Here is a 57,130-nt window from a genome sequence, read left to right as displayed (position 1 = left end):
GGCGGCCGCTCGGCACAACCTGCCCGCCGCCCGCGACAGCTTTGTCGGCCGCGAATCCGCCCTGCGCGACCTGGCAGGCTGTTTCGACGCCGGCGCGCGGCTGGTCACGCTGCTGGGCACGGCCGGCACGGGCAAGACACGGCTGGCCCTGCAGTTCGGTCGCGCCCAACTCGACAGCGCAGGCGGCAGTGTGTGGTTCTGCGACTTGTCAGCCGCCCGGGGGCTGGACGGCATCGTGCACGCGGTGGCGCAGGGGCTGGACCTGCCGCTGGGCCGCAGCGACCCGTTGGAGCAGATTGGCCAGGCGCTGGCCGGCCGGGGGCCTTGCCTGGCGATCCTGGACAACTTCGAGCAGGTGGCGCGCGACGCGGAGCGCTGCCTCGGCCTGTGGCTGGACCAGGCGCCGCAGGCCCGCTTCCTGGTCACCAGCCGGGAAGTGCTGAACATGGCCGGCGAGCGCACGCTGGTGCTGCCGCCGCTGGCGGCAGACGATGCCGCGGCGCTGTTCGTGCGCCGGGCGGCGGAGCTGAAGCCCGGGTTCCGCCTCGTGGACGCCGACAGCAGCGCGATCCAGGCGCTGGTCAAGCTGCTGGACGGCCTGCCGCTGGCCATCGAGCTGGCGGCGGTGCGCATCCGCGTGATGTCGCCGCCCCAGCTGCTGCAGCGCATGGGCGACCGCTTCCGGCTGCTGGCCGGCAGCGGCGAACGCCATGACCGCCAGGCCACCTTGCGTGCCGCGCTGGACTGGTCCTGGGACCTGCTCTCCCAGGCCGAGCGTGCCGCGCTGGCCCAGCTGTCGGTGTTCGAGGGCGGCTTCAGCCTGCACACCGCCGAAGCGGTGCTCGACCTGGGCGGTGTGGACGACAACGCCTGGTGCGTCGACCTGGTGCAGGCGCTGCTGGAAAAGTCGCTGCTGCGCAGCGCCGGCGATGACCGTTTCGACCTGCTGGTGAGCGTGCGCGAGTACGCCGCCGAGCACCTGTCGACGCCCGGCCGCTTCCCCGGCAGCGGGCAGGCCGCGATGCTGGCCGCGCAGCAGCGGCATTGGCGGTTCTTCGGCGCCTGGAACGACGACGCGGCCATCGCGGCCGGCGCCATCGAGACCGACAACCTGGTGGCGGCCAGCAAGCGCGCAGCGCTGGCCGGCGACGGCGCATCGGCGGTGGGCGCGTTGGCGGCGGCCTGGGCCGTGCTGCGGCTGCGCGGCCCCTATGGCCCGGCCATCGACGCGGCGGCCCGCCTGCGCGCCATGCCGGCGCTGAGCGACCGCATGCGTGCCACCATCGACTGGGTGTCCGGCTGCGCGCTGGAGGCATCCGGTCAATCGGCGGCATCGCGGCAGGATTTCGACACCGCGTTGCTGCAGGCAGAACAGTCCGGTGACCAGGCGCTGATCGCCCAGGTGTTGTGCGGGCTGGGCGAGCTGCACATCGCGATGGGCCAGCCGGCCCTGGCGCGCGGGCAGTTGCTGCGCGCCGCCGCACTGGGCGACGCGATGGGCCAGCCGGCGCTGCAATGCCAGGCGCACAAGGGCCTGGGCTCGGCGTCGATGGCGGTGGGCGACCTGGCGGCTGCACGCCAGCACTTCGGGTTGGCCCTGGCGCAGGCACGCGGGCTGGCCGAGCGCCACTGGGAATGCGCCCTGCTCAACAACCTGGGCAACCTGGCCACGCTGCTGGGCCACAACACCGACGCCCGCAACCGCCTGGGCGAGGCACTGGCCCTGGCCCGCGCTGCCGGCTACCGGCGTGTCGAGGCCAACACCCTGTGCACCCTGGGCCTGCTGGAACATCTGCTCGGCCGCAACGACCTGGCCGCCGGCCACCTCGGCGATGCCCTGGACCTGGCCCGCCCGCTGGGCCTGCTGCGCCTGGAATGCATGGTGCTGTGCAACCAGGGGCTGGTCGCGGCTGCCGAAGGTGACACGCCGCGCGCCCTGTCGCACCAACGCCGGGCATTGGACATTGCCCGGCAGCTGGGCGACAGCCGCCTGGAAGGCCAGATCCGCAGCTACCTCGGCCCCTTGCTGGCGCGGCAGGGGCAGCCTGACGATGCCCGCGCCGAGTTGCACACGGCCGCAACCCTGCTGCTGCACAGCGGCGACCAGAGCGACCTGGGCCTGGTGCACTGCGGCCTGGCCGAGACGGAGCGCCTGGCCGGCAACCCGGCGGCGGCCGCCGTGGCGCTGGCACGCGCCACCGCCCTGGCAGACGAGATCGGCGCCGAGGAGCACGCCGAGCTGCGGTTGGCGCTGCGGCGCGTGCGCGCGCTACTGGCCGACCACAGCCCGGTTTGATCCCCTGGGCGATTGGGCGACCGTCGCTTCGACCATGCTGGTCGGCCAGGGGCTGCGGGCCAACGGAATCGGCGCCGAACCATCGCCACTGTTGTGCATCGGTGCCGAGGTCTGCGGCATGGGCACGAACGCCGGGTCGAGCACGCACCGGACCGCTGGGTCGGTGGCCGATCGCACCCGCACGTCGTACTTGTGCAGCATGAGCCGCGGCGACGGACGCAGCCCGAGCAGGAACTGGTTGGCCAGGCGCCCGGGCAGGTAGTCGATCGCCGGGCGATCGGCCGCCTCACCGGTTTCGTCGGGGTCGCCCAGCCGGTTGCGCGGCAGGTGGATGCCCCGGAACCCGGCCGGATCGTCGTCGAACACATAGCCCGGGGTGGCAATGGTCCAGCGCAGCGCCGCCACGCCATGGGCGCCGAAGACGAGCTCCGGCACATCGATCTCGCAGGCCTGCCCCGGTGCGCCCGGCTTCACCCGCACCGGCACCTCGCAGACCTTCTGGCCGGTCTGCGCATCGGTGACCAGGTGCGCCTCACAGCGCCAGACACGGGCCTTGGGTCCCAGCACCAGCGACCCAGGCTCCACCACAGGCCCCGCACCACCTGGCCGCAGGCCGGCACAACCCGCCAGCACGCCCACGGCCAGCACACCCGCACCCACCCTCCACAACGCCCGCATCACGGTCACTCCCTGTTGTCTTGTCGATCGGGCAGTCTGCCAGCAAGTGGCGACCGGCCGGTGACGGCGCCTGGCGTCGGATGGGCGGCCGCCCCACCAACAGGCAGAGCAGCCCCTCGATCGGCAGCCACGACAGCACCTCGTCGCCCGGCCGCCGCAGCAGGCCGGCCTTGGGGTCGCTGCGGTGGACCAGCCACCCGCACCACCACGCCGCCGCGCAGGCGCGCCTCATGGGGCGACCTGGATCCTCGCCGGCAGTGGCATGCCGCGCCGGGCCATGGCCTCGCGCACCCGGTCGGGCCGGTCGCTGACGATGCCGTCCACACCCAGGTCGAGCATGGCCTCGATCTGCGCCGGTTCGTTCACCGTCCAGGCCAGCACCTGCAGGCCCAGGGCCTGCGCCTCCTTCACCTGGGCGGCGTCCAGGTCGCCGTGGAAGCTGCTCCAGACCTTGCCGCCGGCCGCGCGCACCATCTTCGGCACCGAGCCGTGGTCGGCCAGCGCAAAGCCGGCCGTCCAGGGCGTGGCCGGGCCGCGGCCCACGTTGTCCAGCCAGCGTTGGCGGGCGGTGAGGTAGACGGTGGGGATTTCCGGTGCCTCGCGCTGGATGACCTGCAGCGTGCGCCAGTCGAACGACAGGATGCTGGTGCGGGTGGCCAGGCCGGCGTCGCGCACCGCGGCCACCAGCGCGCGGGCAAAGGGCTCGGGCGCGGCGGTGTCGTCGGGCGTGTTCGGGTTGAGCTTGGTCTCCAGCGCCAGCCGCAGCCGCGGATCACCGGCGCGCTTGACCAGGTCGAACAGCTCGGCCAGCGCCGGCAGGCGGGCGCCGTCCACCGGCTGCTGCTCCGGGTACTGGCCGGCATAGCGGGTGCCGGGCCTGAGCCGGCCCACGTCGTAGCGCTGCAGCTCGGCCCAGGGGGTGTGGAAGATCACCGGCCCGCGTGCGGCCAGGAACTGGCCGTCGGGCCCGCGGGTGATGTCCGGGTTCAGCGCCGGGTCGTGGCTGATCAGCAGCACGCCGTCGCGGCTGATGGCGATGTCGGTCTCCAGCGTGTTCACACCGATGGCCAGCGTGCGCGCAAAGCCGGCGATGGTGTTCTCCGGTGCCAGCCCGCGGGCGCCGCGGTGGCCCTGCAGGTCGAAGGCCTGGGCGGCGTGCAGCGGTGCCAGCAGGGCGGCGGCGAGGATCAGGGCCAGGCGTTGCATCGGGGGCTCCAGCGGTGGAAGGGCCACTGTATGCCGCATCACAATCACCGCATGCACACACTGCCCCTGACCCCGTTGCAATCCATCCAGATCGCCAGCCACGCGCCCGGGCCGCGGCTGCTGGTCACCGGTGCGGTGCACGGCAACGAGGTCTGCGGCACGCTGGCCATTCGCCGGGTGCTGGCCGAGATCGACGCGGGCGCGCTGGTCATCCGGCGCGGCAGCGTCACCTTCGTGCCGGTGTGCAACCCGCTGGCCTTCCAGCGCGGCCAGCGTGCGGGTGACCGCAACCTCAACCGCGCGCTGGAGCCCAAGCCGTTTCCGGCCGATTACGAAGACCGCCTCGCCAACTGGCTGTGCCCGCTGCTGGCCGCGCACGACGGCCTGCTCGACCTGCACTCCTTCCATTCCGGTGGCGCCCCGTTCGTGATGGTGGGCCCGCCCGACAACGACGGCCGGCTGGAGCCCTTCGGCCATGCCGGCACCGAGGAAGCCCTGGCCCGCGTGCTGGGCGTGCCGCGGGCGGTGGACGGCTGGCTGGGCACCTATGCCAGCGGCGTGGCCGCCCGGGCGCAGCAGGCCCAGGCCGACGGCCTGGCGCCCGAGGCCCTGCCCGAGCTGCACCCGCGCTACGGCGTGGGCACCACCGAGTACATGCGCACCCAGGGCGGCTGGGGGCTGACGCTGGAATGCGGCCCCCACACCGATCCGCAATCGCCCGAGGTGGCCTGGCGCGCCATCCACCGCACCCTGGCCCACCTGGGCATGACCGACGAGACGCCACCCGCGCCGGCCGCCACGCTGGAGGCGCTGAGCCTGCATGCGGTGGTCGACAAGCAGCATGCCGACGACCGCTTCGCGCGCGACTGGCAGAGCTTCGACCCGGTGCGCGCCGGCGAGCTGATCGGCCACCGCGCCAGCGGCGCGCCGGTGCATGCACCCGGCGATGGCTGGCTGGTGTTTCCCAACGCCCGTGCTGCTGCGCGCCAGGAGTGGTTCTACCTGGCCCGCGCCAGCCGGCGCTTCGCCGCGACAGGCTGACGGTCTGCCCGGGTGATGACCTGGGTGGTCGATCCGGTGCAGATCCGGGTACCGTGGCCGGCGTTTTCGCCGAAGATCACCAGGCGCGGGCTGCGTTGCCGGTCCGACCGCCTCCTGCCCATGCATTTCGGTTCCCGGCTCCGCGATCTGCTGTCCCCTGCCCGCCGCCGCTGGCTGCAGGGCGGCGCCGTGCTGGCCGGTGCGGCGCTGACCGGCGGTTGTGGTGCGCCGCCACCGCCGCTGCGCATCGGCGCCCACGTCTGGCTGGGCTACGAGCTGCTGTACCTGGCCCGCGCGCGGGGCCTGGTGCCGGCGTCGCAGCTGCGTCTGGTCGAGCTGCCCACCGCCACCGCCAGCCTGCGCGCCCTGGCCGCCGGCACGGTGGAGGGCGCCGGCCTGACGCTGGACGAGGTGCTCAGCGCCCGCGCCCGCGGCCTGATGCTGCGGGTGGTGGCGGTGATCGATGTCTCCCACGGCGCCGACGCCTTGCTGGCCGCGCCCGATGTCGCCAGCCTGGCGGCGCTGCGCGGCCGCCGCATCGGCGTGGAGCAGAGCGCCACCGGCGCGCTGATGCTCGACGCCGCGCTGCAGCAGGCCGGCCTGCGGCCGGCCGATGTGCGCCAGGTGCCGCTGGCCTTCGACGAGCATGCCGAGGCCCTGCGCCGCGGCCGGGTGGACGCCGTGGTCACCTTCGACCCGGTGCGCGCCCAGCTGGTGGCCGATGGCGCGCGGGTGCTGTTCACCAGCGCCCAGGTGCCGGGCCTGGTCGTCGACGTGCTGGCGGTGCGGCCCGAGGTCACCGCGGCCCAGGCCGACCACCTGCGTGCCGTGGTGGCCGGCCTGCTGCAGGCCCGCCAGGCCTGGCTGCAGGACAGCCGTGGCAGCGCTGCCGAGATGGCCCCGCGCCTGCGCCTGCCACCGGCCGCGGTGGAGGCGGCCTTCGGCCAGCTGCAGCTGCCTGATCTGGCGGCCAACCGCGCCTGGCTGACCGGCCAGCCGCCGCAGTTGCTGGTGACGGCGCGCCGGCTGGAAGCGGTGATGCAGCGCGCCGCCCTGCTGCCGCCCGCGGCCGCCAGCCTGGACGACCAGGGTGCCGAGTCGCCGCTGGCCGATCCGCGCTACCTGCCGCAGGCCTGACGCGCCCACCCGCCGCATGACCGCCCGCCGCCATCCGCGCATGCGCAGCCTGCTGCTGCTGGCGGTGCTGCTGATCACGCTGGGCGGGGGCGCGGTGTCGCTGCTGGTGGGCCTGCGCAGCGATGCCCGCCATGCCTGGGACGACGCCCAGCGCCATGCGCGTGGCGAGCTGGCGCGCCTGGTGGTGGTGGCCGAGCGCGAGGCCACGCTGCACCCGGCGCTGCTGGACGAGCTGGTGGCGCTGGCCTCCACCGATGTCCGCGTGGTCCATGCACTGATCCTCACGCCCGACGGCACCGTGCTGTCCAGCAGCCGCACCGTCGAGGTGGGCCGCGCCGCGGCCTCCCTGGACGGCGTGCCGCCGGCCTGGCTGGGCGGCCTGCAGGGCAGCGGCCGGGCGCGGCTGCAGACCGATGTCGACGCCCAGCGCCTGGTGCTGGCCCAGGCCTTTGCCTGGCCCGCGGCCCCGGGCGAGTTGCGCGGCCTGGGCCAGGGCACGGTGCTGCTGCACCTGGACCTGGGCCCCACGCTGGCCGCGGTGCGTGCCGAGGGCTTGCAGCAGCGCGCCTGGCCGCTGGCCTGGGTGGTGCTGGCCGCACTGCTGCTGCTGGCCGGGCTGGAGCGCATCGTCGTGCGGCCGCTGCAACGCCTGGGCGATGCGGCGCAGGCGCTGGGCGATGGCGAGCTGTCGCGCCAGGTGCCGGCCACCCGCGCCGCCGAGCTGCAGGCCGTGGGCGAGGCCTTCAACCGCATGGCCCGCAGCCTGGCCGACGGCCTGGGCCGGCTGGCCGCCAGCGAGCAGCGCCAGCGCGAGCTGTTCGCCGCCGCGCCCGACGCCATGCTCACCGTCACACCCGACGGCCGCATCGACAGCTTCAACGCCGCCGCCGAGCGGCTGTTCGGCCATGCCGCGGCCCAGGCCATCGGCCAGCCGCTGGACCTGCTGCTGCCCGCCGACGTGCGGGCCGGGCACCCGCAGCGCATGGCCGGCTTCGCGGCCGAGGGCGCGGGCGCGCGGCGCATGGCGCCCAGCCGCATCGTCGAGGGCCTGCACCGCGACGGCCACCGCCTGCAGCTGGAAGTGGGCATCGCCCGCGTCGACCTGGGCGACACCTGGCGTTTCACCGCGGTGGCGCGCGATGTGGCGGCCCGGCTGGCGCTGGAGGCGGCGCTGGCCGCCCAGCGCGACCAGCTGGAAGCCACCGTCACCGCCCGCACCGCCGAGCTGGCCCGCTCGCGCGACGAGGCCCAGGCGGCCACCCGCGCCAAGAGCGAGTTCCTGGCCAACATGAGCCACGAGATCCGCACACCGATGAACGCCATCATCGGCCTGGCCCACCTGATGCGGCGCGATGCCAGCAGCCCGCAGCGCGGCTACCTGGCCAAGCTCGACGGCGCGGCCCACCACCTGCTGGGCGTTCTCAACGACATCCTCGACTACTCGAAGATCGAGGCCGGCAAGCTCAGCCTGGCGCCGCAGGATTTCGCGCTGGACCAGCTGGTCGACGATGTCTGCCACCTGGTGGCCGCCCGCGCCGGCGAGAAAGGCCTGGAGCTGGTGCAGCGGCTCGACCCCGCCCTGCCCACCTGGCGCCACGGCGACGACCTGCGCCTGCGCCAGGTGCTGATCAACCTGGTGGGCAATGCGGTGAAGTTCACCCACAGCGGCCACATCAGCCTGCGGGTGGGCCCGGGCGAGGGTGGCACGGTGCAGTTCGTGGTGGCCGACACCGGCATCGGCATCGGCCCGGCCGAGCGGGCGCGCATCTTCCAGCCGTTCGAGCAGGCCGACAGCCCGGCCAGCCGGCGCCTGGGCGGCACCGGCCTGGGCCTGGCCATCAGCCGGGCACTGGTGCAGGCCATGGGCGGCACGCTGGTGCTCGACCCCCAGCCCGACGCCAGCGCCGGGGGCAGCTGCTTCCGCTTCAGCCTGCCGCTGCCGCCGGCGGCCAGCCCGGCGCCGCCGCCGCCGCGCATGCCGGCCGCCGGCCAGCGCGCCCTGGTGGTCGACGACCTGGCCGAGGCCCGCGCGGTGCTGGTGGAGCAGCTGCAGGCCCTGGGCCTGCTGGCCGAGGCAGTGGCCGATGGCCCCCAGGCCCTGGCGCGCGTGGCCCGGGCCGATGCGGCCGGCACGCCGTTCCATGTCTGCCTGGTCGACTGGCGCCTGCCGGGCGACGACGGCCTGGCCCTGCTGCAGCGGCTGCAGGCCCTGCCGCTGGCGCACCGGCCGGCGCTGCTGCTGGCCACCGCCTTCGGCGCCCAGCTGCCGGCGCCGCTGCCCGCCAACCTGGCCCGCTTGCGGGTGCTGGACAAGCCGGTGGCCCTGCCCGGGCTGCAGCGCGCGCTGGCCGATGTGCTGGGACTGGCCGGCCCATCCCCACCGTTGCCGCCGGCACCTGTGCCGCTGGAGGTGCAGCTGCGCCAGCGCCATGGCCGGCAGCCTGACCAGCCGCCCGGCGCCCGCTTGCTGCTGGTGGAGGACAACCCGCTGAACCAGGAGGTGGCGTTGCAGCTGCTGCAGGACGCCGGCCTGCAGGCCGACCTGGCGCGCGACGGCCTGGAGGCGGTGGCCCGCGTCACCGACCAGGCCTATGCCCTGGTGCTGATGGATGTGCAGATGCCGCGGCTGGACGGCCTGGGCGCGACCCGGGCCATCCGCGCGCTGCCGGGCCGCGCCGGCCTGCCCATCCTGGCCATGACCGCCGGCACCCAGGCGGACGAACGTGCCGCCTGCCTGGCCGCCGGCATGAACGACGTGATCACCAAGCCGGTCGATCCCGATGACCTGTACGCCGCGCTGCTGCGCTGGTTGCCGGCGGCGGCGGCGCCGGCAGCGCTGGCCGCGCCCCTGACCGCCAGCGCACCGGGCCCGGTGGCGCCGCTGGCCGAGCCCTGGCAGCAGGTGCCCGGGCTGGATGCCACCGCCGGCCTGCGCCTGGTGGGTGGCCGGCCGGCCATCTACCTGCGGGTGCTGCAGCGCTTCGTGGCCCACCACGGCGGCGATGCGGCACTGCTGCGGCAGGCGGCGGATGCGGGCGCCGGCGACGAGATCCGCCGCCTGTGCCATGTGCTCAAGAGCGTGGCCGGTGCGCTGGGTGCCCATGGCGTGGCGGCGCAGGCCGCCCTGGTGGAAGCCGCGCCGGCCGACACCGTCGCGGTGGCGGCCCTGGCCGGCGCGCTGCAGGCCCTGCTGGACGCGCTGGTGCCGGTGGTGGACGCCGGCGTCTGACGCGTCGGCCGCCGGCGCTCAGTCCGCCGGCAGCGCTGCGAAAAACGCCGCCAGCCGCGCCGCATCCAGCCGGCCGGCCTGGCGCACGCTGCTGCACAGGTCCAGCCCGAAGGGACGCACCGCGGCCACCGCCGCTGCCACGTTCTGCGGGTTCAACCCGCCGGCCAGGAACAGCGGCCTGCCCAGCGCCGCCACCGCGGTGCGGATCTGCGCGCTGACTGCCCAGTCGTGCGTGCGGCCGGTGCCGCCCAACTCCTTCACCGCCGCCTGCGGGTTGCCGCTGTCGAGCAGAAGGGCGTCGACCAGCGGCGCCACGGCCACCGCCTCGTCCAGGCAGGCCGGGCCGGTGACATGCACCACCTGCACCAGCTGCACGCCGGGCAGGGCATCGCGCAGGCGGCGCAGGTCGTCGGCCGGCACGGTGTCCACCAGCTGCAGCGTGGTGGTGCGGCAGCGCCGGTGCTGGTCGATGATGCCGGCCGCCGTCTGCCGGCTGGTCAGCAGGAAGGTCTGCACCGCGGCGCCGTGCTCGTCGGCCATGGCCTGCGCCACCGCGGCGATGGTGGTCTCGTCGATGACGCCGGGCCCGCTGGGCATGGCCGAGACCAGGCCCAGCGCCTGGGCGCCGGCGGCCACCGCCAGCCGGGCCTCGTCCACGCTGGCGATGCAGCAGATCTTGACCAGCGGGCGGCCCGGACTGAGGCGGTCGGTCATCGTTCGGGCCTCACAGTGTCTCGATCACCACCGGCCCGGGCGGCGGCGCGGTGTCGGCCATGGTGCTGGCTGCCAGCACCGCGGCACACGCGGCCTCGGCATCGGCCCGGCTGGCCGCATGCACCCGCAGCAACGCATCGCCGGCCTGCAGCGCACTGCCCAGCGGCTGCACCTGGCTGAAGCCCACCCGCGGGTCGACCGCATCGCCGGCCACGCGGCGGCCGCCGCCCAGCGCCACCACCGCCAGGCCCAGCGCGCGGGTGTCGGTGGCGGCCAGCACGCCAGCGCGCGGGGCGGGCACGTCCAGCTGCACCGGCGCGGCCGGCAGGTTGGCGGTGGCCAGCACATCGGCCGGGCCGCCCAGCGCCGCCACCATGCGGGCGAAGTGCTCGGCGGCATGGCCGCTGTCCAGCGCGGCGGCGGCACGCTGGGCACCATCGGCCACGCTGGTGGCCAGGCCGGCGCCGTGCAGCATCTGCGCGGCCAGGGCCAGTGTCAGCGTGCGCAGCCGCGCATCCTGCGCGGCACCGATGAGGAAGGCGATGCTCTCCTGCACCTCCAGCGCGTTGCCGGCGGTGGTGCCCAGCACCTGGTCCATGTCGGTGATCAGCGCGCGGCAGGGCAGGCCGGCGCCGTGGGCCACGTCCACCAGGCTGCGGGCCAGCGTGCGCGCCGCGCCGATGTCGGTCATGAAGGCGCCGTTGCCCAGCTTCACGTCCATCACCAGGCTGCCGAGGCCCGCTGCCAGCTTCTTGCTGAGGATGCTGGCCGTGATCAGCGGCACCGATTCCACCGTGGCCGTCACATCGCGGATGGCGTAGAGCCGCCGGTCGGCCGGCGCGATGTCGGCGCTGGCGCCGACGATGGCGCAGCCGGCGCTGCGCAGCGCGGCCAGCAGCTGCGCGCGGGGCGGCTCGGTCTGGTAGCCGGGCAGGGCGGCCAGCTTGTCCAGCGTGCCGCCGGTGTGGCCCAGGCCGCGGCCGCTGACCATCGGCACCACGCCGCCGCAGGCTGCCACGATGGGCGCCAGCACCAGGCTGACCTTGTCGCCCACGCCGCCGGTGGAATGCTTGTCCACCACCGGGCCGGCCAGGCCGGCGTCGTCCCAGCGCAGCACCGCGCCGCTGTGGGTCATCGCCCGGGTCAGCGCCACGCATTCGGCGCGGTCCATGCCGTTGAGCAGGATGGCCATGGCCAGTGCCGCGGCCTGGCCCTCGCTCCAGCGGCCATCCACCAGGCCCTGCACGAAGGCCTGGATCTGCGCTGCACTCAGCGCGCCGCCGTCACGCTTGGCGCGGATGACTTCGGCCGGCAGCATGTGGCGCCCGCGGTTCAGTAGCTGCCGGCGGCGCTGGTGTTGCCGGGCCCGCTGCCCTGCAGCACCGCGGTGATGTCGCCCAGCAGGCCGCTGGCACCGAAGCGCAGGCGCTGCGGCGTGACGGCGGCAGCGCCGAGGATCTCGCGCACCAGCGCGATGTAGACCGCCGCATCGGCCACCTTGCGGATGCCGCCCGAGGCCTTGAAGCCCACCGCCGCGCCGCGCGGATGGTCGGCGATGGCCTGCAGCATCACCCGCGCCGCCTCGGGCGTGGCGCCGGTGCCGGTCTTGCCGGTGCTGGTCTTGAGGAAATCCACGCCCGCGTCCAGCCCGATCAGGCTGGCCTGGTGGATGAGCGCCGGCGTGGCCAGGTCGCCCGATTCGAGGATCAGCTTCAGCGTGCGCCCGGCACAGGCCACACGCACCGCCTGCACCAACGCCGCCGCGCCGGCAGCGTCGCCGGCCTGCAGCGCGCGCCAGGGCAGCACCAGGTCGACCTCGTCGCCACCCGCATCGGCGATGGCGCGGACATCGGCCACCGCGGCGGCCACATCCAGCCCGCCGGCCGGGAAGTTGGCCACCGCCGCCACCCGCACCCCGACCGGCGCCTGCGCCCTGGCCTGGGCCACGAAGCGCGGCCACACGCACAGCGCCGCCGGCGGGCCCGCCGGGCCGGCAGCCTGGGCGCACAGGGCGCCGATCGCCGCGGCATCGTCGGCATCGTTCAGGCTGGTCAGGTCCAGGCAGGCCAGGGCAGTGCGGGCGGTGGTGGCGAGGTCCGGTGTCATGGCGTGCAAGGGCGTGGACCGGCGATGGTAGCCGCGCCGCCCGCCGGCCTGCTGTGCGTGACGAACTGCCGGCGTGTCAGCGGAATTGACTCAAGTCAAGTGTCCGGCGGCCGTTACACCGGCGGTGTGCAGTTCTTGCTCTTTCAGGAAGTCCGACCCATGAATACCAAGCATCGACTCCTCGTGTCTTTTGGAGTCCTGGCACTGTTGGTGATGCTGACGGCAGTGCTCGGCCTGCGTGCAGCCGCCACCGCCCACGAGGCCTTCAGTGGCTATGTCTCGGGGGCGGCCCACCGCATGTCCCTGGCCAACCATGCGCTGGAAGCCACCAATGCGCGTGCGATCGCCGCGCGCAACCTGGTGCTGATCGATGATCCCGCGCTGCTGGCCGCCGAGAAGGAGAACGTGGCGCGCGCCCACAAGGCGGTTGGCGAGACCCTGGCCAGGCTCAGCGAGAGCGCGGCCAAGGCGGCCGATCCCAAGGTCCGAGAGTTGGTGCAGGCCATCGTCGCCGTCGAGGCCCGTTACAGCCCGGTGGCGCTGGATGTCCTGGCCAAGGTGTCCGCTGGCGACCGTGCCGGCGCCATCGCCAAGATGAATGCCGAGTGCCTGCCCCTGCTGGCCGCACTGTTGAAGGCCGGCGACACCTACCTCGCCTACGGCGCGCAGCGTGCCGACGCCGAAGTGGCCCGCGCAGGCGATGTCTACCAGACGGCGCGCGGCGTGCTGATCGCGGCGCTGCTGGTGGCTTTCGGCACGGCTGCGGCACTGGGCGTGCTGATCCCGCGGGGACTGATCCGCGCCCTGGGCGCCGAGCCGGCCGAACTCAGCCGCGCGGCCGAACGCATTGCGCAGGGTGACCTCAGCCCGGTGCCGGGCGCCGCGCAGGCGCCGGCCGGCAGCGTGCTGGCCTCCATGGCGGCCATGCGCGCCAACCTGGCCCGCATCGTGGCGCAGGTGCGGCAGGGCAGCGACAGCGTGGCGACGGCGAGCAGCGAGATCGCGCATGGCAACCAGGATCTGTCCGGGCGCACCGAGCAGCAGGCCAGCGCGCTGCAGGAAACCGCGGCGTCGATGGAGCAGCTGGGCAGCACCGTGCGCCTGAATGCCGACAACGCCCGCCAGGCCGACCAGCTGGCCCGTGGCGCCAGCGATGTGGCCCGGCAGGGCGGCGACGTGGTGGCCGAGGTGGTGCAGACGATGAAGGGCATCAACGACAGCAGCCGGCGCATTGCCGACATCCTCTCGGTCATCGACGGCATCGCGTTCCAGACCAACATCCTGGCGCTGAACGCGGCTGTGGAGGCCGCGCGTGCCGGCGAGCAGGGGCGGGGCTTTGCGGTGGTGGCCGGCGAGGTGCGCACCCTGGCGCAGCGCAGCGCCGACGCCGCACGCGAGATCAAGCGCCTGATCACCGACAGCGTCGAACGTGTGGACCAGGGCAGCGCGCTGGTGGACAAGGCTGGCGTGACGATGCAGGAGGTGGTCGCGGCGATCGGCCGCGTTTCCGAGATCGTCGGCGAGATCAGCAGCGCCAGCGCCGGGCAGCGCAGCGGCGTGGCCCAGGTTGGTGAGGCGGTGTCGCAGATGGACCAGGCCACCCAGCAGAACGCCGCACTGGTGGAGCAGAGCGCCGCCGCTGCCGCCAGCCTGCAGCAGCAAGCCCAGCAGCTGGTGCAGGCGGTGGCGGTGTTCCGCCATGCCGAGCCGGCCTGACCGGGCGTGGGTGGGCTGATGGGCTGATCGGCTGATGGGTGGGCCGGCCGGCGGCGCCGTTGCCGGCCTGTCATCATGGGCGCCGACCATGGCCCGCCACCCCGCCCGATGCACCTGTCCCGCGTCTCCCGCCGCCAAGCGCTGATCGCCACCACCGCCCTGCTGGCGGCCAGTGCCGGCCGCGGCCAGCCGCGCTTTCCCGAGCGGCCCATCACCCTGGTCGTGCCCTTCGCGCCCGGCGGCATCGCCGACCTGACGGCCCGCGCCGTGGGCGAGGCCCTGGCCCGCAGCCTGGGCCAGCCGGTGGTGGTCGACAACCAGCCCGGCGCCGGCGCCATCGTCGCCAGCCAGCGCGTTGCGCGGGCCGTGCCCGATGGCCACACCCTGCTGCTGCTGAGCAATGCCAATGCGGTGGCGATGTCGCTGATGAAGCCCCCGGGGCCCGATCCGTTGACGAACTTTGCGCCGGTCAGCACGCTGGGCAGCTTCGACCTGGGGCTGTTCGCCGCGGCCAACGGGCGCTTTGCCACGCTGGCCGCCGCGCTGGACTGGGCCCGCGCCCATCCGGGCCAGCTGAACATCGGCAGCATCAACGTGGGCAGCACCCAGCACCTGGCGGCCAAGCTGTTCGACGCCCGCGCCGGCATCGACGCGCTGGTGGTGCCCTACAAGGGCTCGCCGGCGGTGCTGACGGCGCTGCGTGCCGGCGAGATCGACATTGCGGTGGAGATCCTCGGCCCGATGCTGCCGCAGCTGCAGGCCGGCACGGTGCGGGCGCTGGCCGTCACCGGCGCGCAGCGCCACCCGCTGTTGCCCGAGGTGCCCACCGTGGCCCAGGCCGGCGTGGCCGGCGTGCAGGTGGCCAGCTGGAATGCGCTGGCCGCACCGGCCGGCACGCCGCCCGCGGTGCTGGCCACGCTGAACCAGGCGGTGCGAGATGCCGTGGCATCGCCTGCGGTGCAGCAGCGCCTGGCGCCGCTGGGCATGCGGCTGGGCGCCGGCACGCCGGCCGAGCTGCAGGCGCTGCTGGGCAGCGAGATCCAGCGCTGGGCGGCGGTGATCCGCGCCGCCAGGATCACGCCGGAGTAGGCCGCCCGCCTAACGGTTGTCCGGCGCGAACTCGGCCAGCTTCAGCGGGCTGCGCGCAGCGATGTAGGCGCGCAGCACCTCGGCATCGTTGAGCCCGGTGTTCACATAGCCGGGGTGGGTGTTCATCTTCGGGTAGCCGTCACCGCCGATGGCGGTGAAGTTGTTGATCGCCAGGGTGTAGGTGCGGCTGCGGTCGATGGGCTGGCCGCCCACACGGGCTTCCAGCAGCTGGCCGTTGGCCACCTGCCACTGCAGGCCGGCGGTCTGCGGGTAGCCGCCGGAGCCGGGGCTCATCTTCGCGGCGGCGGCCAGCCAGTCCAGCAGCTCGGCGCCGTTCAGCGTGAGCACGCCCACGGTGTTGGAAAAGGGCTGCACCTTGAGCACATCACGGTAGGTGATGCGGCCGGCGGGCAATGAATCGCGCACACCGCCACCGTTGATCACCGCCAGGTCCGCGCCGGTGCGCGCGCGCATCGCCCGGGCGATCAGCGTGCCCAGCGTGGTGGGCTGGCTGCGCACCCGGTCGCGGTTGCCGTCGAACACGCCGTCGGCTTCGCCCACCGGCACCAGCAGGCGCTCCTGCCCCGCGGCGTGGAAGGGCAGCAAGGCGCCGCGCACGGCCGCGTCTTCGGGGATGGGGTCGCCCACCACCACCTTCCTGCCATCGGCGCCGGCCTGCTTCAGGTTCACCGGGATCAGCTGGTACTTGACGAGGTTGACCCGCCCGCCGTCGATGACGAAGTCGGCCCGGCCGACGTATTTGCCCCACTCATGCGCCTGCACGATCCAGGCGCCGTTCTGGCGGTCCGGCGCGCAGGGCTCGCCGGGCCGGTAGGCGGTGTTGCGGATGTTCTCGGCCAGCATGCACACCGGGTTCTGGCTGTGGCCGCCGACGATCAGGTCCAGCCCCGGCACCTGGCGCGCCATCTCCACATCGCCCGGCGCGTTGATGCCGTGGCGGCCATCGGCATAGTGGCCCATGTGGGTGGCGGCGATCACCATTTCGGCCTGGGCGCGCAGCTGCGGCACCAGCTGGGCGGCCTCCTCGGCCGGCTTGCGGAAGCGCATGCCCTGCACATGGTCGGGCAGCACCAGCCTGGGCGTGTCGTCGGTGGTCAGGCCCAGCACGGCGATCCGGTAGCCGCCGCGCTCGAAGATGCGGAAGGGCTCGAACACCCGCTGCTCGCCCTGGTAGATGTTGGCCGACAGCAGCGGAAAGCCGGCCCACTGCCGCTGCCGGGCCAGCACGGCGGGCGGCTTGTCGAACTCATGGTTGCCCACGGCCATCGCGTCGTAGCCCAGCAGCACCATGCCCTTGAAGTCGGGCTCGGCATCGAGCAGGTCGCTCTCGGGCACGCCGGTGTTCACATCGCCGCCGTCCAGCAGCAGGCTGTGGCCACCGGCGGCGGCCACCTCGGCGCGCATCCGGTCGATCAGCGTCTTGCGCGCGGCCAGGCCGTATTCGCCATCGGCATTGGGCCAGAAACGGCCGTGGTGGTCGTTGGTGTGCAGGATGGTCAGCTGCAGCGGCGGGCGCTGCGGCGTCTTGGCGGGCGGATCGGCGGGCGGCGTGGCGCAGGCGACCAGCAGCAGCGGCAGGACGGCCAGGGCGGTGTGCAGGCGGCGCATGCGGGGCTCAGCAGCTGTCGCCGCCGGAGCGGCAGGCCCACAGGTAGGCGTCGGGCACCACCGACTGGCGCGCCGCGCGCAGCGCCTGCTGCGCCACCTCCTTCGACACCCAGGTGGCCATCATCACACCGTAGGTCGGGTTGGCGCCGTAGGGCATGAACACGACGAAGTCGTACTGCGGCGCCTTGCGGTGCAGCCGGTTCATCAGGGCGACGGCGGCCTGTTCGGAGCCGGCCGAGCCGACGATGACGAAGTACTTGTTGGAGTCGTTCACGAACGGCGGCGCATCCCGCAGGAAGGCATCGGCCGGATCGGCCGCGGCCGGTGCCTGGACCTGGGCCAGCCAGGCCGGTAGCCAGGCGTCGTCGCTGCGCGAGGCCAGCAACAGGGGCGGCCCGTCTAGCGGCCCGCCCGACCGGCGGATGCGGCTGCTGGTGCGGGCCACCACTGTCGGCCCCTGCGCCGGCGCCAGCATGTCGGTGTTGGCGGCCTGGATGCGGGCGGCCTTGTCGGCATCGCTCAGCCCGGCCGCGGCCTGCACCACGCGGCAGTAGGCCTGCAGCAGGCTGCGCAGCGTCAGGTCGACATCGGCGCTGGGGAAGCGGTCGCGCAGCAGCGTGGTGCGCAGCGCCCGCAGGTCGGCGCCGGCACCCGCGTCGGTGATCAGCTGGTCGGCCGCGTCCATGGCGGCCTGGGTGGTCCGGTTGATCAGGCGCGAGCCGATCGGCGCCACCGCATCGCAGCCGGGCGCGGCCTGGGCCTGGTTCTGGGCCTGCGTGGCGCCGTGCGGCAGCCAGAAGAGCAGGGCCAGGCCCCAGGCCAGCGTGCGTGTCGTCATGGCGGTTCTCCGTGGGGTGGTGCGGCGCCTCAGCGGCGGAACTTCTCGGCAATGCTGTCGATGGTGGAGAACACCGGCTCCACCGCATAGCCGGCGATGAAGGCCAGCGCCGACGACGACAGCCCCATCTCGGTGACCACGCCGCTGAAGCCGATCACCACGCCCGACAGCCCGCCCAGCGCCACCCGCACCAGGTGGCGGATGGGCGAGGTGGCCGAGAAGGTGGTGTCCTTGATCTGGTCGGAGATCAGCCGCACCACGTAGGCGCAGGCGCCCATGATGCCCAGCACGATGGGCAGCACGGTGGCGGTGATCACGCCCACGCTGATCTGGGCGTTCAGGCGTTCGGATGCCACGTCGCGCCGGCTGATCTGGTAGTCGCGCACGGCCTGGCGCACCTCGGCCAGGTTCTGCGCGTCCTTCAGGTCGCCGGGCAGGATGGTGGCGCCGTTCCAGCCCAGGCTGATCAGCCGGGTCATCATCACGCTCTTCTGCAGCATCTGGTCGAGCACATGGTTCTGCTGGTGCAGCAGGGCCTGCATCGCGGCGATGTCCTTGCGCTGGTCGGCAGACGCCGTGGCGAATGGCCTGTCGGCGACGCCGGCCTCCAGCGCGTCGGCGGCGGCCGTCAGCTTGACGTTGAGCTCGTCGCCCTGGGTGGCCAGCTGCTCCACATCCTTGCCCAGGCTCAGCGTGGTCGACACCAGGAAGCCCAGCACCACGCTGATGCCCAGCAGCACGATCAGCAGCGCCAGGTAGCGCGTGGCCGTGCGCCGCGACACCGACACCGGCCTGGCGTTGCCGCCGGCCCAGGCCCGCCAGCGCGGCGCCGGCACGCCCAGCAGATTGGTCGACAGCGTGTCCACCGTGGCCGGCTTCACCAGCGCGCACAGCTTGTTGAAGGCGCACCAGAAGTCGGTGGCGACCTGCTCGTTCCAGGCATTGCCGGCCTGGGCGTCCAGCGCGGTGTTGATGGTGGCCACGGTCTCACGCGGCAGCTCGTTCACGTTCTCGGCGGCAAAGCGCAGCAGCATCTCGGCCGTCGCCAGTGCCTGCGCCTCGCTGGGCAAGACAGAGCGTGTCATGGGTGTCCCTCCCCCGCCGGTGGCGTGGGTCGCCGCATCTTAGGCGGCCAGCGCGGCTGCGCCATCCGCCCGATCACCGAGCCGGCGCCGGCGGCCATGCGGCAAGATGCAGGCCCCGTCCACGCACCGGCCCGCCATGTTCCGCACCACCTACATCAGCCACGCCCAGCTCACCGCCCAGCTGGCCACCTGGGCGCAGCAGCACCCGGGCCTGGTCCATGTCAGCAGCCTGGGGCAGAGCGCCGGCGGCCGCGACATCCCGCTGCTGACCATCGGCCGCCACCCCGAGCGCGGCGGCCCGGCGGTGTGGATCGACGGCAACATGCACGCCAGCGAGCTGTGCGGCACCAGCGTGGCCCTGGCCATCGCCGAGGACGTGCTGGCCATCCACGGCGGCGCCGATGCGGCCGGCGGCCAGCCGCTGCCGCCGCACATGGCCCAGGCCATCCGCGGGACGCTGTTCTACGTGGTGCCGCGCATCTCGCCCGACGGCGCGGAAGAGGTGCTGCAGCGTGGCCGCTACGTGCGGTCGAGCCCGGTGGACGACCGCGTGGCCCGCCACCATGCCCACTGGGTGACCGAGGACATCGACGGCGACGGCATGGCCCTGACCATGCGCCGTGAAGACCCCGACGGCGAGCTGGTGGAGCTTCGCGGCGACGACGGCCAGCCGCTGCGCCCCGCGGTGCTGGTGGCCCGCCAGCCCGAGGACAGCGGCCCGTTCTACCGCCTGTATCCCGAGGGCCGCATCGCCAACTTCGACGGCCGCACCATCCCCGACGCGCACTACCTGTCGGACAACCTCTACGACTTCAACCGCAACTTCCCGTACCACTGGGCGCCCGAGCCGCAGCAGGCCGGCGCCGGCCACTACCCCGGCAGCGCGCCCGAGACCCGCGCGGTGATGGACTTCGCCACCCGCCATCCCAACATCATGCTGTGGCTGAACCTGCACACCTTCGGCGGCGTGCTGATCCGCCCGCTGGGCGACAAGCCCGACAGCAAGATGAACCCCGGTGACCTGGGGCTGTACGAGCAGGTGGAAGCCTGGATGACCCAGTTCACCGGCTATGCCACCGTCAGCGGCTTCCATGAATTCCTCTACGAGCCCGACAAGCCCCTGCACGGCGACCTGAGCGACTACGCCTACCACCAGCGCGGCGCGCTGGCCTATGTGGTGGAGCTGTGGGATCTGTTCCAGCAGCTGGGCATCGCCCGCAAGAAGCCGTTTGTCGACCACTACAGCAAGTTCAGCCGCGACGACATGCGCAAGCTGGCCGCGTTCGACCGCCAGCACAACGGCGGCCGCATGTTCGGCACCTGGAAGCCGGCGCAGCATCCGCAGCTGGGCGCGGTGGAGGTGGCCGGCTTCGACCCCCGCGTGGGCATCTGGAACCCGCCGTACGACCGGCTGGATGCCACCTGCCAGGGCCAGAGCGCCGCCTTCCTGCGGGTGGCGGCGCTGTTGCCGCGCGTCAGCGCCAGCGTGGTGGCGCAGGAACGCCAGGGCGACAGCACCCGCATCGAGATCCGCATCGCCAACCACGGCTACCTGGGCAGTTGCGGCGTGCCGTCGTCGCAGGGCCTGCCGCATGTGGAGCCGATCCGCCTGACCACGCAAGCCCATGGTGTGACGGTGCTGGCCCCCGGCGCCGCGGTGGTGGAGATCGGCCACCTGGAGGGCTGGGGCGGCGGCCTGTACGGCGGGCCCAGCGTGTTCTCGCCCTGGACCCGCGGCAACGGCCATGAGCGCTTCGTCACCCTGGTGGTGGCCGGCAGCGGCACGCTGGATGTCACCGTGGGCAGCGCACGGGTGGGCTTCCAGCATCTCACCGTGGCGGTGCCCTGACCGAGAATCCGCCGCATGGACGTCAGCATTCACGACAAGACCGCCCCGGTGCTGATCGCCGGCGGCGGCATCGGCGGCATGGCCCTGGCCCTCACCCTGCACCAGGTGGGCGTGCCGTGTGTGGTCTACGAATCCGTGCCGCAGCTCCGGCCGCTGGGCGTGGGCATCAACCTGCAGCCCAATGCGGTGCGCGAGCTGTTCGACCTGGACATCGGCGCCGACCTGCTCGACCGCATCGGCCTGCCGGCGCGGGAATGGGCCTTGGTCGGCCGCAACGGGCAGGAGGTCTACAGCGAGCCGCGTGGCCTGGCCGCCGGCTACCGCTGGCCGCAGTACGCGGTGCACCGCGGCCAGCTGCAGATGCTGCTGGCCGATGCGGTGCGTGAACGCCTGGGCCCGCAGGCGCTGCAGCTGGGCCAGCGGGTGACCGGCTACCGCCAGACCGCCGACGGCGTGACCGCGCTGCTGGAAGACCGCGACGGCCACCGGCACGAGGCCAGCGGCCGCCTGCTGCTGGCCGCCGACGGCCTGCATTCGGCGGTGCGGGCGCAGATGCACCCGCAGCAGCCGCCCATCCAGTGGGGCGGCGCCATCCTGTGGCGCGGCACCACGCCCGGCGTGCCGGTGCGCACCGGCGCCTCTTTCGTCGGTCTGGGCTCGGCGCGGCACCGGGTGGTGCTGTACCCGATCTCGCCGGTGGATGCGGCCACCGGCCTGGCCACCATCAACTGGATCGCCGAGATCACGGTGGACAACCGCGACGGCTGGACCCAGGGCGACTGGAACCGGCGTGTGCAGCTGAGCGACTTCGCCCACCACTTCGACGGCTGGAACTACGGCTGGCTGGACGTGCCGGCCATGCTGCGGGGCGCGGCCGAGGTGTTCGAGTACCCGATGATCGACCGCGACCCGGTGCCCACCTGGGTGGATGGCCGGGTGGCGCTGGTGGGCGACGCCGCGCATGTGATGTATCCCACCGGCAGCAACGGCGCCAGCCAGGCCATCATCGACGCCCGCGTGCTGGGCGCGGCCATGGTGGCCCACGGCGTGGGCCCGGCGGCGCTGCAGGCCTACGACCAGCGGCTGTGCGCCGATGTCTCGGCCCTGGTGCTGCGCAACCGCGGCGCCGGCCCCTTCGGCCTGCTGAACCTGGTGGACGAGCGCTGCGGCGGCGTGTTCGACCACATCGACGACGTCATCCCCGCCGACGAGCGCGCTGCCTTCATGGCCCGCTACAAGGCCGCGGCCGGCTTCGCCATCGAGACGCTGAACGCCGCGCCGCCCACCATCGCGCCCGGGGCGCGGGTGGCCGGCGGCTGATCCGGCTTCAAGCTTCTGCGACGAAGCGCCAGGGCGACTGGCGGGTGGCCGCATCCTGGCGGCGGAACTCGCGCGGCGACTGGCCCACCTCGCGCTTGAACACCTTGGAGAAGCTGAACGCGTCCTGGTAGCCGACGGCGGCGGCCACCTGCTCCAACGTCTGCGGCGTGTCGCCCAGCAGCCGCATGGCCTGCTGCATGCGCAGCGTGCGCAGGTGGGCCAGCGGCGTGTCGCCCAGCGCCTGGCGGAAGCGCTGCGCCAGCCCGGTGCGCGACAGGCCCACCGCCGCGGCCAGGCTGTCCAGCGTCCAGGGATGGGCGCAATCGGCCTGCATCAGCGCCAGCGCCCGGTGCACCGGCGGATCACGCAACGCCTGGCCCCAGCCGGCGGTGCCGGGCGCCTGGCGGCGCAGCAACTCGCGCAGCAGGTAGCTGAACACCACGTCCATCAGGCCGTGCACCACGGCGCGGGCGCCGGGTGCGTCCTGCTCCAGCTCGTCGGCCAGCAGGCCCAGCGCCAATGACAGCGGACCCAGGCGCGGCAGCTCGTCGGCACGCAGCACGAACCAGGCGGGCAGCTGCTGCAGGAACGGGTGCAGCGGCGTGTGCCACAGCTGGTAGGCGCCGCTGATCACCTGGGCCGCGGCGCCGGGCAGGGCGGGGGTGACCGGCGTGGACTGCAGGGGCTGCGCCGTGGCATCCCCCAGCGTGGCCGGATCGGGCGGCGTGGCCTGCAGGCTCAGCACATGGGTGCAGCCGCGGGCCATCAGCGCGATGTCGCCACTGCCCAGCGCCAGCACGCCGCCGGCGCTGTCGGCATGCAGGTAGACCGGACCCTGGCGCACCACATGCAGGCCGATGCTGCGGTCACAGGGGAAGCGCAGCGCCGCACCCGGCGCCAGGTGACGCTGGTCCAGCAGGCGGCGGTGCAGGCCGGCCTGCTGCAGAAGATCGGTGAGCAGATCCATGTGGCCGGATTGTACGCATGGACATGAAAAGTGAACGGATCGGCATTCTCGGTTCAGCTTGACCGTCGAAGAATGCACCCATCCACCCACCCCTTGAGGACCCTGACCATGCCCACCACCCTCGTCATCGGCGCCACCGGCCACATCGGCGGCGAACTCACCCGCCTGCTGCAGGCGGCCGGCCACACGGTGCGCCAGGCCACCCGCACACCGCAGGCCCCCGGCCAGGTGGCGCTGGACCTGGCCACCGGCGCCGGCCTGGAGGCCGCGGTCGACGGCGTGCAGCGCGCCTTCCTGATGGCCCCGCCCGGCCATGCCCGGCAGGACCAGCTGCTCAAGCCGGTGATCGACGCCGCCAAGCGCGCCGGCGTGCAGCAGGTGGTGCTGCTCAGCGCCATGGGCGCCAATGCCGACCCCAGCGCGCCGCTGCGCCAGGCCGAGCTGCACTTGGAGCAATCCGGCCTGGCCTGGAACATCCTGCGGCCCAACTGGTTCATGCAGAACTTCCACACCTTCTGGCTGCCCGGCATCCAGGCCACCGGCAACATCCTGCTGCCGGTGGGCAGCGCCAAGGGCAGCTTCATCGACACCCGCGACATCGCCGCCGCGGCCGCCGCGCTGCTGACCGGCGACACCCTTCGCAACCAGGACTTCGACCTGACCGGCCCCGAAGCGCTGGACCATGACCAGGTGGCGCGCATCCTGTCGGATGCCGCCGGCCGCCCCATCGGCTACCAGGACATCCCGCCCGAGGCGATGCGCAGCGCCCTGCTGGCCGCCGGCCTGCCGGCCGACTACACCGAGTTCCTGCTGGTGATCCTGGGCTTCTTCAAGGCCGGGTACTCGGAGCGCACGACGGACGCGGTGCAGCAGATCACCGGCCGCGCGCCGCGCACGCTGGCGCAGTACGCGGCCGACCACCGCAGCGCCTGGCAGGGCTGAGCGCCGCTGCCGGACAAGCCATGCAGCGCAGCTTGGCCCCGGTCTGACTTGCTGCACAGGATCCTGCCATCGACTTCAGCCTGGATCGCTTTGGGGGTGAGGCCCCCTCGGTACACTCGTCGCGCCATGTGCCGGTCCGCCACTCTCCTCGTCATGCTGATTGCCATGTTCTGGCAATCGGTGGCGCTCGCGCGCATGGGGTCGACGGTGAACCCACTGGCCGACATGGCGCACGCCGCGCTGCACTGGCAGGAGGAAGGCCACCATCACCACGAGGATGGGTCCTACCACCTGGACGATTCGCCCGAGTCGGCGCAGCACATCATCAGCGACCAGGTGAGTGCCGCTGCGGCGCTGCTGGTGTCCGCCTCGCACGACTTGCCGTCCCAGGCGTCGGTGCTCCCCGGTGGCCTGCACAAGACCCCCGTGCCCGACCCTGACCTCGAAGGCCTGCTCCGGCCGCCTCGTTCCCGCTCCTGACCCGCCTTCGCGGCGGGCGCCCACCCGTGGGCGCCCGGCCTTCCGCCGCAACGGCCTTCCGCGCTTGCCGCTGTCCGCCAATGGCGTGACCTGAGCCTGCGTCTGGCCGGCCCCGGCTGTCGAACCGTCAGGACCGAAGTGAAACCTCTCCCATGGCTGTCTGCCTGCGTGATCGCAGGCAGCCTGGCCGCTGGACCTGTCCGGGCCCAGCCTGCCGCCTCCCCGTCGAGTCTCCAGGCCCCGCAAGCGTCGGCCCCGGCTGCATCCAGCGGCTCAGTGACCCTCCGCGCAGCCCTGGACGCCGCCTGGCAGCGCGCCGTCGCGGCGCGCGAGACCGAAGGCCAGCGCCGCCGTGCCGAAGCCGACCGCGCCGTGGCGTCGAGCCTCTGGGCGGCGCCGCCGTCGCTGGCCCTGAGTCACCGCGACGATCGCCTGCACCGGGCTGCCGGCCGGCGCGAGACCGAGATCGGCATCGCCATGCCCCTGTGGCTGCCCGGCCAACGCACCGCCCGCGCGGGTACGGCCGAGGCGGCAGCCGCCCTGGCCCAAGCGGCCGAACAGGTGGCGCGCCTGCGCCTGGCCGGCGACCTGCGCGAATCCGGCTGGCAACTCGCGGCATTGCAGGCCGAACTCGTGCAGGCCGACACCCAGGCCCAGTCCCTGAAGCAGTTGGCCGACGACGTCGAGCGCCGCGTGCGCGCTGGCGACCTGGCCCGTGCCGACGCCCTGGCCGCGCAGGCGGAACACCTGGCCGCGGCTGCGCAGTAGGCCGACGTGCAGCAGCGCCTCCAGGCGGCGCGGTCGCGCTGGACGCTTCTGACCGGGCTGACGACAGCGCCGGACCTGACGGTGGGCGCTGCGACCGACGTGTCTGCCACAGCGCACCCGGAGCACCAATTCGCCAGCCTGTCCACGGCGCTTGCGCGCCAGCGGGTCGAACTGATGCGCCGTTCGCGCCGTGATGCGCCCGAGCTGAGCGTCGGCGTGCGGCAGGACACCCCGGGCCGCGCCGAGTCGTCGCAGGGCAGCCTGGTGGTCGGCCTGCGCCTGCCTTTGGGCACCGACGACCGCAACCGTCCGCTGGAGGCGGCAGCCCGCACTGAACTCGAGGTGGCCCAGACCCACGAACAGCGCCTGCGCGAGCGCCTGGACAGCGAGACCGCCGCCGCGCGGGATGCGCAGCGATCGGCCCTGGCGCAACTCGACGCTGAAACCGCCCGCGCCCGGCTGCTGCGCGAGCGGGCGACGCTGATCGACAAGTCCTTCCGTGCCGGCGAGACCCCGCTGCCCGACCTGCTGCGTGCGCTGGCCGCCGCGGCGCAGGCCGAGGGTGCCGCCGCCCGCCAGACCGCCGCGCTGGGCCTGGCCCGCGCCCGACTCCAACAAGCGATCGGACTCCTCCCATGACCACCCGTCCCGCGCTCCGTGTCCCCAGTCCGCTGTTCGCCCTCGCGCTGACGGCATGGCTGGTCTGCGGCAACACCGCCGTGCTGGCGGCCCCCGGTGCACATGGCCCCAACGGTGAACACCTGGACGGCCCGGCCACGGTGCGGGCGCCATCGGCCTTGCCCCGTGTCGAGGCCAAGTCCGAGGCCTTCGAGCTGGTCGCCGAGCTGCGTGCCAGCGCGCTGACCATCCTCATCGACCGCTACGAGTCCAACGAGCCGGTGCTGGGCGCCAAGCTCGAAGTCGAGAGCGGCCCGCTCAAGGCCGTGGCAGCCTTCCGCGCCGAGCAAGGCGACTACCTGGTCACCGACGCCGCGATGCTGAAGGCACTCGCCGCGCCCGGCGAGCACGGCCTCGTCTTCACGCTGGTGGCCGGCCAGGACAGCGACCTGCTCGACGGCACGCTGGTCGGACCTGCCAGCCGGGCCGATGGCGCCGGGGCGAAGGACGATCATGGCCATGCACACGGTGGCGACGACCATGGGCACGCCCACGGACTGGCGCGCGCGGCCTGGATCGGCGCCGGCGTCGCGGCCCTGGGCCTGATCGGCGGCATCGCCTGGTGGCGTCAGCGCCGCCGCGAGGCCGGCAAGCTGCAGGGAGGTCTGTGATGCGGCACAAGCTGAATCGGTTCTCCGGCGGACAGGCACTGTTCATCGCCGCCGCACTGGGCGCGTGGGTCCTCTGCGCATCCATGGCCCATGCCGCACCAGGCGCCCACGGACCCAATGGCGAGCACCTCGATGCGCCCGGCGCAGCAGTCAACGCCTCCGGCCTGGCGCGGCTGCCCGATGGCAGCGTCAACGTGCCCAAGACCGCGCAACGGCGCATGGCCATCCGGACGGTGCTGGCGCCCGAGTCCGACGCCCCGGCCACGGTCGAACTGCCGGGCCGCGTGGTCATGGACCCGAACGCCAGTGGCCGCATGCAGGCCGTGCATGGTGGGCGCATCGAGCCCGGGCCGAAGGGCCTGCCGGTTGCGGGACAGGCCGTCCGGCGCGGCGAGGTGCTGGCCTACGTCCGCCACCACGCCGAGCCCTACGCCCTGGGCACGCAGCAGGCCCAGCTGGCCGAACTGCGGGCGCAGCGCCAAATCGCCGAGCAACGCGTGCAGCGCCTCGAAGGCCTGGAAGGCACCGTGCCGCGCAAGGAGATCGATGCGGCCCGCACGGAGGCGAAGAGTCTGGCCGAGCGGGAGGGCAGCATCGGCGCCAGCCTCACGTCGCGCGAGGCCCTGACCGCCCCGGTCAGCGGCGTGGTTGCCCGTGCCGACCTCATCGCCGGGCAGGTCGTCGAGCCGCGCGATGTGCTGTTCGAAGTCGTGGACCCGGCGCGCATGCTGGTCGAGGCCACCACCGCGGATGCCGGCCTCGCGGCCCGCCTGGCCGGCGCGTCGCTGCAGGGTGTGCCCGGCGTGTCGCTGCGCCTGCTCGGCGCGTCGCGCTCGCTGCGCGATGGGGTGCTGCCGATCACCTTCTCCGTCCGGGCCTCCAAGCCGGGCACGGCACTGCCGCTGGCCATCGGCCAGCCGGTCACCGTGGTGGCGCAATCGAAGGAGCGCACCAAGGGCGTCGTGCTGCCGGCACAGGCCGTGGTGCGCAACCCATCCAACGAGCCCATCGTCTGGATCAAGTCGGGCGCCGAACGCTTCATCCCGCAGCCGGTGCAGTTCCGGCCGCTGGACGCGGGCACGGTGGTGGTGACCCAGGGGCTGAGCGCGGACAACCGCGTCGTGGTCCAGGGCGCACCGCTGATCGCGCAGATCCGCTGAACGGGAATCGATCATGTTCAACTGGATCGTTCGCACCAGCCTGCACAACCGCCTGTTCGTGCTGGCCGTCGCGGCGCTGTTGATGGTCTACGGGGCGATGACGGCCTGGCGCACGCCGGTCGACGTGTTCCCCGACCTCAACAAGCCGCTGATCACCGTGCTCACCGAAGCCGGCGGCATGGCGCCGGAAGAGGTGGAGCAGCTCGTCACCTTCCCGCTGGAGACCGCCCTCAACGGCATGCCGGGCGTGACCCGCGTGCGCAGCACCTCGGGCGTGGGCCTGTCGCTGGTCTATGCCGAGTTCGACTGGGGCACCGACATCTACCGCAACCGCCAACTGGTGGCCGAGCGGCTGGCCATCGTGCGCGCGCAACTGCCCGGCGACATCACGCCGGTGATGGGGCCGGTGTCGTCGATCATGGGCGAGGTCATGCTGGTGGCGCTGCCACTGGTTCCAGGCGACGGCAAGACCCCGGTGGCCACGCCGATGCAGGCACGCGAGTACGCCGACTTCGTGCTGCGCCCGCGGCTGCTGTCGATCCCGGGCATCTCCCAGGTCATCCCCATCGGCGGCGAGGTGCGCACGCTGCGCGTGGCGCCCGACACCGCGCGCTTGGCCCAGTTCGGCGTCTCGCTGACCCAGGTCGAGCAGGCGCTGAAGGGCTATGCCGCCAATGCCGGCGGCGGCTTCATCGACCTCAACAGCCGTGAGTACCTGATCCGCCATTTGGGCCGCACGAACCGCGCCGAGGACCTGGGCGGCATCGCGGTCGCGTGGAAGGAAGGCCGCGCGATCCTGATGGAACAGGTGGCCACGGTCGCCTTCGCGGCGGGACTGAAGCGCGGCGACGCCGGCTACAACGGCCTGCCCGCCGTGGTGGTCAGCATCCAGAAGCAGCCAGACGCCGACACCGTCCAGCTCACCGCGCAGATCGAGACGGCACTCTCGGAGCTGAAGCAAGGCCTGCCCCGGGGCCTGGCCGAGCCGCGTGTGCTGTTCCGCCAGGCGGACTTCATCAAGGCGTCGATCGGCAACGTCGCCGAGGCGCTGCGCGACGGCGCGATCATGGTCGCGATCGTGCTGTTCGCCTTCCTGCTGTCGGTGCGCACGACGGTGATCTCGCTGGTGGCGATTCCGCTGTCGCTGGCGGTCACGGCGCTGGTCTTCCACGGGTTGGGCCAGTCGATCAACGTGATGACCCTTGGAGGCCTGGCCATCGCCATCGGCGAGCTGGTCGACGATGCCGTGGTGGATGTCGAGAACATCCTGCGGCGCCTGAAGCAGAACCGGCTGGCCGCCAACCCGCTGTCGGTGCTGGAGGTCGTGCGGCGCGCCAGCGTCGAGGTGCGCTCGGGCATCGTGTACGCGACGGTGATCGTCGTCCTGGTCTTCGTGCCCCTGTTCGCGCTGCCGGGCATCGAGGGGCGTCTCTTCACGCCGCTGGGCATCGCCTACATCGTGTCGATCCTCGCGTCGATGCTCGTCTCGATGACGGTCACGCCGGTCATGTGCTGCTACCTGCTGCCGACGATGAAGCGCCTGGACCATGGCGACAGCCCGCTGGTCGCCTGGCTCAAGCGCCAGGACACCCGGCTGCTCACCTGGTCCTTCGGCCGCGCCAAGCCGCTGATCGTGTTGGCAGTGCTGGCGGTGGCGGCAGCCGCGGCGACGGTGCCCTTCTTCCCGCGCGCCTTCCTGCCGGCCTTCAACGAAGGCTCGTTGGTGTTGGGACTGATCATGCAGCCGGGCACATCGCTGGCCGAAGCCAACCGCGTGGGTTCGGTGGCCGAGACGCTGATCCGCGAGGTGCCCGAGGTCACGCAGGTCGGCCGCCGCACCGGCCGCGCCGAGCTCGACGAACACGCTGAAGGCGTGCACTCGGCGGAGATCGACGTCGACCTGAAGCGATCGGAACGCGACCGCGAGACGATCATGGCCGACATCCGCGGGCGACTCTCATCGCTGCCGGCGCAGGCCACGATCGGCCAGCCCATCAGCCACCGGCTGGACCACCTGCTGTCGGGCGTGCGGGCGCAGATCGCGGTGAAGATCTTCGGCGACGACACCGACACGCTGCGCGGCCTGGCCGAGGAGATGCGTGGCAAGCTGGCCACCATACCGGGGCTGGTCGACCTCACCGTCGAGAAGCAGGTGCTGATTCCCCAGATCACCGTGCGCCTGGACCACCGCAGGGCAGCGCAGATGGGTCTGTCACCCGGCGAGGCGATCCGTGTGCTGCAGGCGCTGACCGACGGTGCGCACGGCGCCGACATCGTCGACGGCCCGCGCCGCTACGAACTGGTGCTGCGCCTGCCGGACCAGCAGCGCAGCCCGCAGGACCTGGCGCGCACGCTCATCGACACGCCGGCCGGGCGCATCCCGGTGTCGAGCATCGCGACCGTGGAAGAGACCGACGGGCCGAACCAGATCGGCCGCGAGAACGGCCGCCGCCGCATCATCGTCTACGCCAACACCGACGGCGGTGACATGGGGCGGGTGATCGCAGCCCTTCGGGAGATCATCCAGAAGACGCCCCTGCCGCCCGGCAACTTCATCAGCCTCGAAGGGCAATTCCAGGCCCAGGAGCAGGCCACCCGCCTGATCGCGGGCCTCTCGCTTGTCTCGCTGGCGATGATGTTCCTGGTGCTGTACAGCCGCTACCAGTCGGTGGTGCTGGCCGGCATCGTGATGGCCAACATCCCGCTGGCGCTGATCGGCGCCGTGGTGGCGATGTGGATCGCGGGTGTGAGCCTGTCCGTGGCGTCGATGGTGGGCTTCATCACGCTGGCCGGCATCGCCACGCGCAACGGCATCCTGAAGATCAGCCATTACATCAACCTGTGCAAGTTCGAGGGTGAGCGCTTCGGCCAGGCCATGATCGTGCGCGGCTCGCTGGAGCGGCTGACGCCGGTGCTGATGACGGCGCTGGTGGCCGCCTTTGCGCTGACACCGCTGCTGCTGGCGGCCGACGCGCCCGGCAAGGAGATCCTGCATCCGGTGGCGGTGGTGATCTTCGGCGGGCTGGTCAGTTCGACGCTGCTCGACACGCTGCTCACGCCGGTGTTGTTCTGGCTCTTCGGAGAGCAGGCCACGAAGCGCCTCATCCAGCCCGAGGCCGATGCACCGGACGGCGCGCCAGGACCCCAGGAAGCCTATTGAGTTGAAATCAGGCCCGGCGGCGCCGCCTGTTCCAGTGCGCTGCGCTCTCGCAGGAGATCGAAGAGATGATGAAGAACCTGTTGGCTGTTGTCGTGCTGGGCCTGTCGGCCCTGTCGCTCAACGCCGCGTTCGCCCATGGCGGCGCCAAGGCCAAGCATGGTGGCGTGGTGGCCATCGCCAGCGACCTGGGTTTCGAACTGGTCGGCACGCCTGCGGGCGCGTCGATCTACATCGAGGACCACGGCAAGCCGATGGCGCCCGCCGGCATGAGCGGCAAGCTGACCGTTCTCAATGGCGCCGAGAAGTCGGAAGCCGAGCTGGCCGTGGCCGGCGACAGGCTCGAAGCCAAGGGCGTGAAGCTCGCGCCCGGTGCCAAGGTCGTGGCCGTGCTCACGACCCCGGCCAAGAAGGCCATCACGGTCCGGTTCACCGTCAAGTAGATGGCCCTGTCGCCCCAGGCCCTGCCGGCCCTCAGGGGGGGCCTGCTCGCGCTGCTGGCCGCGGCGCTGTTCGGCGTCAGCACGCCGCTGGTGCAGCAGTTCGGTGCCGGGCTCGGGGCCTTCAGCACGGCGGCGCTGCTCTATGCCGGTGCCGCTGCCGTCGGCCTGCTGTCTCGTCAACGCATCGAACGCGAAGCGCGGCTGCAGCGCAGCGACCTGCCTCGCCTGTTGGCGATGGCCACGTTCGGCGCCGCCATCGGACCCGTGGCGCTGGCCTGGGGCCTGCAGAACACCAGCGGCACCAGCGCATCGCTGATGCTGACCCTGGAGGCCCTGTTCACCGCCGTGCTGGCCTGGCGCCTGTACCGCGAGACCATGGACGGCCGTGTCTGGACGGCGATGGCGCTGTTGCTGGCCGGCGGCATGGTGCTGGTGCTCGACCAAGGGCGTTCCGGCGGCGCGCAGCTGTGGGGTCTGCTGGCCGTGCTGCTGGCCACCGCGGCCTGGGGCGTGGACAACACCCTGTCGCGGGCGCTGGCGGAACGCGACCCCGGTCAGGTGGTGATGGCCAAGGCGCTGCTGGGCGCCACTGCCACGGGCGCGCTGGCATTGGTCTTCGGCGAGCCCTCGCCGTCGGCGGTGGCCGCGCTCGCCCTGTTGGCCATCGGTGCCACGGGCTACGGATTGAGCCTGCGCTTCTATCTGCTGGCGCAGCGTGCCTTCGGCGCAGCCCGCACGGGGTCGGTCTTTGCCTTCGCCCCCTTCATCGGCGCCGCGTTCGCGGTGGCGCTGGGCGACCGCTCGCCCAGCGGCCTGATGCTGCTGGGCAGCGCGTTGATGCTGGCCGGCGTGGTGCTGCACCTGGCGGAATCACATGCGCACGAGCATGCGCACGAGGCGCTGGAGCACGAGCACGCGCACCGCCACGACGACGGGCACCATGACCATGCGCACGACGAGATGCCGGCGGGCGAGCACAGCCACCGGCACCGCCACGAGCCGGTGCGTCATGCGCATCCCCACGTGCCTGATGCGCACCACTCGCATCGCCACTGAAGCGCGGCAGGCGTCTCGACTTCGGAGCGGCCACGCCGCGCGACGGGGTTGCAGCTCGCCGGTCACCACAGACCGGCACCGCGCACGCCGGTGCGCGCATGCCGGCGCAAGCGCCATGGATCTGGCGCCCCGCTACACCACCAGCGCCGGCACCACCGCCGCCAGCAGCCGCTGTGCCAGCGCCGCGGTGGCGCTGGCCGTGGCCAGGGTGTGGGCATGGCTCAACGCTTCATCCGACATGCCGGCCGCGTAGTTGGTGAACATCGACAGCCCCAGCACCCGCAGGCCGGCATGGCGGGCCAGGATGGTCTCGGGCACGGTGCTCATGCCCACCGCCTGCGCGCCCATCAGCCGCAGCATGCGGATCTCGGCCGGCGTCTCGAACTGCGGGCCCAGCACCCAGGCGTAGATGCCCTCGTGCAGCTCGATGCCGGCCTCGGCCGCCGCGGCGGCAGCCTGGTCGCGCAGCGTGGCGCAGTAGGCCTCGCCCATGTCGACGAAGCGGCTGGCGCCGGGCTCGTCATGCAGCGGCGTGCGCTGCACGATGTTCAGGTGGTCGCTGATCAGCATCAGCGATCCCGGCGGCATGCTGGGCTCCAGGCTGCCGGCGGCGTTGGTCAGCACCACCGCCTGGCAGCCCAGCGCGGCCAGCGTGCGGATGGCGCCCTTCATGCCGGCGGCGTCGCCCGTCTCGTAGGCATGCTTGCGGCCGCGCAGCAGGGCCACGGCGCGCGCCTGGGTGCCGCTGCCGATGGTGCCCAGCCGCAGGCTGCCGGCATGGCCGGCCACGCCCAGCACCGGAAAGGCCGGCAGCTCGGCATAGGGGATGTCGACCGGCTGCTGCACCAGGTCGGCGATGCCGTCCCAGCCCGAGCCCAGCACCAGGCCCAGGCGCGGTGCCAGGCCGGGGGCGGCGGCGCGGATGCGGTCCACGCTGGTGGCGATGGCGGTGGTCAGGTCGGCTGGGTGCATGGTGAGGCGGCGGACAGCAGGACAGGCCTGCATCGTCGCAGATCGGGCCCGCCGCGCCGCATCAGGGGCCGAGATGCGCCGGCCCGAAGCTGGCCGGCAGCAGCTGGCCCAGGGTGAAGCGGGCGCGAACCTGGTCCAGATCGGCCACCCACACCGGCGCATCGTCGGCGGCGAATTCACGCAGCCGCTGGCGGCAGCCGCCGCAGGGCGTCACCGGCGCGGCGGCCACGCCCACCACCACCGCCGCCACGATGCGCGTGCCGCCGGCCAGCACCAGGTGGCCGATGGCGGTGGCCTCGGCGCACTGGCCCTGCGGATAGGCCGCGTTCTCGATGTTGCAGCCGGCGTGGATGCGGCCGTGCTCGTCGAGCAGCGCCGCGCCGACCAGGAAGCGTGAGTAGGGCGCGTAGGCGCTCTCGCGCGCCTGGCGCGCTGCTGCCACCAGGGCCGCCATCGTGCTGTCGTCAGGCGTCATCGTGTCTTCACGTACGGCACGCCCAGCGCCGCCGGCGCGCGTGAGCGGCCGATGAACCCGGCCAGCAGCACCACCGTCAGCACATAGGGCAGGGCCTGGATGGCCTGCACCGGCACATCACCGCCGCCCAGCGCCGCCGGCAGCGCCACACCCTGCAGGCGGATGGCCACCGCGTCCAGGAAGCCGAACAGCAGGCAGGCCCACAGCGCCAGCACCGGGTGCCACTTGCCGAAGATCATCGCCGCCAGCGCCATGTAGCCGCGGCCGGCCGTCATGTTGGGCACGAAGTTGGCGTTCTGCGCCAGCACCAGGTAGCTGCCGGCCAGCGCGCACAACAGGCCGTTGGCCGCCAGCGCGCCGTAGCGCAGCGCCTTCACGCTCAGGCCCGCGGCATCCACCATCGCCGGGTTCTCGCCGGTGGCGCGCAGGCGCAGGCCGATGCGGGTGCGGTACAGGCACCACCACACCGCGGGCACCAGCAGCAAGGCCAGGTAGACCATCGGGTTGTGGCCCAGCAGGCCGCCGCCGACGATGGGGCCGACCACCGGCACGCCCTTCAGGCTGTCGGCCAGGCCGCTGAACCAGGGCGTCAGCCGCACCGCGTCGGGCAGCGGCGGCGTCTGCCCGCCCTGCTTGAACCAGGCGATGCCCAGCACGACCGTCAGCCCGGCGGCGATCATCGTCAGCGCCATGCCCAGCACCACCTGGTCGCCGGTGTGGCTGACGCAGGCATAGCCGTGCAGCATCGACAGCGCCACACCCACCACCAGCGCGGCCAGCAGGGCCAGGCCCAGGCTGCCGGTCAGGGCGCCGGCGGCGCCCGCGGCAAAGGCCGACAGCAGCATCTTGCCTTCCAGGCCCAGGTCGATCACGCCGGCGCGCTCGCTCAGCACCGCTGCCAGCGCGCACAGGATCAAGGGCGCGCTCACCCGCAGCGTGCTGGCCAGCAGGCCGCCGAGCAGTGCCTCATCCATGGGCGGCCTCCGTCGTCTTGCGGGGTTGCAGCCAGCCGTGCACCTTGGCGAGCGCGGGTGCTGCCACCTGCGCCATCGCACCGGAGAACAGCACGATCAGCCCCTGCAAGGTGGTGACCATGTCGCGGCTGAAACCGGGGATCTCGAAGGCCAGCTCCGCGCCACCCTGGAACAGCGCGCCGAACAGCAGCGCTGCCAGCACGATGCCCACCGGGTGGTTGCGGCCGATCAGGCTGACCGCGATGCCGGTGAAGCCCGCGCCGACGACGAAGTCCAGCAGCAGCCGGTGCTGCACGCCGGCCAGTTCATTGATGCCCAGCAGCCCGGCCAATGCGCCCGAGATCACCATCGCCAGCATCACCTGGCCCTTGGGCCGGATGCCGCCGTAGTGCGCCGCATCGGGCGAGAAGCCCACCGCCCGCAGCTCGTAGCCCGCGCGGCTGCGCCACAGGAACAGATACACCGCCACCGCGGCCAGCACGGCCAGCAGCACGCTCAGGTTCAGCGGCGTGCGTGGCCACTCCACACCCACGGCGGCCAGCAGCTGGTGCATGCCGGGCAGGTGGGCCACTTCGGGGAAGGGCGCTGTCTCCACCGTCATGCTGCCCGGCGCCTTCAGCACGTTCACCAGCAGGTAGGCCAGCAGGGCCGAGGCGATGAAGTTGAACATGATGGTGGTGATGACCACATGGCTGCCGCGCCAGGCCTGCAGCGCGCCCGGCACCGCCGCCCAGGCGGCGCCGGCGGCCATGGCGGCCGCCACCATCAGCGGCAGCAGCAGGGCGGTGCCCAGGTGCGGCCCGGCGTACAGCGCCACCAGCGCGCAGCCCAGCCCGCCCAGCATGGCCTGGCCTTCGCCGCCGATGTTGAACAGCCCGCCGTGGAAGGCCACCGCCACCGCCAGCCCGGTGAACACGAAGGTGGTGGCGTAGTACAGCGTGTAGCTGATGCCCGCCTTGCTGCCGAAGGCGCCCTTGGCCAGCAGGGTGATCACCTGCAGCGGGTCCAGGCCCACCACGGCCACGACGATGGCGCACACCAGCAGGGCCATGGCCAGGTTGACCAGCGGCAGCAGGGCCACGTCCATCCAGCGCGGCAACTCCACCGGCTGGCTCACTTGCAATCCTCCGCCTGCCCCGGCAGCCGCAGCCCCGGCTCGGCCACCAGGAAGCCCGGCGGCAGCACCTCGGGCACATCCTCATCCAGCTGGCGCAGCACGTCGGCAAAGCCGAAGCGCGGCTGCCAGCGCAGCTCACGCTGGGCCAGCGCCGGGCTGTAGACGCGGTCGATGCTGGCCGGCAGGGCCCAGCCGCGGTCGGCGAAGGCCTGCACCAGGGCCGGCGCGCGCTGGCGCAGCACGGCGGGGGCGTCGGCCTTCAGCGCGGCCATGTCGACGGGCTGGAACGGCGTGGGGCCCGAGACCACGTAGACCCGGCTGCCCGGCCGGCCGGTGTCCAGCGCCAGCGCATGGGCCTCGGCCACGTCGCGTGCGTCCACGCCGCGGTGCAGCCGGGCGCAGGCCATCTGCGGTGCGGTCTCCGGAAAGCAGCGCGACATGCGCAGGATGGTCAGCCCGAAGGCGCCGGCTTCGGCATAACGTGCCAGCAGCTGCTCGGCCGCCAGCTTGCTGCGGTGGTAGATGGTGCGCGGCCGCGGCGTCAGGGTCTCGTCGACCCAGCCAGCGGCCTGCATCGGCGTGGCCGCGTCGCCGTACAGCGCGGTGGTGCTGGTGTAGAGCAACTGGCCCACGCCGGCGGCGCAGGCGGCCTCGGCCAGCGCACGGGTGGCGTCCACATTGACGCGCTGGAACTCGGCATCGGGCACCCGGCCCACCTGGGGCGCATGCAGCGCGGCGGTGTGCACCACCGCATCCACACCCTGCAGCGCGCGGCGCAGCAGCGTCGCATCGCCCACGTCGCCCACCCAGTGGGCGGTGGACGACGGCGCGCGGTCCAGCCCCAGCACCTGGTGCTGGCGGGCCAGCCGCACCATCAGCGCGCGGCCGATGCGGCCGGTGGCGCCTGTGACCAGCACCTTCATGCGGCGGCTCCAGCGTCGGCACCTGCCATCAGCCGGCCCAACGCGGCCTCGGTGCAGTCGGCAATCGCCAGCTCGCCGGCGATGCGGCCGCGGTCCATCACCAGCACCCGGTCGGCCAAGGCCAGGATTTCATCCAGCTCGCTGCTGACCACCAGCACCGCGCCGCCGGCATCGCGCATGGCCCGCAGGCGGCCGTGGATGAACTCGATGGCGCCGATGTCCACGCCGCGGGTGGGCTGGCCCACCAGCAGCACCGTGGGCGGCACCTCGGGCGCCAGCGCCTCGCGCGCCAGCACCAGCTTCTGCTGGTTGCCGCCGCTGAACTTGCGGGCCTGGAGCGCCGGATTGCGCGGGCGCACGTCGTAGGCCTCCATCATCTGGGCGGTGGCGCTGCGCATCACCGCCCGCTTCATCCAGCCCCAGGCGCTGGCAAAGCGCGGGCTGCGCTGGTAGCCCAGCTCGGCCGTCTCCCAGGCGGCGAACGGCAGCACCATGCCGCAGCGGTGGCGGTCTTCGGGCACATGGGCCAGGCCCAGTGCGCGGGCGGTGGACGGATCCAGCCAGCGCGCGGGGCTGAACTGCCGGCTGCCCAGGGTGAGCGTGCCGGCCTGTGGCCGCGCCATGCCGGAGAGCATCTCCAGCAGCTCGCTCTGGCCGTTGCCGGACACACCGGCGATGCCGACGATCTCCCCAGCCCGCAGGGTGAGCGACACGCCGGCCAGCCGCGGCACGCCCAGGGCATCACGCCACTGCAGATCCTGTGCGGTCAGCAGCGCGGCGCCGGGCGTGGCGGTGGCCGCGCCCGCGGCGCGCCCCAGCTGCACCCGGCGGCCCACCATGGCCTCGGCCAGCTGGTCGAGGCTGCAATCGGCGATCGGTCCGTCGAACACCACCGCGCCCTGGCGCATCACCGTCACCGCGTCGCACAGGGCCATGATCTCCTTGAGCTTGTGGGTGATCAGCAGCAGCGTGGTGCCGGCATCACGCAGGCGGCGCAGGGTGACGAACAGCGCTTCCGTCTCCTGCGGCGTCAGCACCGCGGTGGGCTCGTCGAGGATCAGGATCCTGGCGCCGCGGTACAGCGCCTTCAGGATCTCCAGCCGCTGGCGCTCGCCCACCGGCAGTTCTTCCACCGGGCTGTCCAGCCGCACCTGCAGGCCGGTGTCGGCCATCAGCGCTTCCAGCCGGGTGCGCACCTGGGCGCGGGCTGTGCCCAGGCGCCAGTGCGGCTCGGCGCCGAGCATGATGTTGTCGAGTGCGCTCAGCGGCTCCACCAGCATGAAGTGCTGGTGCACCATGCCGATGCCCAGCGCGATCGCCTGGGCCGAGCCGGTGATCTGCGCCTCCTGGCCATGGATGTGGATCTGCCCGCCGTCGGCCTGGTAGAAGCCGTACAGGATGGACATCAGCGTGCTCTTGCCGGCACCGTTCTCGCCGACGATGCCATGCGCCGTGCCGGCCGCCACGGTGAGCGACACATCCCGGTTGGCCTGCACCGCGCCGAAGCGCTTCTGGATGCCGTCCATGCGGACGGCCGGGGCAGTCATCAGTAGGTGCAGCTGTTCGTGGCGGTGTAGTCGGCCACCTTGATCTTGCCGGCGATGATGTCGGCCTTGGCCGCGTCCACCTTCTTCTTCATGTCGGCGCTGATCAGCTTCTGGTTGTGCTGGTCCAGCGCGTAGTCGACGCCGCCTTCCTTCAGGCCGAGGGAGCTGACGCCCGGCGTGGTCTTCTTGGCCAGGTTGTACACCGCCACATCCACCCGCTTGACCATGCTGGTGAGCATGGTGCCCGGGTGCAGGTGGTTCTGGTTGCTGTCCACGCCGATGGCGAACTTGCCACCGTCCTTGGCCGCCTGGTAGATGCCCACGCCGGTGCCGCCGGCAGCGGCGAAGACCACGTCCACGCCCTTGGCGAACTGGGCCTTGGCCAGCTCGCCGCCGCGGGTGGGGTCGTTCCAGGCGGCGGGGGTGGTGCCGGTCATGTTGGCGGTGACTTCCACCTTGGGGTTGGCGTACTTCGCGCCCTGCTCGTAGCCGCACTGGAACTTGCGGATCAGCGGGATGTCCATGCCGCCGATGAAGCCGACCTTGCCGGTCTTGCTGGCCATCGACGCCAGCATGCCCACCAGGAAGCTGCCTTCCTGCTCCTTGAACACCACCGATTCCACATTCGGCAGCTTCACCACCGAGTCGATGATGGCGAACTGCAGCTTGGGGAAGTCCTTGGCCACCTTCTCGATGGTGCTGCCCTGGGCGAAGCCCACGCCGATGATCGGGTTGGCGCCCTTGTCGGCCATGCGGCGCATGGCCTGGTCACGCTGGGCCTCGTTGCTGATCTCGAAGTCCAGGTAGGGCTTGCCGGTTTCCTTCTTCCAGCGCTCGGCGCCGTTGTAGGCGGCCTCGTTGAAGCTCTTGTCGAACTTGCCGCCCATGTCGTAGATGACGGCCGGCTGGGCCAGCGCGGCGGTGGCAGTGAAACTGAGGGCCAGCGAGGCCAGCACGGCGTGTTTCATGGGGCGTTGCCTGCGGGCGGCGCAGGGGTGGGTGGTTGGGTGGGCGGCAGGATAGCAAGACTCGCGCCGTTGGCAGCCCCGTGCTTGCCTGCACCCATGCCACGCGCAGGCCGCTCCGCTAGCATGTGCCGATGCCGCCCGCCGCCCCGCCTTCCGCGCCAGCAACCGCCGACCTGCTGCACCGCGCCCGCCAGCTGCCCAAGGTGCTGCTGCATGAACACCTGGACGGCGGTCTGCGCGTGGCCACCCTGCTCGACCTGCTGCGCCAGCGCGGCATCGCCAGCCCCGCGCCCGACGAAGACAGCCTGGCCGCCTGGTTCGACGCCCGCGCCCATGCCGGATCGCTGGTGGAGTACCTGCGCGGCTTCGACCTGACCGTGGCGGCCATGGCCACCCCCGAGGGCCTGGCCCGCGTCGCCCGCGAGGCCGCCGAGGACGCGCTGGCCGAGGGCTGCGTGCTGGCCGAGTTCCGCATCGCGCCACTGCTGTTCGAGGCCCACGGCGTGCCGGGCGACGTGGCGGTGGAGGCCATGTTGCGTGGCCTGTCCCAATGCCCGCTGCCGGCCGGCCCGGCCGGGCTGATCGTCTGCGGCATGCGGCACGAGAGCGACGCGCAGATCGCCCGCGCTGCCGACCTGGCCATCGCCTGCCACCAGCAGCCGCGCCCCCCCGGCAGCGCCCGGGTGGTGGGCTTCGACCTGGCCGGGCCCGAGGCCGGCTTCCCGGCCAGCCGCCATGCCGCGCTGCTGGCGCGGGTGCGCGCCGCCGGCCTGGGCCTGACCCTGCATGCCGGCGAGGCCGATGTGGGCGACCAGGTGCTGGAGGCCGCCCGCCTGGGCGCCACCCGGGTGGGCCATGGCGTGCGCCTGGCCGATCTGCTGGACGGCCCGGCCGCCGCCGCGGCGCTGGCCGCGGTGCGCCGGCATGGCCTGCACCTGGAGATCTGCCCCACCAGCAATCTGCACACCGGCGCCGCGGCATCACTGGCGCTGCACCCGATCCATGCACTGTGGCGCGCCGGCGTGAGCCTGTCCTTCCACACCGACAACCGGCTGATGTCCCGCGTCGACCACAGCGGCGAGGCCGCCAGCCTGGTGCAGGCCGGCTTCGGCTGGGACGACCTGCTGCACATGGGGCTGGATGCGGCGGCGGCATCGTTCTTGCCGGTGGCCCAGCGCGATGCCGCCCGCGCCCGGCTGCTGGCCTGGGCCGCAGCCGATGGCCTGCCGGTGCTGCAGCGGCCCTGACACACGCCCGATCCACCTCCCCACGGCCCGGCCCGCCGGACCACCTGCCATGTCTGTCACCCCTCCTGCCCATCCCCGCCGCCCACGGGCGGCCACCCTGGCCCTGCTGGCGCTGCTGGCGGCCTGCGGCACGCCGCAGCCGCCCACCGCACCGGCTGCGTCTGCCGCCGCAGTCACGCCGGTGCAGCTGCGGGTCATCGCCTTCAATGATTTCCACGGCCACCTGGAGCCCGGCAGCCTGGCCGTGCCGCTGCCCGATCCGGTCCAGCCCGGCGGCGTGCAGCGGGTGGCCGCCGGCGGCGCGGCCGCGCTGGCCGGCCTGGTGCAGGCGCTGCGCCAGGGCGCGCCGCACAGCGTGCTGGCCAGCACCGGCGACATGGTGGGCGCCGCGCCGCTGGTCTCAGCCCTGTTCCGCCATGAAAGCACGGTGGAGGTGCTCAACCAGCTGGGCGTGGACGTGGCCGCTGCCGGCAACCATGAGTTCGATGCCGGCACCACCGAGCTGCTGCGCCTGCTGCGCGGCGGCTGCGCCGCCAATGCTGCCGACGCGGCCACCAGCTCCTGCGCGCTGCAGCCGGCCTATGCCGGCGCACGCTTTCCGGTGCTGGCGGCCAATGTGCTGGCGGCCAGCGGCCAGCCGCTGCTGCCACCCACCTGGGTGCTGCGGGTGGGCGGCGTGCAGGTCGGCTTCATCGGCGCGGTCACCCGCGACACACCGTCCATCGTGGTGCCATCCGGCGTGGCCGGCCTGCGCTTCGAGGACGAGGCCGAGGCCATCAACCGCGCCGCCGAGGCGCTCGACGCCCAGGGCGTGAAGGCCCTGGTGGCGCTGGTGCACGAAGGCGGCGAGACCGGTGCCGCCGGCGCCCCCGCCGACTGGAACGACCCCGCCTGCCCCGGCTGGCGCGGCGACATGGCGCGCATGGCCCAGCGCATCAGCCCCAAGGTCGACGTGATCTTCAGCGCCCACACCCACCAGGGCTACAACTGCCTGCTCGACGGCCGCCCGGTGATGCAGGCGCTGAGCTTCGGCCGCGCGGTGTCGGTGGCCGACCTGGTGATCGACCCGGCCAGCGGCGAGATCGACCGCACCGCCACCCGCAGCCGCAACCTGCCGGTGCTCAACGACCGCACCGATGCTGCACAACGCCAGCGCCTGCTGGCCAGCGAGCCGGCGCCCTGGGGCCAGGCGCTGGCCCAGGCCCGGCCGGTGGCCGCGGTGCAGCAGACCGTGGCGGCCTATGCCCAGGCCGCCGCGCCGCGGGTGCAGCGGCCGGTTGGCCGCATCGCCGGCAGCTTCGACCGCCGCGGCCGCACCGACAGCGCCGCCGGCCGCCTGGTGGCCGATGCCCAGCTGGCCGCCACCCGCGCGCCCGACCAGGGCGGCGCCCAGCTGGCGCTGATGAACCCCGGCGGCGTGCGTTCCGACCTCGTCTGCGCCGGCACGCCGCCCTGCACCGTCACCTATGGCGACGCCTTCGGCATGCAGCCCTTCGGCAACAGCCTGGTGGTGATGACGCTGACCGGCGTGGAGCTGAAGGCGGTGCTGGAACAGCAGCAGCCCGCCGGCCGGACCAGCCCGTCATTCCTGTCGCCATCGGCCGGCCTGGCCTACCGCTGGGTGGCCAGTGCGCCGCCCGGCCAGCGGGTGCAGGACCTGACGCTGAACGGCCAGCCGGTGGGCCCCAAGCAGGCGCTGCGGGTCACGGTCAACAGCTTCATGGCTGATGGCGGCGACGGCTACGCGCCGCTGCGCGCCGGCCGCCAGCGCCTGGGTGGCCCGCAGGACCTGGACGCGCTGATCGCCCACCTGCAGACCCAGCCGGCGCCGGTGGCGACGGCGCGCATCACCTGGGTGGACTGACGCTTCACCTGCGCGACATGCACCAGCCATGCTGGTGCAAAGCACCAACACGGGGCAAACCCCGTGCCCATGCGCCATTCGGACCAACAGCATTGTCACAATCTGACTGGATGATCAGGAGTTTTGCCGAGCTGGCGTGCGCCAGCTGCTGGCAGGCAACTTGCTGAACCGGCAGCCACCCAGTTGGCCGACACCCACGAACCGAGGAGAACCCACCGATGCGCCACCACCCCTGGACCAGCTTTTCCCGCCATGCGCTGAGCGCTGCCGTGGCCATCGTCGTTGCCGCGCCCGTGATGGCGCAGAACACCACCTCGGCTGTGGGCGGCCGGGTGGTCGACCCCGCCGGCAAGGCCGTGGCTGGCGCCACGGTGACCATCCTGCACACACCCTCGGGTTCGGTCAGCACCGCCACCACCGACAGCGACGGCCGCTACGCCGCCCGCGGCCTGCGCACCGGCGGCCCGTATACCATCACCATCCGCCAGGGCGGGCAGACCGAGACGCGTGACGGCATCAACCTGGCGCTGGCCGAGACGCTGACGCTGGACGCCACCCTGGGCACCGCCACCGTGGTGGTCACTGGCGCGGCCATCAACCAGACCTTCAACCGCGGCAACATGGGCGCGGGCACGCAGCTGGGCAGCGCCCAGATCAACGCGCTGCCGTCGATCCAGCGCAACCTGCAGGACTACGCCCGCACCGACGCCCGCGTGGCCCAGACCGACAAGGACCGCGGCGAGATCTCGGCCCTGGGCCAGAACAGCCGCTTCAACTCCATCACCATCGACGGCAGCAGCATCAACGACCCGTTCGGCCTGGAGAGCAACAACCTGCCGACGCTGAAGCAGCCGATCTCGATGGACGCCATCCAGTCGGTGCAGATCAACGTCAGCAACTTCGATGTGACGCAGAAGGGCTACACCGGCGCCAACATCAATGCGGTCACCAAGAGCGGCGGCAACGACTTCAGCGGCAGCCTGTACTACGTCTTCCGCGACGAAGACCTGGCGGGCAAGCGCTACAACCGCACCACCAACACCTACAGCGACCCGGCCGCCTTCAAGGACACCACCAAGGGCTTCACCCTGGGTGGGCCGATCATCAAGGACAAGCTGTTCTTCTTCGGCGGCTACGAGGAGTACAGCAGCTCGCGCTCCACGCCGGCCTTCGGCCCGGTGGGCAGCACGCTGACCAATGTGGGCATCACGCCCGAGCAGATCACCGCGGCCCAGGCAGCGGCCCGCGGCTACGGCTTCGACGCCGGCACGGCGACCACGCCTGCCGGCGCCGAGCTGCTGGTCAAGGACACCCTGCTCAAGTTCGACTGGAACATCACCGACCGCCACCGTGCCAGCGTGCGCTACAGCAAGACCGAGCAGACCGAGCCGATCTTTGCCGGCTTCAGCCCCACCACGCTGTCGCTGAACACCTACTGGTACACCGAGACCAAGGTCAATGATTCGCTGGTGGGTCAGTGGTTTGCCGACTGGACCGACAACTTCTCCACCGAGTTCAAGATCTCCAAGCGCGGCTACCAGAGCGAGCCCAAGTCGATCGCCGACCTGCCGCAGATCGCACTCGAATTCACCGGCGCACCGCCGGCCGGCACCAGCGGCCGCACCCGCACGCTGCGCTTCGGCATGGAGCAGTTCCGGCACTTCAACCGCATCGACACCAGCACGCTGGACACCTACCTGGGCGCCACCTGGAACCTGGGCGACCATGAGCTGAAGTTCGGCGCCGACTACCAGTCCAACGACATCTTCAACGCGTTCGTCAACAACAGCAAGGGCGTCTACCAGTTCAGTGGCGCCGACCCGGTGGCGCTGTTCATCGCCGGCACGCCCACCACCTACACCCTGCGCGTGCCGATCAACGGCACCAAGATCGAGGACGGCGCCGCCGACTGGAACCTGCAGAACCTGGGCCTGTTCCTGCAGGACACCTGGAAGGTCAACCGCCAGCTCACCCTGATGGGCGGCCTGCGCGTGGACCACGCGATGACCGGCGACAAGCCGTTCGCCAACCCCGCCTTCAAGACCGCCTTCGGCCTGGACAACACCGCCACCATGGACGGCCGCACGCTGCTGCAGCCACGGGTGGGCTTCAACCTCAACCTCACGCCCAAGGATGGCCGCCGCCTGCAGGTGCGCGGTGGTGCCGGCCTGTTCGAAGGCTCGGCGGCCAGCGTCTGGCTGACCAACCCGTACCAGAACACCGGCATGTTCAATGCCTCGTTCACCTGCGGCGTGGGCACCACGCCTTGCCCGGCCGGCCTGCTGTTCACCCCGGATACCGCCAACCAGCCGCTGATTACCGGCTCGGTGCCGGCGGCGGCGGTTGACGTGATCGCGCCCAACCTGCGCCAGCCGTCGATCTGGAAGTTCAACCTCGCCGTTGACCATGAACTGCCCTGGTGGGGCATGCTGGCCAGCGCCGAGTGGGTGCACACCGACGTCAAGTCCAGCCTGCACTACACCCACCTGAACCTGGGCGCGCCCACTGCCACCGGTCCCGATGGCCGGCCGCTGTTCTACAACGCCGTCGGCCGCACCGCCGCGGGCTGGACCGGCGCCGACGCCCCGGTGGCGGCTGTGCGCAACCGTGCCAACCGCAACGCCGCCTTCAGCGACGTGCTGCTGGCCGAGAACACCACCGGCGGCCGCGGCGATGCGCTCACCCTGTCGCTGTCGGGCTCGGTGGCGCGCAGCCTGAACTGGAACGTGGCCTACACCTACACCGAGGCCACCGAAGTCAACCCGCTCACCTCATCGACCGCCATCTCCAACTGGAACGGCCGGGCCATCTTCGATCCCAACGAGGAAAAGGCCGGCCGCTCGGCCTACATGATCCGCGACCGGGTGACCAGCGGTGTGACCTGGGGCAAGGCCTTCGTCGGCAGCTACAAGACCTCGCTCGGCCTGTTCTACGAAGGCCGGCGTGGCCGCCCGTTCAGCTGGACCTACCGCAATGACCTGAACGGCGACGGCATCTCGGGCAACGACCTGATGTACATCCCCAGCGCGCCGGGCTCGGGTGAGGTGGAGTTCTTCGGCGCCACCGCTGCCGAGAAGCAGGCCAACGAGGACCGTTTCTGGGCCATCGTCAACGGCAACAGCGAGCTGTCGTCGGCCAAGGGCCGGGTGGTCAGCCGCAACAGCGGTTATGCGCCCTGGGTGAACACCTTCGACCTGCGCATCAGCCAGGAGCTGCCGGGCCTGTTCGGCAAGCACAAGGGCGTGATCTCGCTGGACATCCTCAACGTCGGCAACCTGATCAACAAGCGCTGGGGCCGCATCGACGAGGTGGGTTTCAATGGCGGCAACATCGGCGGCGTGCTCAGCCGCGGCGGCAGCGCCCGCAGCTTCGTCAACTACGCCGGCATCAACGCCGCGGGCAAGTACATCTACAACACCCAGAACGAGGTCGAAGACTTCACCACCAAGCAGACCAAGGGCGAGAGCCAGTGGGCCGCCCAGGTGACGCTGCGCTACGAGTTCTGACGGCGGCGCACCGCCACAGCTGACAAGGGGCGCCACGGCGCCCCTTTGTCATGCCTGGCGGTCGATGCGCACCGCCAGCACCACCGAGGTCGTCGTCTTGAGCACGCCGTCCACCTGGCCGATGGCATCGAGCAGCGCATCCAGCCGCTGGGTGCTGGGCGCCTGCAGCACGGCGATGTAGTCGAACTCGCCGCTGACGCTGCTCAGCTGCACCAGCTCGGGCAGCTTGCCCAGCGCTGCCACCACCGCCGGGCCGCTGCGTGGCTGCACGGTGATGCCCACATGCGCCCGCAGCGGCGGCCGCGCGGCATCCTGCCCCAGGCGCAGGGTGTAGCCCACGACCACGCCGCTGCGCTCCAGCCGCGCCAGCCGCGCCACCACGGTGGTGCGGGCCACCCCCAGCTTGCGCGCCAGGTTGGCGGTGCTTTCGCGGGCGTTGGCCTGCAGCAGGCTGATCAGCTGGCGGTCGAGGTCGTCGGGCTCCATGGCTGCATTCTGCCGTTTCGGCAATGCTGGTTGACAAAACGTCGAAACACCGCAGTCTTTCGACGAACTCACGCTTTCATCCGTCACCGAGGTTCCGCAGACTGCCGGCATTGCCCACCTGCCCACGGAGCCTCCCATGCACATCGCCCTGCTCGGCGCCGGCCACATCGGCCAGACCATCGCCCGCCTGCTGGCCGCCACCGGCGACTACCAGGTCACCCTGATCGACAAGAACCCGCAGGCGCTGGCGCGCGTGTCGGGCCCGGGCATCACCACCCGCCAGGTCGACACCGAGGACCAGCCCGCCCTGCTGGCCGCGCTGCGCGGCCACGACGCCGCGGTCAACGCACTGCCCTACCACCTGGCGATTGCCACCGCCACGCTGGCCCGCGAGGCCGGCTGCCACTACTTCGACCTGACCGAGGACGTGGCCGCCACCCGCGCCATCCAGCAGCTGGCCGACGGCGCCCGCACCGCCTTCATGCCGCAGTGCGGCCTGGCGCCGGGCTTCATCGGCATCGTGGCCCACCACCTGGCCCAGGGCTTCGACACCCTGCACGACGTGAAGATGCGCGTCGGCGCGCTGCCGGCCTTTCCCACCAACGCGCTGAAGTACAACCTGACCTGGAGCGTGGACGGCCTGATCAACGAGTACTGCCACCCCTGCGAGGCCATCCGCGACGGCCAGACGCTGGAGGTGCTGCCGCTCGAAGGCCTGGAGCACTTCAGCCTGGACGGCACCGAGTACGAGGCCTTCAACACCAGCGGCGGCCTCGGCACGTTGTGCAACACGCTGGCCGGCCGCGTGCGCACGCTGGACTACAAGAGCGTGCGCTACCCCGGCCACCAGGCGCTGATGAAGCTGCTGCTGGAAGATCTGCAACTGAAGGACGACCAGGCCACGCTGAAGGACATCCTGCGCAAGAGCGTGCCCGGCACCATGCAGGATGTGGTGCTGGTGTTCGTCACCGTCAGCGGCCTGCGCGACGGCCAGCTGCTGCAGGAGGTGTTCGCGCGCAAGATCTTTGCCGACCGGTCGGAGACACACCCGCTGTCGGCCATCCAGATCACCACCGCCGCCGGCATCTGCGCGGCGGTGGACCTGTTCCGCGAAGGCAAGCTGCCGCAAAGCGGCTTCATCCGGCAAGAGCAGGTGGCGCTGCCCGACTTCCTGGCCAACCGCTTCGGCAAGGCCTACCAGCAGAGCCGCCAGGTCGAGAGCATCGGTTGATTGATGGATGATGCCGGCATGAGCACTGCACACACCCTTCTCACCACCCTCGGCGTGCCCGAAGCCGCCTTCACCGGCGGCACGCTGCGCGCCCGCTCGCCGATCGACGGCAGCACCACCGGCCTGGTGCATGCGGCCACGCCGGCCGATGTGACGGCCGCCGTCGGCCGCGCCCATGCGGCCTTCCTGGCCTGGCGCAACACCCCGGCGCCGCGCCGCGGCGAGCTGGTGCGCCTGTTCGGCGCCCAGCTGCGCACCCACAAGGCGGCGCTGGCCGCGCTGGTCACGCTGGAGGCCGGCAAGGTCAGCAGCGAGGGCGAGGGCGAGGTGCAGGAGATGATCGACATCTGCGACTTCGCGGTGGGCCTGTCACGCCAGCTGCACGGCCTGACCATCGCCAGCGAGCGCCCCGGCCACCGCATGATGGAGCAGTGGCATCCGCTGGGTGTGGTGGGCGTGATCAGCGCCTTCAACTTCCCTGTCGCGGTGTGGGCCTGGAACGCCGCGCTGGCCCTGGTCTGCGGTGACAGCGTGGTCTGGAAGCCCAGCGAGAAGACACCGCTGACGGCACTGGCCACGCAGGCGCTGTTCGATGCGGCGCTGCGCGACTTCCGTGCGGCGGGCAATGAGGCGCCTGACGATCTGAGCCAGCTGCTCAACGGCCTGGCGCCGGTGGGCGAGGCGTTGGTGGACGATGCGCGGGTGGCCCTGGTGTCGGCCACCGGCTCCACCCGCATGGGCCGGGCGGTCGGCCCGCGGGTGGCGGCGCGCTTCGGCCGCTGCCTGCTGGAGCTGGGCGGCAACAACGCCATCATCGTGGCCCCCACGGCCGATCTGGACCTGGCGGTGCGCGGCATCCTGTTCGGCGCCTACGGCACGGCGGGCCAACGTTGCACCACCACGCGCCGGGTGATCGCGCACGCCAGCATCCACGATGAACTGGCGGCGCGGCTGGAGCGCGCCCGCGCCAGCCTGCAGGTGGGTGATCCGCGCACGCCCGGCGTGCTGGTCGGCCCGCTGGTGGACGAGACGGCGTTCAACGCGATGCAGGCCGCGCTGGACCAGGCGCGTGACCAGGGGGGCACGGTGGCTGGTGGCGCGCGCGTGCCGGTGGGCGGCCATGCCGACGCCTGGTACGCCGCGCCGGCCCTGGTGCGCATGCCGGCGCAGACGGTGGTGGTGCAGCACGAGACCTTCGCGCCCATCCTCTACCTGTTGACCTACGCGTCCCTCGACGAGGCCATCGCGCTGCAGAACGGCGTGCCGCAGGGCCTGTCGTCGGCCATCTTCACCAATGACCTGCGCGAGGCCGAGGCCTTCTTGGCCGCCTCGGGCAGTGATTGCGGCATCGCCAACGTCAACATCGGCACCAGCGGTGCCGAGATCGGCGGCGCCTTCGGCGGCGAGAAGGAGACCGGCGGCGGCCGCGAGAGCGGCAGCGACGCCTGGAAGAACTACATGCGCCGCGCCACCAACACGGTGAACTACTCGCGCGCGCTGCCGCTCGCCCAGGGCGTCAAGTTCGACATCTGAGCCCCCGGCCGGGGCCTCGCTTCCGGGGCATCACTTGTCGATGCCCCACTGCGCCAGCAGGAAGGCATAGGCCTCGGCCCGCTCGTTCAGCGCATCGAAGCGGCCCGAGCTGCCGCCGTGGCCCACCTCCAGGTTCACCTTGAACAGCAGCGGGTTGGCATCTGTCTTCAGCGTGCGCAGCTTCGCCACGTACTTGGCCGGCTCCCAGTAGGGCACCTGGCTGTCGTTCAGGCCGGTGCGCACCAGCATCGCCGGGTAGGCGCCGGGCTTCAGGTTGTCGTAGGGGCTGTAGGCGCGGATCCAGCGGTACTGCGCCAGCACCTTGGGGTTGCCCCATTCCTGGAACTCGCTGGTGGTCAGCGGGATGGTCTCGTCGAGCATGGTGTTGATCACGTCGACGAACGGCACCTCCGACACCACCGCGCGGAACAGCTCCGGCCGCTGGTTCACCACCGCGCCCATCAGCAGGCCGCCGGCGCTGCCGCCCAGGATGGCCAGCTGCGCCGGGCTGGTGAAGCCGCGGGCGATCAGCGTCTCGGCGCTGGCGATGAAGTCGCTGAAGGTGTTCTGCTTGCGCTCCATCTTGCCGGCCTGGTACCAGCTGCGGCCCAGCTCGCCGCCGCCGCGGATGTGGGCGATGGCGAACACCACGCCGCGGTCCAGCAGCGACAGCCGGGGGCTGCTGAAGAACGGATCGGTGGGCGCACCGTAGCTGCCGTAGCCGTACAGCAGCAGCGGCTGCGGACCGGGGCGGCGCAGGTCGCGCCGCCAGACCAGCGAGACCGGCACGGCCGTGCCGTCGGGCGCGCGGGCGCTGATGCGCTCGGTGGCGTAGCGCGCCGGGTCGTAGCCGCCCAGCACCGGCTGGCGCTTGCGCAGCACGCGCTCGCGCGTGTCCAGCTGGTAGTCGTACACCGTGGCCGGCGTCACCATCGATTCATAGGCGAAGCGGAAGCTGGTGGTGTCGAACTCGGCGTTCTGGCGCGCTTCCACGCTGTAGGCGGCCTCGTCGAACTGCACCAGGTGCTCGGCCGCGGCAGCCGCGCCGCGGCGCAGGTCGCGCACCCGCAGCGCATGCAGGCCGTTGCGCCGCTCGGTCACCACCAGGTGGTGGCGGAACACATCCACCCGCTCCAGCATCAGGCCCGGCGCGGCGGCGATCAGCTCGGTGGGCGTGCCGCGCTGCGGCGCGCGGGCGTCCACCGTCACCAGGCGGAAGTCGGGCCCGGTGTCGTTGATGCGCAGGTAGAACAGGCCGGCGCGGTGGTCCAGGTCGTACAGCACGCCGGGGCGGCGCGGCAGCACGGTGCGCCAGGCGCTGGTGGGCGCCCGGGCATCGAGCACGCGGGCGTCCGATTCATCCTTGCTGCCGGTCTCCAGCACCAGCCAGCGGCCATCGCGGGTGCTGCGCACCTGGATGTCGAAGCGGGCATCGGGCTCGGTGTGCACCAGCACCGCCGGCTTGCCGCTGCCGGGTACGGCGCGCCACAGCTGGTGGCTGCGCTTGGCGGCGTCCATGGTCACGTAGAACAGCGTGCGGCTGTCGGCCGCCCAGGCGGCGCTGCTGACCTCGGGAACGCGCCAGTCCAGGTCGCGGCCGGTGGTGATGTCGCGCAGCTGCAGCACATAGTCGCGGCCGCCGGTCTCGTCGGTGGCGAAGGCCACGCGCCGTCCGTCGGGGCTGACCTCCTGCAGCGGCAGCGACAGGTACTTCTTGCCCTCGGCCATGCGGTTCAGGTCGAACAGCACCTGCTCGGGCGCGGCGGGGTCGAAGCGGCGGTCGGGCCCCACCGCGGCGCGGCGGATGTGGATCGGATAGGCCGCGCCTTCCTTGGTGCGGCTGGAGTACCACCAGCGGCCCTGGCGCCAGGGCACGGCCTCGTCGTCCTGCTGGATGCGGCCCAGCATCTCGTCGTACAGCGTCTTCTGCAGGCCGCGGTGCGGCGCCAGCCAGGCCTCGGCATGGGCGTTCTCGGACTTCAGATGCGGCAGCAGGCGCGGGTCGTCGCGCTGGCGCATCCAGAAGTAGTCGTCGGTGCGGGCATCGCCGTGCACCGTCACGTCCTGCGGCGTCTTCGGCGCCACCGGGCCGGCGGCCTGGGCCATGGCCAGCGTGGCCAGGCCGGCGAGCAGCAGGGCGCCGATGGTGCTGCGGGTGTGCCGCAGCGCGGTGCGGGTCAGGTCCTTCATGGGGGCTCCGTCGGTGCGGCGCTGCGTGGGGTGGTGGCGGCGCCGTGGCTGTGCATTGTGGCGGCCGTCCAGGCACGGCGCGGGCTTCGGGCATCATGCGGGCGCTGCCGTCCCCTCCCGTTCCTGCATGAGCGTCTTCCTCTTCAAGCGCCTGTTCACCTTCCTGGCCACGCTGGCCGTGGCCTCGGTGCTGGTGTTCACCGTGCTGGAGCTGCTGCCGGGCAACGTGGCCCAGGTGATGCTGGGCGAGACGGCCACGCCCGAGTCCATCGCCGCGCTGGAGAAGAAGCTGGGCCTGGACCAGCCGCCGCTGCAGCGCTACCTGCACTGGGTGGCCGGCCTGCTGCAGGGCCGCACGGCCAACAGCTTCTCCTACGACACACCCACCGCCGAGCTGATCGCCGAGCGGCTGCAGGTGACGCTGCCGCTGGGCGTGCTGGCGATGGTGCTGACCACGGTGCTGGCCCTGGCCCTGGGCATCTACGCCGCCGCCCGCCACAACCGCCTGGGCGACGTGAGCGTGATGGCCGCCAGCCAGCTGGGCATCGCCATTCCAAGCTTCTGGTTCGCGATCCTGCTGATCCTGCTGTTCGCGGTGCAGCTGCAGTGGGTCAGCGCGGGGGGCTTTCCCGGCTGGACGGAAGATGACGGCGGCGGCCTGGTCGACGGTCTGAAGGCGCTGATCCTGCCGGCCATCGCGCTGGCGCTGGTGCAGGCGGCGATCCTGGCGCGGGTCACCCGCTCGGCGGTGCTGGAAGTGATGCGCGAGGACTATGTGCGCACCGCCCGCGCCAAGGGCCTGTCCCGCCGGCAGACGCTGTGGCGCCATGTGCTGCGCAACGCCATGATCCCGGTGCTCACCATCATGGGCCTGCAGTTCGCCAACCTGATCACCGGCACCATCGTGGTCGAGAACGTGTTCGTGCTGCCCGGCATCGGCCGGCTGGTGTTCCAGGCCATCGCCAACCGCGACCTGGTGGTGGTGCGGGATGTCGTCATGGGCCTGGTGGCGGTGGTGGTGGTGGTCAACTTCCTGGTCGACGTGCTGTATGCGGTGGTCGACCCGCGCTTGAAGGCGTCTGACGCATGAGCGCCGCCACCATCCCGCAGCCGCGTGGCCTGCCCGGCTTCGGCGCGCGCGCGCTGCGCAACCCCAGCTTCCTGGTCGGCGCCACACTGTCGGCGCTGCTGCTGCTGGCCGCCGTGGTCAGCCTGTTCTGGTCGCCCTACCCGCCGGCCGAGATCGACATCCCGTCCAAGCTGCAGCCGCCCAGCGCCGCCCACTGGCTGGGCACCGACAGCCTGGGCCGCGACATCGCCAGCCAGCTGCTGGTCGGCGCGCAGAACGCCATCGTCGTGGGCCTGGTGGCGGTGAGCATCGGCGTGGTGATCGGCGTGGCCCTGGGCTGCCTGGCCGCCGCCCGCCGCGGCTGGGTGGACGAGCTGGTGATGCGCGCGGCCGACTTCACCTTCGCCTTCCCGGCGCTGCTGTCGGCCATCATGCTGGGCGCCATCTACGGGCCCGGGCTGTTCACCGGCATCCTGGCCATCGGCATCTTCAACATCCCGGTGTTCGCCCGCATCAGCCGCGGCGCGTCGCAGGCGGTGTGGGCGCGTGAGTATGTGCTCGCATCGCGCGCAGCCGGCTTCGGGCCGTGGCGCATCACGGTCAACCATGTGCTGCCCAACATCGCCAGCGTGCTGATCGTGCAGGCCACGATCTCGTTCGCCACCGCCATCCTGGCCGAGGCGGCGCTCAGCTACCTGGGCCTGGGCACGCAGCCGCCGCAGCCCAGCTGGGGCCGCATGCTCAACGAGGCACAGACCCTGCTGTTCCAGGCGCCGATGCTGGCCGTCTACCCCGGCGTGGCCATCGCGCTGAGCGTGCTGGGCCTGAACCTGATGGGCGACGGCCTGCGCGATCTGCTCGACCCCAAGCTGGCGCGCAAGCGCTGACACGCCGCCCGGCGTACAATCGTGGGTTGCCTGCGTTTGGCGTGCGCCGGCGCACCGAGCTTCCCGCACGGCATCTGCACGGCCCCCGACTGTCCGCACCCCGGCTCCGCTCCCATCGGCGCCCCTCGGGTCGCCGGCCCCGGGCCTGCCGCCGACCCTCTGCCTGCCCATCCGATGGCGCAGTGCCCCAGTACCCAATTTCCGGAGATCCCCGCCCCATGGCCAAGGAAGAACTGATCGAGATGCAGGGCAAGGTGACCGAAGTCCTGCCCGACTCGCGTTACCGCGTCACGCTGGACAACGGCCACGAGCTGATTGCCTACACCTCCGGCAAGATGCGCAAGCACCACATCCGCATCCTGGCGGGCGACGCGGTGTCGCTGGAGCTGTCGGCCTACGACCTGAGCAAGGGCCGCATCACCTTCCGCCACATCGAGCGCCGGGGCCCGGGCCCCGACCAGCAGCGCAGCGCGCGCTGATCAGCGCGACCGCCACGCCAGCGCCAGGCTGGCCGTGGCCGATGTCGCCTGGCGGGTGAGCGGGCTGCGGGCGGCGTCGCCCTGCAGCTGCGACAGCGCCAGGCCCCCCACCAGCGTCCAGCGGCTGCCCAGCGGCACCTGCAGCACCGCGCCGGCGTGCACATCCAGCAGCCCGGCGTCCGCCGCGTAGGCGGCGCGGCCGGTGCGCAGCGCCACATCGGGCGCGATGCCGAAGTAGGTCTGCATGTGGCGGCTGTCGGCCCAGGTGGCGCCCACCCCCACCGAGGCCCGCGTCGCCGGCCATGGCGCCCAGCCGTAGCCCAGGCCCCAGCCCAGCTGGCCGCCACCGTCGCGCCCCAGCAGATCGGCCGAGTAGGCCAGGCTGGTGCTGAAGCCGCGGCCCGGCTTCCACCCCAGGTTCAGGCGCCCGCGCAGGGTGCTGCGGATCTCCGGCAGGCCAGCCAGTGCCGGGTCGTCGCCCGGACCGCGGCCGTTGTCGAAGCGCAGGCCCAGGTTCAGCGACCAGCGGTCGCCTTCGATCAGGTCGGCGCTGGCACCGGAATGCTTCTCGGTGGTGGGCGCGCCCAGCAGCCCGGACGAGCGCGCGCCGCTGAGGCGGAAGCGCCCGTAGCGCACCGACCACAGCGGCCGCAGCTTCTGCACGCGGTCGCTGGCGCCGGCATAGGTGGGGGCGTCGATCACCGCCAGGCCCAGCGCGTAGGTCAGGCTGCTGCCGGCCACCGGCTCGGCCAGTTCAGCCGGTGCAGGCGCGGCCTGGGCCAGGGCGATCAGCGGCAGCAGCAGGCCGACGGGCAGGCCTGCAAGCAGGCGGCGTGCAGCCGGGGGGGCGGTCAAGGGCATCCAGTCTCCAGGGCGCATGCGGGCCGGCATGCCCGGCGCCGCGACCGCGGCAGTGTGCGGCCGGCTTCTGAAGCACGCCTTAAGCGCCGAGCCGATGCCCCACAATCCTGTGATGACGCCCCCACGCTCACGCCGTTCGCTGCCCCCCGCGGGCGCTGTCCGTCCCTTCGGAACGGCAGGGCGGGACTGACCATGCCCGCCAATGTCGAGATCAAGGCCCGCATCGCCAGCGTGGACGCGCTGCTGCCACTGGCCCAGGCGCTCAGCGACGACAAGCACCTGCAGCGCATCCACCAGGACGACAGCTTCTTCGCCGTGCCGCATGGCCGGCTGAAGCTGCGCGTGTTCAGCGACGGCAGCGGCGAGCTGATCCACTACCACCGGCCCGATGCCGCCGGTCCCAAGCTGTCGGACTATGTGCTGGTGCCGGTGGCCGACCCCGACAGCCTGCGCGAGGCGCTCACCCGCGCCTGCGGCCTGGTCGGCCGGGTGCGCAAGCACCGCATCCTGGTGCTGGTGGGGCCCACGCGCATCCACCTCGACCAGGTCGAGGGCCTGGGTGAGTTCCTCGAGCTGGAGGTGGTGCTGCAGCCCGGCCAGACCGAGGCCGACGGCACCGCCATCGCCCACGACCTGATGGCCCGCCTGGGCGTGGAGCCGTCGCAGCTGCTGCAGGGCGCCTACCTCGACCTGCTGCGCGCGCAGGGCGCCGGCGGCCGATGACAGGCGTTGCTGGCCAGGCACCGCTGCTGGCGGTGGACGACCTGCGCGTCACGCTGAACACGCCCCGCGGCCCGGCCGATGCGCTGCGCGGCATCTCGTTCCAGCTGCAGCGCGGCCAGACGCTGGGCCTGATCGGCGAATCAGGCTGCGGCAAGAGCATCACCGCGCTGGCGCTGATGGGCCTGCTGCCCGAATCGGCCCGCGCGGCCGGCAGCCTCCGGCTCGACGGCCGCGAGCTGCTGGGCCTGCCCGAGGACAGCTGGTGCCAGCTGCGCGGCAACCGCCTGGCCATGGTCTTCCAGGAACCGATGACCGCGCTGAACCCGCTGCACCGCATCGGCCACCAGATCGCCGAGCCGCTGCGCCTGCACAAGGGCCTGAGTGCCAGCGCCGCCCGCGCCGAGGCGCTGCGCCTGCTGGAGCGGGTGCAGCTGCCGCAGGCGGCGCAGCGGCTGGAGGCCTATCCGCACCAGCTATCGGGCGGCCAGCGCCAGCGGGTGGTCATTGCCATCGCGCTGGCCTGCGGGCCCGATGTGCTGATCGCCGACGAGCCCACCACCGCGCTGGACGTGACCATCCAGCGCGAGGTGCTGGACCTGATCGCCCAGCTGGTGGCCGAGGACGGCATGGCCCTGCTGCTGATCAGCCACGACCTGGGCGTGATGGCCGAGAACGTGGAGCGGCTGCTGGTGATGTACGGCGGCACGGTGGTCGAGGCCGGGCCGACGGAGGCGGTCTTCCACCACCGCGCCCATCCCTACACCCGCGGCCTGTTCGCCGCCCGGCCGCAGCTGGGGCTGCGCGCCGCGGCCCAGTCTGCCGGGGGCGCCGGCCGCCGCCACCGCCTGGCCACCATCCCCGGCCGCGTGCCCGAGCTGATCGACCTGCCGGCAGGCTGCGGCTTTGCCGACCGCTGCGGCCTGGCGCAGGACGCCTGCCGCGCCGGCCCGCCGCCGCCGCTGCAGATCACCCCCGACCATCTGGCGCGCTGCCTGCGGCTGGATGCGGCGCAGGGGCTCGCATGACGGACACCCTCCTTGAGGTCACCGACCTCGTCAAGCGCTACACCCTGCCGCGCCAGCGGCTGCTGGCCGCGCCGCCGGTGGTGCGGGCGCTGCAGGGCGTCAGTTTCCAGCTGCGCGCCGGCCGCAGCCTGGGCGTGGTGGGCGAGTCGGGCTCGGGCAAGAGCACGCTGGCCCGCCTGGTGATGGCGCTGGAAGCCCCCACCGCGGGCAGCGTGCGCCTGGCCGGACAGGACCTGCACCGGCTGGATGCCGCCGCGCTGCGCCGCGCCCGGGCCAGCTTCCAGATGGTGTTCCAGGATCCGTTCGGCTCGCTGGACCCACGGCAGACCGTCGGCCGCATCGTCGCCGAGCCGCTGGCCGCGCAGGGCGAGACCGCGCCGGCGCAGATGCAGCAGCGCGCCGCCGAGATGCTGGATGCGGTGGGCCTGCGCGCCAGCGATGTGTCCAAGTACCCGCATGAGTTCTCCGGCGGCCAGCGCCAGCGCATCGCCATCGCCCGCGCCCTGGTCACCCACCCGCAGCTGATCGTGGCCGACGAGCCGGTCAGCGCGCTGGATGTGTCGGTGCAGGCCCAGGTGCTGAACCTGATGCAGGACCTGCAGGACCGGCTGGGCGTGACCTACCTGTTCATCAGCCACGACCTGGCGGTGGTGGACCTGGTGTGCGACGAGGTCATCGTGCTCTACCAGGGCCGGGTGGTGGAGCAGGGCACGCCCGAGACGCTGTTCAACGCCGCCGCCCACCCCTACACCCGCGCGCTGATGGAGGCCGTGCCCGGCGCCCGCCCGCGCGCCCAGGCCGCCGCCAGCCGCCGCCAGCGCAGCCTGCTGCCCGCCGATGCCGACCCCGGCGCCGCGG

47 protein-coding genes (1 of these 47 cut by a window edge) are annotated in these 57,130 nt (G+C 72.5%); 28 read left to right on the top strand and 19 right to left on the bottom strand.

Annotated features, from left to right (window positions below; translation table 11 throughout):
• On the top strand, positions 1-2,296 hold the 3' portion of the coding sequence (locus tag FFT10_RS19190; RefSeq protein ID WP_162520847.1) for an ATP-binding protein. Its footprint begins 383 nt before the window's first position; only the last 2,296 of its 2,679 coding nucleotides appear in the window; the start codon falls outside the window, past its left edge; its stop codon occupies positions 2,294-2,296.
• On the opposite strand, the gene FFT10_RS19185 is transcribed toward FFT10_RS19190, so the two are convergent.
• A complete protein-coding gene (locus tag FFT10_RS19185; protein ID WP_137734480.1) occupies positions 2,270-2,863 on the bottom strand; it encodes a hypothetical protein in 594 nt (197 codons plus the stop codon). The two genes, FFT10_RS19190 and FFT10_RS19185, sit on opposite strands and share 27 nt — an antisense overlap.
• Before the next feature lie 339 nt (positions 2,864-3,202).
• Positions 3,203-4,180 (bottom strand): glycerophosphodiester phosphodiesterase, encoded by a 978-nt coding sequence (locus FFT10_RS19180; RefSeq protein ID WP_137734479.1) that lies wholly within the window; start codon positions 4,178-4,180, stop codon positions 3,203-3,205.
• Positions 4,181-4,231: 51 nt separating this feature from the next.
• Between FFT10_RS19180 and FFT10_RS19175 the strand changes: the two genes are divergently transcribed.
• From FFT10_RS19175 to FFT10_RS19165, 3 genes are all read left to right on the top strand, one after another.
• Positions 4,232-5,221, top strand: a complete 990-nt coding sequence (locus FFT10_RS19175) for a M14 family metallopeptidase (RefSeq protein ID WP_137734478.1) — start codon at positions 4,232-4,234, stop codon at positions 5,219-5,221.
• Between the two features lie 120 nt (positions 5,222-5,341).
• Positions 5,342-6,358: an ABC transporter substrate-binding protein gene (locus FFT10_RS19170; RefSeq protein ID WP_162520846.1), complete on the top strand. Its 1,017-nt coding sequence runs from the start codon at positions 5,342-5,344 to the stop codon at positions 6,356-6,358.
• A gap of 16 nt (positions 6,359-6,374) precedes the next feature.
• Positions 6,375-9,587 (top strand): hybrid sensor histidine kinase/response regulator, encoded by a 3,213-nt coding sequence (locus FFT10_RS19165; RefSeq protein WP_137734476.1) that lies wholly within the window; start codon positions 6,375-6,377, stop codon positions 9,585-9,587.
• An 18-nt stretch (positions 9,588-9,605) separates the two neighbouring features.
• On the opposite strand, the gene FFT10_RS19160 is transcribed toward FFT10_RS19165, so the two are convergent.
• From FFT10_RS19160 to deoC, 3 genes are read right to left on the bottom strand one after another with little or no spacing between them, the layout of a single operon-like run.
• Complete coding sequence (locus FFT10_RS19160; protein WP_137734475.1) at positions 9,606-10,301, bottom strand: phosphoribosylanthranilate isomerase; 696 nt, start codon at positions 10,299-10,301, stop codon at positions 9,606-9,608.
• 10 nt (positions 10,302-10,311) lie between these two features.
• Complete coding sequence (gene deoA, locus FFT10_RS19155; RefSeq protein WP_137734474.1) at positions 10,312-11,619, bottom strand: thymidine phosphorylase; 1,308 nt, start codon at positions 11,617-11,619, stop codon at positions 10,312-10,314.
• Between the two features lie 14 nt (positions 11,620-11,633).
• Entirely contained in the window at positions 11,634-12,407 is a 774-nt protein-coding gene (gene deoC / locus FFT10_RS19150) for a deoxyribose-phosphate aldolase (RefSeq protein ID WP_137734473.1), read from the bottom strand.
• A 159-nt stretch (positions 12,408-12,566) separates the two neighbouring features.
• Between deoC and FFT10_RS28765 the strand changes: the two genes are divergently transcribed.
• Complete coding sequence (locus FFT10_RS28765; RefSeq protein WP_137734472.1) at positions 12,567-14,123, top strand: methyl-accepting chemotaxis protein; 1,557 nt, start codon at positions 12,567-12,569, stop codon at positions 14,121-14,123.
• A 108-nt stretch (positions 14,124-14,231) separates the two neighbouring features.
• Complete coding sequence (locus FFT10_RS19140; protein WP_137734471.1) at positions 14,232-15,212, top strand: tripartite tricarboxylate transporter substrate-binding protein; 981 nt, start codon at positions 14,232-14,234, stop codon at positions 15,210-15,212.
• 9 nt (positions 15,213-15,221) lie between these two features.
• Here the strand turns inward: FFT10_RS19140 and ushA are convergent, their stop codons facing one another.
• From ushA to FFT10_RS19125, 3 genes are read right to left on the bottom strand one after another with little or no spacing between them, the layout of a single operon-like run.
• On the bottom strand, positions 15,222-16,841 hold the full coding sequence (gene ushA / locus FFT10_RS19135; RefSeq protein ID WP_137734470.1) for a bifunctional UDP-sugar hydrolase/5'-nucleotidase UshA: 1,620 nt from the start codon (positions 16,839-16,841) through the stop codon (positions 15,222-15,224).
• A 7-nt stretch (positions 16,842-16,848) separates the two neighbouring features.
• Positions 16,849-17,679 (bottom strand): SPOR domain-containing protein, encoded by an 831-nt coding sequence (locus FFT10_RS19130; protein WP_137734469.1) that lies wholly within the window; start codon positions 17,677-17,679, stop codon positions 16,849-16,851.
• A gap of 29 nt (positions 17,680-17,708) precedes the next feature.
• On the bottom strand, positions 17,709-18,764 hold the full coding sequence (locus FFT10_RS19125) for a hypothetical protein (protein WP_137734468.1): 1,056 nt from the start codon (positions 18,762-18,764) through the stop codon (positions 17,709-17,711).
• A gap of 136 nt (positions 18,765-18,900) precedes the next feature.
• Between FFT10_RS19125 and FFT10_RS19120 the strand changes: the two genes are divergently transcribed.
• Both FFT10_RS19120 and FFT10_RS19115 read left to right on the top strand, forming a co-directional pair.
• On the top strand, positions 18,901-20,613 hold the full coding sequence (locus FFT10_RS19120) for a M14 family metallopeptidase (RefSeq protein WP_228027188.1): 1,713 nt from the start codon (positions 18,901-18,903) through the stop codon (positions 20,611-20,613).
• Positions 20,614-20,628: 15 nt separating this feature from the next.
• The gene (locus FFT10_RS19115) at positions 20,629-21,933 is read left to right on the top strand and encodes a flavin-dependent oxidoreductase (protein ID WP_137734466.1); all 1,305 of its coding nucleotides are present in this window, start codon (positions 20,629-20,631) and stop codon (positions 21,931-21,933) included.
• A 7-nt stretch (positions 21,934-21,940) separates the two neighbouring features.
• On the opposite strand, the gene FFT10_RS19110 is transcribed toward FFT10_RS19115, so the two are convergent.
• Positions 21,941-22,900, bottom strand: a complete 960-nt coding sequence (locus tag FFT10_RS19110) for an AraC family transcriptional regulator (protein WP_137734465.1) — start codon at positions 22,898-22,900, stop codon at positions 21,941-21,943.
• 108 nt (positions 22,901-23,008) lie between these two features.
• Between FFT10_RS19110 and FFT10_RS19105 the strand changes: the two genes are divergently transcribed.
• From FFT10_RS19105 to FFT10_RS19070, 9 genes are all read left to right on the top strand, one after another.
• Positions 23,009-23,842 (top strand): SDR family oxidoreductase, encoded by an 834-nt coding sequence (locus tag FFT10_RS19105; protein ID WP_162520845.1) that lies wholly within the window; start codon positions 23,009-23,011, stop codon positions 23,840-23,842.
• 153 nt (positions 23,843-23,995) lie between these two features.
• Positions 23,996-24,322 (top strand): hypothetical protein, encoded by a 327-nt coding sequence (locus FFT10_RS19100; protein ID WP_137734463.1) that lies wholly within the window; start codon positions 23,996-23,998, stop codon positions 24,320-24,322.
• A gap of 276 nt (positions 24,323-24,598) precedes the next feature.
• Positions 24,599-25,090 (top strand): TolC family protein, encoded by a 492-nt coding sequence (locus FFT10_RS28270; protein WP_228027187.1) that lies wholly within the window; start codon positions 24,599-24,601, stop codon positions 25,088-25,090.
• 174 nt (positions 25,091-25,264) lie between these two features.
• On the top strand, positions 25,265-25,729 hold the full coding sequence (locus tag FFT10_RS28265; protein WP_505891288.1) for a TolC family protein: 465 nt from the start codon (positions 25,265-25,267) through the stop codon (positions 25,727-25,729).
• Positions 25,726-26,379: a hypothetical protein gene (locus FFT10_RS19090; RefSeq protein WP_137734462.1), complete on the top strand. Its 654-nt coding sequence runs from the start codon at positions 25,726-25,728 to the stop codon at positions 26,377-26,379. The genes FFT10_RS28265 and FFT10_RS19090 overlap by 4 nt, the downstream gene beginning before the upstream one ends.
• A gap of 83 nt (positions 26,380-26,462) precedes the next feature.
• Positions 26,463-27,539 carry an efflux RND transporter periplasmic adaptor subunit gene (locus FFT10_RS19085; RefSeq protein ID WP_174246133.1) on the top strand — a complete coding sequence of 359 codons (1,077 nt, stop codon included), beginning with the start codon at positions 26,463-26,465 and terminating at the stop codon, positions 27,537-27,539.
• A gap of 13 nt (positions 27,540-27,552) precedes the next feature.
• Positions 27,553-30,699, top strand: coding sequence for an efflux RND transporter permease subunit (locus tag FFT10_RS19080; RefSeq protein ID WP_137734460.1), 3,147 nt, complete (start codon positions 27,553-27,555; stop codon positions 30,697-30,699).
• Between the two features lie 65 nt (positions 30,700-30,764).
• Positions 30,765-31,139, top strand: coding sequence for a hypothetical protein (locus FFT10_RS19075; RefSeq protein ID WP_174246132.1), 375 nt, complete (start codon positions 30,765-30,767; stop codon positions 31,137-31,139).
• Complete coding sequence (locus tag FFT10_RS19070) at positions 31,140-32,195, top strand: DMT family transporter (RefSeq protein ID WP_137734458.1); 1,056 nt, start codon at positions 31,140-31,142, stop codon at positions 32,193-32,195.
• A gap of 132 nt (positions 32,196-32,327) precedes the next feature.
• On the opposite strand, the gene FFT10_RS19065 is transcribed toward FFT10_RS19070, so the two are convergent.
• The 7 genes from FFT10_RS19065 to FFT10_RS19035 all read right to left on the bottom strand — a co-directional run bounded on the left by FFT10_RS19065 (position 32,328) and on the right by FFT10_RS19035 (position 39,171).
• The gene (locus tag FFT10_RS19065) at positions 32,328-33,167 is read right to left on the bottom strand and encodes a purine-nucleoside phosphorylase (RefSeq protein WP_228027185.1); all 840 of its coding nucleotides are present in this window, start codon (positions 33,165-33,167) and stop codon (positions 32,328-32,330) included.
• Between the two features lie 61 nt (positions 33,168-33,228).
• Complete coding sequence (locus tag FFT10_RS19060; protein WP_137734457.1) at positions 33,229-33,642, bottom strand: cytidine deaminase; 414 nt, start codon at positions 33,640-33,642, stop codon at positions 33,229-33,231.
• Positions 33,639-34,616 (bottom strand): ABC transporter permease, encoded by a 978-nt coding sequence (locus tag FFT10_RS19055; RefSeq protein ID WP_137734456.1) that lies wholly within the window; start codon positions 34,614-34,616, stop codon positions 33,639-33,641. The genes FFT10_RS19060 and FFT10_RS19055 overlap by 4 nt, the downstream gene beginning before the upstream one ends.
• On the bottom strand, positions 34,609-35,733 hold the full coding sequence (locus FFT10_RS19050) for an ABC transporter permease (RefSeq protein WP_137734455.1): 1,125 nt from the start codon (positions 35,731-35,733) through the stop codon (positions 34,609-34,611). Before FFT10_RS19050 ends, FFT10_RS19055 begins: the two co-directional genes overlap by 8 nt.
• Positions 35,730-36,656, bottom strand: a complete 927-nt coding sequence (locus tag FFT10_RS19045) for an NAD-dependent epimerase/dehydratase family protein (RefSeq protein ID WP_137734454.1) — start codon at positions 36,654-36,656, stop codon at positions 35,730-35,732. Before FFT10_RS19045 ends, FFT10_RS19050 begins: the two co-directional genes overlap by 4 nt.
• Complete coding sequence (locus tag FFT10_RS19040; RefSeq protein WP_137734453.1) at positions 36,653-38,203, bottom strand: ABC transporter ATP-binding protein; 1,551 nt, start codon at positions 38,201-38,203, stop codon at positions 36,653-36,655. Before FFT10_RS19040 ends, FFT10_RS19045 begins: the two co-directional genes overlap by 4 nt.
• Positions 38,203-39,171 carry a BMP family lipoprotein gene (locus tag FFT10_RS19035; protein WP_137734452.1) on the bottom strand — a complete coding sequence of 323 codons (969 nt, stop codon included), beginning with the start codon at positions 39,169-39,171 and terminating at the stop codon, positions 38,203-38,205. Before FFT10_RS19035 ends, FFT10_RS19040 begins: the two co-directional genes overlap by 1 nt.
• A gap of 131 nt (positions 39,172-39,302) precedes the next feature.
• Here FFT10_RS19035 and FFT10_RS19030 point away from each other — a divergent pair, with 131 nt between their 5' ends.
• The 3 genes from FFT10_RS19030 (at position 39,303) to FFT10_RS19020 (ending at position 45,788) form a co-directional block, all read left to right on the top strand.
• Positions 39,303-40,418 carry an adenosine deaminase family protein gene (locus FFT10_RS19030; RefSeq protein ID WP_137734451.1) on the top strand — a complete coding sequence of 372 codons (1,116 nt, stop codon included), beginning with the start codon at positions 39,303-39,305 and terminating at the stop codon, positions 40,416-40,418.
• Positions 40,419-40,467: 49 nt separating this feature from the next.
• Entirely contained in the window at positions 40,468-42,282 is a 1,815-nt protein-coding gene (locus FFT10_RS19025; RefSeq protein ID WP_162520844.1) for a bifunctional metallophosphatase/5'-nucleotidase, read from the top strand.
• Positions 42,283-42,500: 218 nt separating this feature from the next.
• Positions 42,501-45,788 carry a TonB-dependent receptor gene (locus tag FFT10_RS19020; RefSeq protein WP_137734449.1) on the top strand — a complete coding sequence of 1,096 codons (3,288 nt, stop codon included), beginning with the start codon at positions 42,501-42,503 and terminating at the stop codon, positions 45,786-45,788.
• Between the two features lie 48 nt (positions 45,789-45,836).
• Here FFT10_RS19020 and FFT10_RS19015 read toward each other — a convergent pair whose 3' ends face one another.
• Complete coding sequence (locus FFT10_RS19015; protein WP_137734448.1) at positions 45,837-46,274, bottom strand: Lrp/AsnC family transcriptional regulator; 438 nt, start codon at positions 46,272-46,274, stop codon at positions 45,837-45,839.
• A gap of 136 nt (positions 46,275-46,410) precedes the next feature.
• On the opposite strand from FFT10_RS19015, the gene FFT10_RS19010 reads away from it, so the two are divergent.
• The gene (locus FFT10_RS19010; protein WP_137734447.1) at positions 46,411-47,505 is read left to right on the top strand and encodes a saccharopine dehydrogenase family protein; all 1,095 of its coding nucleotides are present in this window, start codon (positions 46,411-46,413) and stop codon (positions 47,503-47,505) included.
• A gap of 18 nt (positions 47,506-47,523) precedes the next feature.
• Positions 47,524-49,038 carry an L-piperidine-6-carboxylate dehydrogenase gene (gene amaB, locus FFT10_RS19005; protein ID WP_137734446.1) on the top strand — a complete coding sequence of 505 codons (1,515 nt, stop codon included), beginning with the start codon at positions 47,524-47,526 and terminating at the stop codon, positions 49,036-49,038.
• A 30-nt stretch (positions 49,039-49,068) separates the two neighbouring features.
• On the opposite strand, the gene FFT10_RS19000 is transcribed toward amaB, so the two are convergent.
• A complete protein-coding gene (locus tag FFT10_RS19000) occupies positions 49,069-51,228 on the bottom strand; it encodes a S9 family peptidase (protein ID WP_228027184.1) in 2,160 nt (719 codons plus the stop codon).
• A 127-nt stretch (positions 51,229-51,355) separates the two neighbouring features.
• On the opposite strand from FFT10_RS19000, the gene FFT10_RS18995 reads away from it, so the two are divergent.
• From FFT10_RS18995 to infA, 3 genes are all read left to right on the top strand, one after another.
• Positions 51,356-52,318, top strand: a complete 963-nt coding sequence (locus tag FFT10_RS18995) for an ABC transporter permease (protein ID WP_137734445.1) — start codon at positions 51,356-51,358, stop codon at positions 52,316-52,318.
• On the top strand, positions 52,315-53,184 hold the full coding sequence (locus FFT10_RS18990) for an ABC transporter permease (protein WP_137734444.1): 870 nt from the start codon (positions 52,315-52,317) through the stop codon (positions 53,182-53,184). The genes FFT10_RS18995 and FFT10_RS18990 overlap by 4 nt, the downstream gene beginning before the upstream one ends.
• Positions 53,185-53,402: 218 nt before the next feature.
• On the top strand, positions 53,403-53,663 hold the full coding sequence (gene infA, locus FFT10_RS18985) for a translation initiation factor IF-1 (protein WP_137734443.1): 261 nt from the start codon (positions 53,403-53,405) through the stop codon (positions 53,661-53,663).
• Here infA and FFT10_RS18980 read toward each other — a convergent pair whose 3' ends face one another.
• On the bottom strand, positions 53,664-54,524 hold the full coding sequence (locus tag FFT10_RS18980) for a MipA/OmpV family protein (protein ID WP_162520843.1): 861 nt from the start codon (positions 54,522-54,524) through the stop codon (positions 53,664-53,666). It abuts the gene before it with no gap.
• A gap of 192 nt (positions 54,525-54,716) precedes the next feature.
• On the opposite strand from FFT10_RS18980, the gene FFT10_RS18975 reads away from it, so the two are divergent.
• From FFT10_RS18975 to FFT10_RS18965, 3 genes are all read left to right on the top strand, one after another.
• Positions 54,717-55,247 (top strand): class IV adenylate cyclase, encoded by a 531-nt coding sequence (locus FFT10_RS18975; protein ID WP_137734441.1) that lies wholly within the window; start codon positions 54,717-54,719, stop codon positions 55,245-55,247.
• Positions 55,244-56,272 (top strand): ABC transporter ATP-binding protein, encoded by a 1,029-nt coding sequence (locus FFT10_RS18970; protein WP_137734440.1) that lies wholly within the window; start codon positions 55,244-55,246, stop codon positions 56,270-56,272. Before FFT10_RS18975 ends, FFT10_RS18970 begins: the two co-directional genes overlap by 4 nt.
• Positions 56,269-57,130, top strand: an 862-nt coding sequence (locus tag FFT10_RS18965) for an ATP-binding cassette domain-containing protein (RefSeq protein WP_137734439.1), incomplete at its 3' end; no start/stop codon positions are given. The genes FFT10_RS18970 and FFT10_RS18965, both read left to right, overlap by 4 nt.

The sequence above is a fragment of the Pseudaquabacterium pictum genome (genome assembly GCF_005403045.1).
Classification (GTDB): Bacteria; Pseudomonadota; Gammaproteobacteria; order Burkholderiales; family Burkholderiaceae_C; genus Pseudaquabacterium; species Pseudaquabacterium pictum.
This window is presented reverse-complemented; position numbering and strand designations above follow the sequence as displayed.

Coding starts and splice junctions, on each gene's coding strand:
- FFT10_RS19180 (WP_137734479.1), bottom strand. CDS start 4,180: ATGCAACGCCTGGCCCTGATCCTCGCCGCCGCCCTGCTGGCACCGCTG.
- FFT10_RS19175 (WP_137734478.1), top strand. CDS start 4,232: ATGCACACACTGCCCCTGACCCCGTTGCAATCCATCCAGATCGCCAGC.
- FFT10_RS19170 (WP_162520846.1), top strand. CDS start 5,342: ATGCATTTCGGTTCCCGGCTCCGCGATCTGCTGTCCCCTGCCCGCCGC.
- FFT10_RS19165 (WP_137734476.1), top strand. CDS start 6,375: ATGACCGCCCGCCGCCATCCGCGCATGCGCAGCCTGCTGCTGCTGGCG.
- FFT10_RS19160 (WP_137734475.1), bottom strand. CDS start 10,301: ATGACCGACCGCCTCAGTCCGGGCCGCCCGCTGGTCAAGATCTGCTGC.
- deoA (WP_137734474.1), bottom strand. CDS start 11,619: ATGCTGCCGGCCGAAGTCATCCGCGCCAAGCGTGACGGCGGCGCGCTG.
- deoC (WP_137734473.1), bottom strand. CDS start 12,407: ATGACACCGGACCTCGCCACCACCGCCCGCACTGCCCTGGCCTGCCTG.
- FFT10_RS28765 (WP_137734472.1), top strand. CDS start 12,567: ATGAATACCAAGCATCGACTCCTCGTGTCTTTTGGAGTCCTGGCACTG.
- FFT10_RS19140 (WP_137734471.1), top strand. CDS start 14,232: ATGCACCTGTCCCGCGTCTCCCGCCGCCAAGCGCTGATCGCCACCACC.
- ushA (WP_137734470.1), bottom strand. CDS start 16,841: ATGCGCCGCCTGCACACCGCCCTGGCCGTCCTGCCGCTGCTGCTGGTC.
- FFT10_RS19130 (WP_137734469.1), bottom strand. CDS start 17,679: ATGACGACACGCACGCTGGCCTGGGGCCTGGCCCTGCTCTTCTGGCTG.
- FFT10_RS19125 (WP_137734468.1), bottom strand. CDS start 18,764: ATGACACGCTCTGTCTTGCCCAGCGAGGCGCAGGCACTGGCGACGGCC.
- FFT10_RS19120 (WP_228027188.1), top strand. CDS start 18,901: ATGTTCCGCACCACCTACATCAGCCACGCCCAGCTCACCGCCCAGCTG.
- FFT10_RS19115 (WP_137734466.1), top strand. CDS start 20,629: ATGGACGTCAGCATTCACGACAAGACCGCCCCGGTGCTGATCGCCGGC.
- FFT10_RS19110 (WP_137734465.1), bottom strand. CDS start 22,900: ATGGATCTGCTCACCGATCTTCTGCAGCAGGCCGGCCTGCACCGCCGC.
- FFT10_RS19105 (WP_162520845.1), top strand. CDS start 23,009: ATGCCCACCACCCTCGTCATCGGCGCCACCGGCCACATCGGCGGCGAA.
- FFT10_RS19100 (WP_137734463.1), top strand. CDS start 23,996: ATGCTGATTGCCATGTTCTGGCAATCGGTGGCGCTCGCGCGCATGGGG.
- FFT10_RS28265 (WP_505891288.1), top strand. CDS start 25,265: ATGCGCCGTTCGCGCCGTGATGCGCCCGAGCTGAGCGTCGGCGTGCGG.
- FFT10_RS19090 (WP_137734462.1), top strand. CDS start 25,726: ATGACCACCCGTCCCGCGCTCCGTGTCCCCAGTCCGCTGTTCGCCCTC.
- FFT10_RS19085 (WP_174246133.1), top strand. CDS start 26,463: ATGGCCCATGCCGCACCAGGCGCCCACGGACCCAATGGCGAGCACCTC.
- FFT10_RS19080 (WP_137734460.1), top strand. CDS start 27,553: ATGTTCAACTGGATCGTTCGCACCAGCCTGCACAACCGCCTGTTCGTG.
- FFT10_RS19075 (WP_174246132.1), top strand. CDS start 30,765: ATGATGAAGAACCTGTTGGCTGTTGTCGTGCTGGGCCTGTCGGCCCTG.
- FFT10_RS19070 (WP_137734458.1), top strand. CDS start 31,140: ATGGCCCTGTCGCCCCAGGCCCTGCCGGCCCTCAGGGGGGGCCTGCTC.
- FFT10_RS19065 (WP_228027185.1), bottom strand. CDS start 33,167: ATGCACCCAGCCGACCTGACCACCGCCATCGCCACCAGCGTGGACCGC.
- FFT10_RS19060 (WP_137734457.1), bottom strand. CDS start 33,642: ATGACGCCTGACGACAGCACGATGGCGGCCCTGGTGGCAGCAGCGCGC.
- FFT10_RS19055 (WP_137734456.1), bottom strand. CDS start 34,616: ATGGATGAGGCACTGCTCGGCGGCCTGCTGGCCAGCACGCTGCGGGTG.
- FFT10_RS19045 (WP_137734454.1), bottom strand. CDS start 36,656: ATGAAGGTGCTGGTCACAGGCGCCACCGGCCGCATCGGCCGCGCGCTG.
- FFT10_RS19040 (WP_137734453.1), bottom strand. CDS start 38,203: ATGACTGCCCCGGCCGTCCGCATGGACGGCATCCAGAAGCGCTTCGGC.
- FFT10_RS19035 (WP_137734452.1), bottom strand. CDS start 39,171: ATGAAACACGCCGTGCTGGCCTCGCTGGCCCTCAGTTTCACTGCCACC.
- FFT10_RS19030 (WP_137734451.1), top strand. CDS start 39,303: ATGCCGCCCGCCGCCCCGCCTTCCGCGCCAGCAACCGCCGACCTGCTG.
- FFT10_RS19025 (WP_162520844.1), top strand. CDS start 40,468: ATGTCTGTCACCCCTCCTGCCCATCCCCGCCGCCCACGGGCGGCCACC.
- FFT10_RS19020 (WP_137734449.1), top strand. CDS start 42,501: ATGCGCCACCACCCCTGGACCAGCTTTTCCCGCCATGCGCTGAGCGCT.
- FFT10_RS19015 (WP_137734448.1), bottom strand. CDS start 46,274: ATGGAGCCCGACGACCTCGACCGCCAGCTGATCAGCCTGCTGCAGGCC.
- FFT10_RS19010 (WP_137734447.1), top strand. CDS start 46,411: ATGCACATCGCCCTGCTCGGCGCCGGCCACATCGGCCAGACCATCGCC.
- amaB (WP_137734446.1), top strand. CDS start 47,524: ATGAGCACTGCACACACCCTTCTCACCACCCTCGGCGTGCCCGAAGCC.
- FFT10_RS19000 (WP_228027184.1), bottom strand. CDS start 51,228: ATGAAGGACCTGACCCGCACCGCGCTGCGGCACACCCGCAGCACCATC.
- FFT10_RS18995 (WP_137734445.1), top strand. CDS start 51,356: ATGAGCGTCTTCCTCTTCAAGCGCCTGTTCACCTTCCTGGCCACGCTG.
- FFT10_RS18990 (WP_137734444.1), top strand. CDS start 52,315: ATGAGCGCCGCCACCATCCCGCAGCCGCGTGGCCTGCCCGGCTTCGGC.
- infA (WP_137734443.1), top strand. CDS start 53,403: ATGGCCAAGGAAGAACTGATCGAGATGCAGGGCAAGGTGACCGAAGTC.
- FFT10_RS18980 (WP_162520843.1), bottom strand. CDS start 54,524: ATGCCCTTGACCGCCCCCCCGGCTGCACGCCGCCTGCTTGCAGGCCTG.
- FFT10_RS18975 (WP_137734441.1), top strand. CDS start 54,717: ATGCCCGCCAATGTCGAGATCAAGGCCCGCATCGCCAGCGTGGACGCG.
- FFT10_RS18970 (WP_137734440.1), top strand. CDS start 55,244: ATGACAGGCGTTGCTGGCCAGGCACCGCTGCTGGCGGTGGACGACCTG.